Annotated in this window: 42 protein-coding genes and 1 rRNA gene (1 of these 43 running past the window's edge); 32 read left to right on the plus strand and 11 right to left on the minus strand. The window is 64.9% G+C overall.

From position 1 onward, the window contains the following. On the plus strand, window positions 1-1,929 hold the 3' portion of the coding sequence (locus ACIPY3_RS06405) for an ATP-dependent DNA helicase (RefSeq protein ID WP_400331520.1). Its footprint begins 129 nt before the window's first position; the window shows 1,929 of its 2,058 coding nt (coding positions 130-2,058); its start codon lies off the left edge, out of view; it ends in the stop codon at window positions 1,927-1,929. Window positions 1,930-2,027: 98 nt separating this feature from the next. Here ACIPY3_RS06405 and lexA read toward each other — a convergent pair whose 3' ends face one another. Beyond that, the gene (gene lexA, locus ACIPY3_RS06410; protein ID WP_400331666.1) at window positions 2,028-2,774 is read right to left on the minus strand and encodes a transcriptional repressor LexA; all 747 of its coding nucleotides are present in this window, start codon (window positions 2,772-2,774) and stop codon (window positions 2,028-2,030) included. A gap of 350 nt (window positions 2,775-3,124) precedes the next feature. Between lexA and ACIPY3_RS06415 the strand changes: the two genes are divergently transcribed. From ACIPY3_RS06415 to ACIPY3_RS06450, 8 genes are all read left to right on the plus strand, one after another. Beyond that, window positions 3,125-3,484 carry a LysM peptidoglycan-binding domain-containing protein gene (locus ACIPY3_RS06415; protein WP_400331523.1) on the plus strand — a complete coding sequence of 120 codons (360 nt, stop codon included), beginning with the start codon at window positions 3,125-3,127 and terminating at the stop codon, window positions 3,482-3,484. 77 nt (window positions 3,485-3,561) lie between these two features. Further along, complete coding sequence (locus ACIPY3_RS06420) at window positions 3,562-4,689, plus strand: histidinol-phosphate transaminase (RefSeq protein WP_400331524.1); 1,128 nt, start codon at window positions 3,562-3,564, stop codon at window positions 4,687-4,689. A 64-nt stretch (window positions 4,690-4,753) separates the two neighbouring features. After that, window positions 4,754-5,380, plus strand: a complete 627-nt coding sequence (hisB, locus tag ACIPY3_RS06425; RefSeq protein WP_089594411.1) for an imidazoleglycerol-phosphate dehydratase HisB — start codon at window positions 4,754-4,756, stop codon at window positions 5,378-5,380. Next, window positions 5,377-6,102 (plus strand): imidazole glycerol phosphate synthase subunit HisH, encoded by a 726-nt coding sequence (gene hisH / locus ACIPY3_RS06430; RefSeq protein ID WP_400271300.1) that lies wholly within the window; start codon window positions 5,377-5,379, stop codon window positions 6,100-6,102. The genes hisB and hisH overlap by 4 nt, the downstream gene beginning before the upstream one ends. Beyond that, entirely contained in the window at window positions 6,103-6,261 is a 159-nt protein-coding gene (locus ACIPY3_RS06435) for a hypothetical protein (protein ID WP_400331527.1), read from the plus strand. Between the two features lie 31 nt (window positions 6,262-6,292). Beyond that, window positions 6,293-7,036, plus strand: a complete 744-nt coding sequence (gene priA / locus ACIPY3_RS06440; RefSeq protein WP_400331529.1) for a bifunctional 1-(5-phosphoribosyl)-5-((5-phosphoribosylamino)methylideneamino)imidazole-4-carboxamide isomerase/phosphoribosylanthranilate isomerase PriA — start codon at window positions 6,293-6,295, stop codon at window positions 7,034-7,036. After that, window positions 7,036-7,923, plus strand: a complete 888-nt coding sequence (locus ACIPY3_RS06445) for an SseB family protein (protein WP_400331530.1) — start codon at window positions 7,036-7,038, stop codon at window positions 7,921-7,923. Before priA ends, ACIPY3_RS06445 begins: the two co-directional genes overlap by 1 nt. Before the next feature lie 51 nt (window positions 7,924-7,974). Continuing rightward, the gene (locus ACIPY3_RS06450; protein WP_400331533.1) at window positions 7,975-9,276 is read left to right on the plus strand and encodes an MFS transporter; all 1,302 of its coding nucleotides are present in this window, start codon (window positions 7,975-7,977) and stop codon (window positions 9,274-9,276) included. 80 nt (window positions 9,277-9,356) lie between these two features. On the opposite strand, the gene ACIPY3_RS06455 is transcribed toward ACIPY3_RS06450, so the two are convergent. Further along, complete coding sequence (locus tag ACIPY3_RS06455) at window positions 9,357-9,746, minus strand: DUF1844 domain-containing protein (RefSeq protein WP_400331535.1); 390 nt, start codon at window positions 9,744-9,746, stop codon at window positions 9,357-9,359. A 378-nt stretch (window positions 9,747-10,124) separates the two neighbouring features. Here ACIPY3_RS06455 and infC point away from each other — a divergent pair, with 378 nt between their 5' ends. The 4 genes from infC to ACIPY3_RS06475 all read left to right on the plus strand — a co-directional run bounded on the left by infC (window position 10,125) and on the right by ACIPY3_RS06475 (window position 13,165). Further along, window positions 10,125-11,102, plus strand: coding sequence for a translation initiation factor IF-3 (infC, locus tag ACIPY3_RS06460; RefSeq protein ID WP_400331538.1), 978 nt, complete (start codon window positions 10,125-10,127; stop codon window positions 11,100-11,102). 118 nt (window positions 11,103-11,220) lie between these two features. Continuing rightward, window positions 11,221-11,415: a 50S ribosomal protein L35 gene (gene rpmI, locus ACIPY3_RS06465; protein WP_347110628.1), complete on the plus strand. Its 195-nt coding sequence runs from the start codon at window positions 11,221-11,223 to the stop codon at window positions 11,413-11,415. Between the two features lie 119 nt (window positions 11,416-11,534). Further along, entirely contained in the window at window positions 11,535-12,209 is a 675-nt protein-coding gene (rplT, locus tag ACIPY3_RS06470; RefSeq protein WP_400331540.1) for a 50S ribosomal protein L20, read from the plus strand. 26 nt (window positions 12,210-12,235) lie between these two features. Further along, window positions 12,236-13,165 (plus strand): TrmH family RNA methyltransferase, encoded by a 930-nt coding sequence (locus tag ACIPY3_RS06475; RefSeq protein ID WP_400331542.1) that lies wholly within the window; start codon window positions 12,236-12,238, stop codon window positions 13,163-13,165. Between the two features lie 135 nt (window positions 13,166-13,300). On the opposite strand, the gene ACIPY3_RS06480 is transcribed toward ACIPY3_RS06475, so the two are convergent. Continuing rightward, entirely contained in the window at window positions 13,301-14,503 is a 1,203-nt protein-coding gene (locus ACIPY3_RS06480) for an MFS transporter (RefSeq protein ID WP_400331544.1), read from the minus strand. 131 nt (window positions 14,504-14,634) lie between these two features. On the opposite strand from ACIPY3_RS06480, the gene ACIPY3_RS06485 reads away from it, so the two are divergent. Next, on the plus strand, window positions 14,635-15,069 hold the full coding sequence (locus tag ACIPY3_RS06485; protein WP_400331547.1) for a (deoxy)nucleoside triphosphate pyrophosphohydrolase: 435 nt from the start codon (window positions 14,635-14,637) through the stop codon (window positions 15,067-15,069). Between the two features lie 9 nt (window positions 15,070-15,078). Here the strand turns inward: ACIPY3_RS06485 and ACIPY3_RS06490 are convergent, their stop codons facing one another. Then, entirely contained in the window at window positions 15,079-16,176 is a 1,098-nt protein-coding gene (locus ACIPY3_RS06490; protein ID WP_400331550.1) for an Rv2578c family radical SAM protein, read from the minus strand. Between the two features lie 76 nt (window positions 16,177-16,252). On the opposite strand from ACIPY3_RS06490, the gene pcp reads away from it, so the two are divergent. Further along, window positions 16,253-16,894, plus strand: a complete 642-nt coding sequence (pcp, locus tag ACIPY3_RS06495) for a pyroglutamyl-peptidase I (RefSeq protein ID WP_400331553.1) — start codon at window positions 16,253-16,255, stop codon at window positions 16,892-16,894. Between the two features lie 7 nt (window positions 16,895-16,901). Here pcp and ACIPY3_RS06500 read toward each other — a convergent pair whose 3' ends face one another. Continuing rightward, on the minus strand, window positions 16,902-17,534 hold the full coding sequence (locus tag ACIPY3_RS06500) for an SIMPL domain-containing protein (RefSeq protein ID WP_400331556.1): 633 nt from the start codon (window positions 17,532-17,534) through the stop codon (window positions 16,902-16,904). Continuing rightward, complete coding sequence (locus ACIPY3_RS06505; RefSeq protein ID WP_400331559.1) at window positions 17,531-17,974, minus strand: hypothetical protein; 444 nt, start codon at window positions 17,972-17,974, stop codon at window positions 17,531-17,533. Before ACIPY3_RS06505 ends, ACIPY3_RS06500 begins: the two co-directional genes overlap by 4 nt. Before the next feature lie 98 nt (window positions 17,975-18,072). On the opposite strand from ACIPY3_RS06505, the gene ACIPY3_RS06510 reads away from it, so the two are divergent. The 4 genes from ACIPY3_RS06510 (at window position 18,073) to ACIPY3_RS06525 (ending at window position 23,398) form a co-directional block, all read left to right on the plus strand. Next, window positions 18,073-18,933, plus strand: coding sequence for an LppM family (lipo)protein (locus ACIPY3_RS06510; RefSeq protein ID WP_400331562.1), 861 nt, complete (start codon window positions 18,073-18,075; stop codon window positions 18,931-18,933). A gap of 118 nt (window positions 18,934-19,051) precedes the next feature. Then, window positions 19,052-20,113 (plus strand): phenylalanine--tRNA ligase subunit alpha, encoded by a 1,062-nt coding sequence (gene pheS / locus ACIPY3_RS06515; protein ID WP_397324055.1) that lies wholly within the window; start codon window positions 19,052-19,054, stop codon window positions 20,111-20,113. A gap of 2 nt (window positions 20,114-20,115) precedes the next feature. Further along, window positions 20,116-22,659 carry a phenylalanine--tRNA ligase subunit beta gene (gene pheT / locus ACIPY3_RS06520; RefSeq protein ID WP_400331566.1) on the plus strand — a complete coding sequence of 848 codons (2,544 nt, stop codon included), beginning with the start codon at window positions 20,116-20,118 and terminating at the stop codon, window positions 22,657-22,659. A gap of 103 nt (window positions 22,660-22,762) precedes the next feature. Beyond that, complete coding sequence (locus ACIPY3_RS06525) at window positions 22,763-23,398, plus strand: 4'-phosphopantetheinyl transferase family protein (RefSeq protein WP_400331569.1); 636 nt, start codon at window positions 22,763-22,765, stop codon at window positions 23,396-23,398. Here the strand turns inward: ACIPY3_RS06525 and ACIPY3_RS06530 are convergent. The 4 genes from ACIPY3_RS06530 to ACIPY3_RS06545 all read right to left on the minus strand — a co-directional run bounded on the left by ACIPY3_RS06530 (window position 23,395) and on the right by ACIPY3_RS06545 (window position 30,991). Continuing rightward, window positions 23,395-24,732 carry a M1 family metallopeptidase gene (locus tag ACIPY3_RS06530; RefSeq protein ID WP_400331572.1) on the minus strand — a complete coding sequence of 446 codons (1,338 nt, stop codon included), beginning with the start codon at window positions 24,730-24,732 and terminating at the stop codon, window positions 23,395-23,397. The two genes, ACIPY3_RS06525 and ACIPY3_RS06530, sit on opposite strands and share 4 nt — an antisense overlap. A gap of 51 nt (window positions 24,733-24,783) precedes the next feature. Next, window positions 24,784-28,743 carry a Pls/PosA family non-ribosomal peptide synthetase gene (locus tag ACIPY3_RS06535; protein ID WP_400331575.1) on the minus strand — a complete coding sequence of 1,320 codons (3,960 nt, stop codon included), beginning with the start codon at window positions 28,741-28,743 and terminating at the stop codon, window positions 24,784-24,786. 108 nt (window positions 28,744-28,851) lie between these two features. Further along, window positions 28,852-29,817: a quinone oxidoreductase family protein gene (locus ACIPY3_RS06540; RefSeq protein ID WP_400331578.1), complete on the minus strand. Its 966-nt coding sequence runs from the start codon at window positions 29,815-29,817 to the stop codon at window positions 28,852-28,854. A gap of 85 nt (window positions 29,818-29,902) precedes the next feature. Next, the gene (locus ACIPY3_RS06545; RefSeq protein ID WP_400331581.1) at window positions 29,903-30,991 is read right to left on the minus strand and encodes a fatty acid desaturase family protein; all 1,089 of its coding nucleotides are present in this window, start codon (window positions 30,989-30,991) and stop codon (window positions 29,903-29,905) included. Between the two features lie 162 nt (window positions 30,992-31,153). On the opposite strand from ACIPY3_RS06545, the gene argC reads away from it, so the two are divergent. The 9 genes from argC (at window position 31,154) to ACIPY3_RS06590 (ending at window position 40,657) form a co-directional block, all read left to right on the plus strand. After that, window positions 31,154-32,185 carry an N-acetyl-gamma-glutamyl-phosphate reductase gene (gene argC, locus ACIPY3_RS06550; protein WP_400331583.1) on the plus strand — a complete coding sequence of 344 codons (1,032 nt, stop codon included), beginning with the start codon at window positions 31,154-31,156 and terminating at the stop codon, window positions 32,183-32,185. After that, window positions 32,182-33,348, plus strand: a complete 1,167-nt coding sequence (gene argJ / locus ACIPY3_RS06555; protein WP_400331586.1) for a bifunctional glutamate N-acetyltransferase/amino-acid acetyltransferase ArgJ — start codon at window positions 32,182-32,184, stop codon at window positions 33,346-33,348. The genes argC and argJ overlap by 4 nt, the downstream gene beginning before the upstream one ends. A gap of 9 nt (window positions 33,349-33,357) precedes the next feature. Beyond that, window positions 33,358-34,299: an acetylglutamate kinase gene (gene argB, locus ACIPY3_RS06560; protein ID WP_400331589.1), complete on the plus strand. Its 942-nt coding sequence runs from the start codon at window positions 33,358-33,360 to the stop codon at window positions 34,297-34,299. Next, window positions 34,296-35,564, plus strand: coding sequence for an acetylornithine transaminase (locus tag ACIPY3_RS06565; protein ID WP_400331592.1), 1,269 nt, complete (start codon window positions 34,296-34,298; stop codon window positions 35,562-35,564). Before argB ends, ACIPY3_RS06565 begins: the two co-directional genes overlap by 4 nt. After that, complete coding sequence (gene argF / locus ACIPY3_RS06570) at window positions 35,561-36,562, plus strand: ornithine carbamoyltransferase (RefSeq protein ID WP_400331595.1); 1,002 nt, start codon at window positions 35,561-35,563, stop codon at window positions 36,560-36,562. Before ACIPY3_RS06565 ends, argF begins: the two co-directional genes overlap by 4 nt. Further along, window positions 36,562-37,098, plus strand: coding sequence for an arginine repressor (locus ACIPY3_RS06575; RefSeq protein ID WP_397324071.1), 537 nt, complete (start codon window positions 36,562-36,564; stop codon window positions 37,096-37,098). The genes argF and ACIPY3_RS06575 overlap by 1 nt, the downstream gene beginning before the upstream one ends. 54 nt (window positions 37,099-37,152) lie before the next feature. After that, window positions 37,153-38,355, plus strand: coding sequence for an argininosuccinate synthase (locus ACIPY3_RS06580; RefSeq protein WP_400331598.1), 1,203 nt, complete (start codon window positions 37,153-37,155; stop codon window positions 38,353-38,355). Next, window positions 38,352-39,827 carry an argininosuccinate lyase gene (gene argH / locus ACIPY3_RS06585; protein WP_400331601.1) on the plus strand — a complete coding sequence of 492 codons (1,476 nt, stop codon included), beginning with the start codon at window positions 38,352-38,354 and terminating at the stop codon, window positions 39,825-39,827. Before ACIPY3_RS06580 ends, argH begins: the two co-directional genes overlap by 4 nt. 77 nt (window positions 39,828-39,904) lie before the next feature. Next, on the plus strand, window positions 39,905-40,657 hold the full coding sequence (locus ACIPY3_RS06590) for a maleylpyruvate isomerase family mycothiol-dependent enzyme (RefSeq protein ID WP_400331604.1): 753 nt from the start codon (window positions 39,905-39,907) through the stop codon (window positions 40,655-40,657). A 710-nt stretch (window positions 40,658-41,367) separates the two neighbouring features. Here ACIPY3_RS06590 and ACIPY3_RS06595 read toward each other — a convergent pair. Continuing rightward, window positions 41,368-42,864, minus strand: coding sequence for an AlkA N-terminal domain-containing protein (locus ACIPY3_RS06595; protein ID WP_400331607.1), 1,497 nt, complete (start codon window positions 42,862-42,864; stop codon window positions 41,368-41,370). Window positions 42,865-42,946: 82 nt separating this feature from the next. Here ACIPY3_RS06595 and ACIPY3_RS06600 point away from each other — a divergent pair, with 82 nt between their 5' ends. The 4 genes from ACIPY3_RS06600 to ACIPY3_RS06615 all read left to right on the plus strand — a co-directional run. After that, window positions 42,947-43,597: a DNA-3-methyladenine glycosylase gene (locus tag ACIPY3_RS06600; protein WP_400331610.1), complete on the plus strand. Its 651-nt coding sequence runs from the start codon at window positions 42,947-42,949 to the stop codon at window positions 43,595-43,597. A gap of 121 nt (window positions 43,598-43,718) precedes the next feature. Further along, entirely contained in the window at window positions 43,719-45,947 is a 2,229-nt protein-coding gene (locus tag ACIPY3_RS06605) for an AAA family ATPase (protein ID WP_400331612.1), read from the plus strand. Window positions 45,948-45,984: 37 nt separating this feature from the next. After that, a complete protein-coding gene (gene tyrS, locus ACIPY3_RS06610; protein WP_400331615.1) occupies window positions 45,985-47,295 on the plus strand; it encodes a tyrosine--tRNA ligase in 1,311 nt (436 codons plus the stop codon). Between the two features lie 723 nt (window positions 47,296-48,018). Next, window positions 48,019-48,190, plus strand: a 16S ribosomal RNA gene (locus ACIPY3_RS06615); the annotation flags it as partial.

The raw sequence follows: 48,190 nt of genomic DNA on the forward strand, positions 1-48,190 counted from the left end.
GTTGCCCGGGCCATCGAGTCCGGGGAACACCTGCTGGTCCAGGCGGGAACGGGAACGGGTAAGTCGTTGGCTTACCTGATCCCGTTGATCGCCCATTCCATGGACAGCAACAAGCCCACGCTGGTGTCCACCGCCACCCTGGCCCTCCAGACGCAGATCGTGGGGAGGGACCTTCCCCGTCTGCTGGAGACCATCAACCCGGCCCTGGAACGGCCAGTGAATGTGGCGCTCGTCAAGGGCCGGGCCAACTACGTGTGCCTGCAAAAGCTCGAGGGCGGGTTTCCCAGCGAAGAACCCTCCGAGGGACAGCTTTTCTCCCTCGGAGAGGACACCAGCGTGCCGCACTTCGCCGCATCGCTGGGCGGGCCGTCGTCGCAACTGGGCAAGGAAGTAGTGCGGCTGCGCGAGTGGGCGGAGAAGACCGCCACGGGCGACCGCGACGAACTGATGCCGGGTGTGACAGACCGTGCATGGCGCCAGGTTTCAGTTACCTCGATGGAATGCCTGGGGGCGCAGAAGTGTCCCCTGGCGGAGGAGTGCTTCAGCGAGCAGGCACGCGCCCGGGCGGCGGAAGCCGATGTGGTGGTCACCAACCACGCGATGCTCGCCGTGAGCGCCTTTGAGGGACTGGCAGTCCTTCCGGAGTATGACGTGGTGGTGGTGGACGAAGCCCACGAACTCCAGGACCGGGTCACGGGAGCCGTGTCCGGCCAGTTGTCCGTGGCCATGATCCATGCTGCGGCCTCAAGCGCACGCAAGCACACGGCCATCACCGTCGATGCCCTGAACGCGGCCGCGGACAGGTTGGACATGGCCCTTGTTGGTGTTCCAAGCGGCTTGGTGCCCAACGGCCTCAACGACGAACAACTTGATTGCCTGGACCAGCTCCGGGACGCCACCAGGGCCGCCCTGTCCGATTCGAAAACGGATTCGTCGAACGCCGTGGACGGTGGACGCCAGTTGGCCCGTTCGCGGCTCATGCTCATTCTGGAACTATCGGAGCGGTTGCTGGCCGCGAAGGAAAATCGTGAAGTGGTGTGGTTCTCCAGGAACAGCACTTTCGATCCCCAGCAGGGCTACTCGCCGCCTGACGAAACAGCTCCCGCACTCATTAATATTGCTCCCCTGAGCGTGGCCGGACGCCTCCGGGAAGGGCTGTTTGCGGGCCACACGGTGGTTCTGACGTCCGCCACGCTGGCCATCGGGTCGGCGTTCGAGCCGGCCGCGGGCGGGCTGGGCCTGCTGGGGGACGGAGCTCCCAGCTGGACAGGCTTGGACGTGGGATCGCCCTTTGACTATCCGAAGCAGGGCGTCCTCTACGTGGCGAAGCACTTGCCCAAGCCCGGACGCGGCACCTCGCCCGAAGCCCTCGACGAGCTTGAGGACCTCATCCGTGCCTCCGGCGGCGGAGCGTTGTGCCTGTTTTCGTCCCGGCGGGCAGCCGAGGAAGCCGCGGAAGCCATGCGGCTGCGGCTCGATGTGGACATCCTGTGCCAAGGAGAATCCACCATGGCAGCGCTGGTGAAACAGTTCGCTGACGAACCCGATACGTGCCTTTTCGGCACCATGTCCCTGTGGCAGGGGGTGGACGTGCCGGGTGGCTCGTGCCGCCTGGTGGTCATTGACAGGATCCCCTTCCCACGGCCCGATGATCCCCTGATGACGGCAAGGTCGCGTGCTGTGGCTCAGTCCGGTGGAAACGGGTTCATGGCCGTCTCGGCGACCCATGCCGCAATCCGCCTGGCGCAGGGAGCAGGCCGGTTGATCCGGTCTACGGGAGACAAGGGCGTGGTGGCGATACTCGACTCGAGGCTTTCCACCGAAAGGTACGGCGGCTTCCTGCGGGCTGCCTTGCCGCCCTTCTGGGCCACGACCGACCGGAAGACCGTCCAGGGCGCCTTGCAAAGGCTGGCCCGGAGCGGGCGATAAGACGATTCTTCAGGGGTGCCCGCCACCGCTGGCGCGGGCACCCCTGAAGCAGTGTGTGCCGACGCGGGTCTTCGAACAGACCTTCTGGAGGATGGCCCTTAAAGGGAGCGCAACACCGACACGACTTTGCCCATGATGGTGGCTTGATCGCCGAGGATGGGCTCGTACTGGGTGTTCTGGGGGAGGAGCCAAGTGTGGCCGTCGCGTTGGCGGAATGTCTTGACCGTGGCCTCGTCGTCCAGGAGGGCTGCCACGATATCGCCGTTGATGGCGTCATTCTGCCGGCGGACAACAACCCAGTCGCCATCGCAGATGGCGGCGTCGATCATGGAATCACCGGCGACCTTCAGCATGAAGAGTTCGCCATGGCCCACCAATTGCCGCGGGAGGGGCAGGACGTCCTCCACGGTCTGGTCGGCCAGGATCGGGCCACCGGCAGCGATGCGGCCCACCAGGGGAACCATCGCGGTGTCGCTGGCACTTGCCAGCTCGGTGACGGCGAGGCCGCCGGTACTGCGCAACGTTGCGGGGGCTTCCACTCCCGGGATGGTGGCACCACCGTCAAGGGTCAGTGGCATGAGGACTTCCATGGCGCGAGGACGCTTGGGGTCCCTCCTGAGGTAGCCGAGTTTTTCCAGCTGGGACAACTGGTGGGTGACGCTCGAGAGGCTGGCCAATCCCACCGTATCCCCGATTTCGCGCATGCTGGGCGGGTAGCCGTTGTCATTGACGGAGCGCTGGATGGTCTCGAGGATCTTCTTCTGACGGACAGTCAGGCTTTTGGGACTTTTGGTGGGCTGTTGGCTCCGCAGGGGTGCCCCGCCGCCTGTGGCCTTCGCTGCCATGTTCGCCATTGCCCTTCCGTTCCGCCCGGCGGCGTTCTGAGTGCTGCCGGGATGTGGGTCAAAAATGTCAGACCCTCCTGATGCACTGCTTTTGTGCCTGTTTCTTCCCTCAAACGTAGGCCAGGCACCAGCGTTTATCAAACATTTGTTCTAGCGAGTCTCGACACCGTTCGTTGATAAGTGCTAAAAATGTCATAGCAAGGTTCGAATATGTGTTCTAGTAATCCGGATCGAAGCCGAGATGTTCGAAGGAAGTGTTCGAATATCGCGGCGAGACCAACGAACACAAGGTATTGGCAGCAGGGTCCTGGTTCCCCGGGACCAGGCAATCGCTCAGAAGGGCTCAGCTCATGTCCGCAGTCACAACGTTCCACGAGTTCCGCAACGCGCCGGTACCCACCCGCATCCGGCTCACCCGGCGCGGGCGGATCGTTTTCTTTGGCATCCCGGCCATGTTGCTCGTGGCCGCGCTGCTCACGTTTGCGGGCTTCCTGAACTCGCCGGCCAAGGCCTCGGATTCCCCGTCGCAACTGCAACCGCCAGTCGCCGTCAGTGTCACCGTGCAGCCCGGTCAGTCCCTGTGGGGCATTGCAGGGGCTGCCGCACCCGAGCGTGACCCGCGGGACGTCATCACGGAGATCATCCAGCTGAATGATCTCCGTGGCGGACGCATCACCCCCGGTCAGCAATTGTTTGTTCCTGCCAAGTAGTCCATACGGACGGTGGCGCGGATCCTCTCCGGCGTCACAGTTACAGGGCACTCACCGGCGCACCTTAAACTGGTGGGGTGACTGACCAGCTTGAGCGACTCGACCGACTTCCCCTCCGGACCAACCTGCGTGGACTGAGCCCCTACGGCGCACCGCAGCTTGACGTTCCGATTCTGCTCAACGTCAACGAGAACACCCATGGAGTGCCCGCCGATGTCCAGGCCGCGATCACCGAAGCCGTGGCCGCAGCGGCCACCGGACTGAACCGTTACCCCGACCGCGAGTTCACTGAATTGCGGGAGGCGTTGGCGGAATTCCTGGGCCACGGCCTCAGTCCTGCGAACATCTGGGCTGCCAACGGATCCAACGAGGTTATCCAGCAGATCCTCCAGGCTTTCGGTGGTCCCGGCCGCAAGGCCCTTGGGTTCCCTCCCACGTATTCCATGTACCCCCTCCTGGCCAGCGGCACGGACACTGAGTACGTCCGTGGTGTTCGTGGCGGGGATTTCAGTTTGGACGCCGCGTCTGCCGCCGCGCAGGTGGCTGAGGCGGGCGCAAATATCGTCTTCCTGTGCTCGCCCAACAACCCCACCGGAACGGGTCTTGGCTTGGACGTCGTGGAGGCTGTCTATGAAGCAGGAGAGGCCAGCCAGGCGATCGTGATCGTGGACGAGGCTTACCACGAATTCGCCCACGACAACACTCCCAGTGCCCTGACCTTGCTGCCGGGCCGGGAACGGCTCATTGTTTCCCGCACCATGAGCAAGGCTTTCGCACTTGCCGGTGCGCGGTTGGGCTACATGGCTGCGGCGCCCGAGGTCACCGATGCCATCCGCCTGGTCCGGCTGCCGTACCACCTCTCGGCGGTAACGCAGGCGACCGCCCTGGCAGCCCTGCAGCACCGCGAGGCCCTGATGGCCGACGTCGAGGACATCAAGGTCCAGCGTGACCGCATCGTCACTGAATTGCTGCGGATGGGCCTCAAGCCGGCGGCCTCGGACTCCAATTACGTGTTCTTTGGTGGCTTGGAGAACCCGCAAGTCATCTGGCAGGGCCTGCTGGATGCTGGAGTACTGATCCGCGATGTTGGGATCCCCGGGCACTTGCGTGTCACTGCCGGTACCGAACAGGAGACCACAGCGTTCCTGGAAGCTCTTGAAGCGCTGCTGGCCGGCGAGGCCGGTGTTGCTCCACGGCTCGGTTAAGAAGCCACCCACTTAGACTTGTCCCTAGATCCATTTCCCTTTTCGTGTTAAGGACGTTCCCCAGATGAGCGAAACCGGCGCCACGCCGTCCGCTGCCCGTACCGCGCGCATGGAGCGCACCACCAGTGAGTCTTCTGTCCTGGTGGAGATCAACCTGGACGGTTCGGGTGTCTCGGACATCAGCACCTCGGTCCCGTTCTACGACCACATGCTGACTGCGCTGTGCAAGCACTCCTTGATCGACATGACGGTCAAGGCCACGGGGGACACCCACATCGACGCCCACCACACCGTTGAAGACGTGGCCATCACCTTCGGCGAGGTCCTGCGGACGGCGTTGGGAAACAAAGCCGGTATCCGTCGCTTCGGCGAGGCCACCGTTCCCCTGGATGAGGCTTTGGCCCACGCAGTTGTGGACGTTTCCGGCCGCCCCTACCTGGTGCACGGCGGGGAGCCCGCCGGACAGGAGTACCACCTGATCGGGGGACACTTCACTGGTTCACTGACGCGGCACGTCTTCGAAGCCATCACGCTGCACGCAGGTATCTGCCTGCACATGAATGTTCTGGCAGGACGCGACCCCCACCACATTGTGGAGGCACAGTTCAAGGCATTCGCCCGGGCGCTCCGCGCGGCCGTTGAATCCGATCCCCGCGTGGAGGGTATTCCGTCCACCAAGGGAGCACTATGAGCAACCAGATCCTCAAAGACGGTGCGGTGACTGACGCATCGGCTTCCGCAAAGCCCGAATCGCCCGAGGGCAAGCCCACGGTTACGGTGCTGGATTACGGCTCGGGAAATGTGCGTTCGGCGGTGCGGGCACTGGAGCGCGCAGGCGCCCACGTCGTGTTGAGCGCCAAGCCGGAAGACGTGCTGAACGCTGACGGACTGGTGGTTCCCGGGGTCGGTGCGTTCGAGACTGTCATGAAGGAGCTCAAGGCCGTTGATGGCATCCGCATGATCGGGCGCCGCGTTGCCGGAGGCCGGCCGGTCCTCGCCATTTGTGTTGGCCTTCAGGTGATGTTCGAGGCCGGAGTGGAGCACGGTACCGAATCCGAAGGAATGGCCGAATGGCCAGGCAAGGTAGAGCTCCTGCCCGCTCCCGTGGTTCCGCACATGGGGTGGAACACCGTGGACGTTCCGGAGGGGTCCAAGCTCTTCGCCGGAGTGGAGGACGAGCGTTTCTACTTTGTGCACTCCTACGGCGTTCAGGAATGGAACTTCGACGTTGTCCAGCCCCGGATGGCTCCGCCCATGGTGACGTGGTCCGAGCACGGAGCCCGTTTCATCGCCGCGGTGGAAAACGGCCCGCTGTGCGCTACGCAATTCCACCCGGAGAAATCGGGTGATGCCGGTGCCAGGCTGCTGCGCAACTGGGTGGACGGCCTCCGGAAACCTGAAGGCGCCGCCTGAATGTGGTCCGTAGTGCTCATGGGGCTCGCCGGCCTCCTGGTAGGTGGGGGCATCTCCTTCCACCAGCAGAAAAAGCCCCTCTGGGTTTCCATTTCCTTCTACGTGCTGGCCGGGATGTCCCTCCTGGCCGCCTACCTCCTGACGCTTCCGGGCAAGTAACCCGGCGTTCCCATCAACTGCAAGGACACACATGACCACGCCCGCACAGTCCGTTCTGGAACTCCTTCCCGCCGTCGACATTGTTGACGGCCAGGCGGTCCGCCTCCTCCAAGGAGAGGCGGGCTCGGAAACGAGCTATGGCACGCCCCTTGAAGCAGCCCTGAACTGGCAGGAAGCCGGCGCTGAGTGGGTGCACATGGTGGACCTCGACGCCGCCTTCGGCCGGGGCAACAACGCAGACCTGATCAGCGACGTGGTTTCCCAGCTCAACGTGAAGGTGGAGCTGTCCGGCGGGCTTCGCGACGATGAGTCGCTGGAACGCGCCCTGGCCCTCGGCGTAGCCCGGGTGAACCTCGGTACGGCTGCGTTGGAAAACCCGGAATGGACCCGCCGTGCCATCGAGCGCTTCGGCGACAAGATCGCCGTCGGTCTTGACGTCCGCGGAACCACGCTGGCCGGCCGCGGCTGGACCAAGGAGGGCGGCGATCTCTGGGAGGTCCTGGCCCGTCTTGAGGACGCCGGCTGCGCCCGTTACGTGGTCACCGACGTGACCAAGGATGGCACGCTGCAGGGACCCAACGTCGAACTGCTCCGCCAGATGGTGGAGAAGACCGGTAAGCCCGTGGTGGCGTCGGGTGGTATTTCCAGCCTTGAGGACCTCCGCGTGCTCCGTGAGTTGGTTCCGCTGGGCGTCGAGGGTGCGATCGTGGGCAAGGCGCTGTACGCCGGTGCCTTCACGCTCCCCGAAGCGCTGGACGTCGCCGGCCGCCGCTGATGGCAGGGCACCAGGAACACCGCCGGGAGCTTCCCGGGCACATTGCCGCCGCCCTGGCGGGTGCCGGCGGGCCCACCGATTCCGCCGGGCAGCCGTGGGCGGGGCGCAGCCTGGACGGCGACGCCGCCAAAATCCACAACTTCGAGGACGACGACGGTTCGGCCGATTCGGGATACCTCGCCGCAGTAGCGGCCTTGCTGGACGGCAATGGCAGCGAAGCCGATGTGGTGTCGGCGCTCGCCACGGCCAGGGTCTTCGTGCCCGTGGTTGCGACGCTCGCCGAAGAGGCCGAAGGCGTGGACGGGCTCCATGCCGACAAGCAGGCTGATATGGCGTTGGTCACTCTCAAGGCTCCTGACGGAAGGACGGCCATGCCCGTCTTCACTTCCGCGGATGCCCTGGAGCGATGGCATCCGGGGGCCCGGCCTGTTGCTGTTTACGCGGCCAGGGCGGCACTTTCCGCCGTATCCGAGGGTGCACAACTGCTGGTCCTGGACCCGGGTTCGGATTACACGTTCGTGGTGCGCCGCCCGGCCATGTGGGCTCTTGCCCAGCAGAAGGACTGGACGCCGTCCTACCTTGATGATCAACTGGAGGCTGCTCTCGCTTCCACGGTTTCTGGTTTCCGCACGGTCCGCAGGCTTGAGACGCAGCCCGGTGCGGGCGTTGCGTCCCTGACGGCCGATGGCCGCCAGGTACCTGGCGGCGGAGCGGGGCCGGAGTTGCGGGTAGTGCTGTTCCTTGAGGACGGGCTGGACGCCGTAGCGGTCCAAGCGCTCGTGGCCCAATTGAACGAGGCCTGGGCAAGGATGGATTCCTTTGCCGAGGGCGTTGATTCCATTGAAGTAAAACTGCAGCGTGCAGCACAGGAGCCCGCGCAGCATTAACGGCAGCACCCGTTCCCCGGGGCTGCCTTGGGGAACAAGAGGAAACTGGCTGTGAATTTCGCTCTCTATAAGGAGATGCTGTCCATCCGCCCTGTGCGGCGGTTGCTGTTGGTGGGCATGGTGGCCCGCATCCCGCATTCGGCGGCCGGCGTCCTGTTGACGCTGCACATAGTCCTGACTTTGGGGGAGGGGTACGCCGCAGCGGGGGCTGCTGCGGCAGTCATGACCATCGGGATCGCGCTGGGAGCTCCTTGGCGCGGACGCCGGGTAGACATGGTGGGCTTGCGTAGGGCCCTTATTCCTTCCGTCGTGTCCGAGACCGTGATCTGGTCGATCGTGCCGCACGTTTCCTATCAATGGCTCCTGCCCCTGGTGTTCGTGGGCGGCCTGTTCACGCTGCCCATCTTCAGCGTGGTCCGGCAGTCGCTGGGTGTGATGGTGGATGGTGAACAGCGTCGCGGCGCCTTCGCCCTGGATTCGATTGCCACCGAGCTCGTGTTCATGATCGGACCGGCCATTGGTGCCATTGTCGCCACGAGCGGTTTCTCGGCGCTGGGCTTGACTGCCGTGGGAGTGTCGGTTTCCGTGGCGGGCCTGTTCCTGATCTGGTTCAATCCTCCAACGAGGAGCGAGGATCCCTGCTCGGCCGAGGAGTCCGCGGAACGTGCCGCGGCCGATCTTTCAGCCGCCGAGGCTGCCATGGTTGCTTCCGCACCCGGCCATGTCCAGGAGGCTGCCTCCGAAATGGCGCCTTCGGCGTCCAAGGGTGGCCTGCGGAGCCGCGTTGCCCGCAATTTCACGTGGTTCACCGTCTCAGTAGCTGCGCTGTTCGCCGTTGCGGCGGGCTCCGGAATGGTGCTCAGTGGTTCGGACGTGAGCATCGTTGGCTTGCTGGAACGGGGAGGCCACCAGAACCAGATCGGCATAGTCTTCTTCTTCTGGTGTGCTGCCTCGGTGGTCGGTGGACTTGTTTACGGCGCCATGAACCGCCCGGTCTCGCCCATGCTTCTCCTGTTGGGCATGGCCGCGCTGACTATTCCCATGGGCTTTGCACGGGACACATGGACGCTGGCCTTCCTGTCGATCCTCCCCGGCCTGCTGTGTGCGCCCGTGCTGTCCGCGTCCTCGGAGAAGGTTGCCGACCTTGTGGACGAGGAACGTCGTGGTGAAGCGATGGGCTGGTACGGTTCGGCGCTGACGGCCGGTGTGGCCCTTGGTGCGCCGCTGGCGGGGGTGTTCATCGACAACGTGGGACCGTCCGGGGGCTTCGCTGCGGTGGGTTCTGCCGGCGTCGTCCTGTGCGTTGCAGGTTTCGTCCTGATGTCCTTGCGCCGCCGCGCCGCCCGCGTCTGAGGCGCCTTGGGCCTTAACAACGATGGCGACCCGAACCGAAAGGTTGGGTCGCCGTCGTCGTTTGCTGCTTGGGCTTGCCGCTAGTTCACCGGGCCGGTGAACTTTTCGCCCGGACCCTTGCCCGGTGCGTCCGGGATGAGGGAAGCCTCGCGGAATGCCAGCTGAAGGGACCGCAGGCCATCGCGCAAAGGACCGGCATGCTGGGAGCCGATCTCCGGGGCGGCCGCCGTGACCAGGCCGGCCAGGGCGGTGATGAGCTTGCGGGCCTCGTCAAGGTCCTTGAGGTCTTCCGCGTGGGGATCGTCGGCCAGGCCAACCTTGACCGCTGCGGCGCTCATGAGGTGCACGGCGCCGGTGGTAATAACCTCGACGGCGGGAACTTCGGCGATGTCGCGGATCTGCTGGGAGACTCCGGTGTCTGCCGCGTCTCCGCCGAAGGAGTTACGGTGATTGCTGTCTTCAGTGCTCATACTGGTAAGCTTGTCACAGACCGACTGGAAGTCGTTATTTCTACGTTTAGTGGAACTGCAGTCTGTGCCCGCCGTGTGAATGTGCGCTTGGCGGGTTATTTCTGTAGACTTGATTTTCAGTTTGCAAGCGGAGTTCTCTCCCACCCGCGTCAGCCGCTTCCCTCACGGGACTTGAAGGTTGCCGGGTAACCTGGTCGGACGCTTCACGGCATTGCCGGAAGTGCAGTTGGCTCCCTTCGTGGGGCTGCGCCGATCTTCGAGGCCTTCGATTGCACCAGCAATTGGAGGCCTTCTCTTTTTGCCGGTGAAACTCACCACAACCACAGGAGCTTTAACATTAGCGAGCCAAGAATCAATGAGCGTATCCGCGTCCCCGAGGTGCGGCTGGTCGGCCCTGCCGGCGAACAGGTAGGAATTGTCCGCATTGAGGACGCCCTGCGTCTTGCTGCCGAGTCCGATCTCGATCTCGTTGAAGTTGCCCCGCAGGCTAAGCCTCCTGTTTGCAAGTTGATGGACTTCGGCAAGTACAAGTACGAGGCCGCAGTCAAGGCGCGCGAAGCCCGCAAGAACCAGACCAACACGGTTCTGAAGGAAATCCGCTTCCGCCTGAAGATCGACAAGCACGACTACGAAACCAAGCGTGGACACGCCCTCCGCTTCCTCGGTGCCGGTGACAAGGTCAAGGCCATGATCCAGTTCCGTGGCCGCGAGCAGCAGCGTCCCGAAATGGGCATCCGCCTCTTGCAGCGCTTTGCCGAAGACGTTGCCGAGGTTGGCGTTGTCGAGTCCAGCCCGCGCATCGATGGCCGCAACATGGTCATGGTGATCGGTCCGCTCAAGAACAAGGCCGAGGCCAAGGCCGAAGCCCGCCGCGCAGCACAGCGTGCCGAAGCCAAGGCCCAGAACGAGGCCAAGGCGGCAGCACGTGTGGACACCTCGGGCGACCAGGGGCCCATGACCCAGTCCCTCGCGGATCTCCTTCCTGCCGGCCTCACGGCTGCCGGGGAAGAGGCCACTCAGGAAACCGAAGCTCCCGTAGTCGAGGAAGCCACGCAGGCGGCAGCCGAGGAAGCTCCCGCCAGCGAAGCACCCGCGGTTGCGGAGGCTCCGGAGGAAACGCCGGTTGCCGAGGAAGCCCCGGCTGCCGAGGAAGCCGCTGTTGCTGAGGAAGCTCCGGCTCCCGCTCCCGTGGCGGCACCTGCACCGGAAGCGCCGAAGCCTGCTGTCCCGTCCGCTCCGAAGCCTGCCGTTCCGGCGGTTCCGAAGCCGATGGCCAAGCCTGCAGCTCCCAAGCCGGGCGCACGGCCCGCGGCCCCCAAGGCCGCGCCGAAGCCTGCATCACGCAAGACCAACTAGTTCGACGCCCAAGGAGCTCCGCTCCGAACGGCAAGCAACCAGCACGCCGGCCCTTGGAGGCAGGCTGCACGAAAGAACTGCGGACATTGTCCGTGGATACGTAAGGAGATCGGTTCCCATGCCGAAGATGAAGACCCACAGCGGTGCTAAGAAGCGCTTCAAGCTGACCGGCACCGGCAAGCTGAAGCGCCAGCAGGCCAACCGCCGCCACTACCTGGAGCACAAGCCCACCACCCTGACCCGTCGCCTCGCCGGCGACAAGATCGTCTTCAAGGGCGACGCCAAGGTCATCAAGAAGATGCTGGGCGTCTAAGTTCCAAGCTCTAAGGTTGCCGCCGTCCGGCGGGGACCGACTACACCAAAAGCCTTCTCAGGCCGGCCGGAGATCCGGCAGTAGCAGCTTGGGATAAAGATTTCTGAAGGAGTACGCACGTGGCACGTGTGAAGCGGGCGGTCAACGCCCACAAGAAGCGCCGGGTTGTCCTCGAACGCGCAAAGGGTTACCGCGGTCAGCGTTCGCGCCTTTACCGCAAGGCAAAAGAGCAGCTGCTGCACTCGTTTGTGTACAGCTACGGCGACCGCCGCAAGCGCAAGGGTGACTTCCGTCGCCTCTGGATCCAGCGCATCAACGCTGCATCCCGCGCCAACGGCCTCACCTACAACCGTCTCATCCAGGGCCTGAAGGCTGCTGAGGTTGAGGTTGACCGCCGCATGCTCGCCGAACTGGCTGTTTCCGACGCCAACGCTTTCACCGCCCTGGTGAACGTTGCCAAGGCTGCCCTCCCGGCTGACACGTCTGCTCCGGCCAAGGCCGAAGCTGCTCCGAAGGCTGCCAAGGTTGCTTCCGCTGCTGCCACGGCCACCGCTGTCAAGGCTGTCGTTTCCGACAAGCCCGCCATCGACGGTGCCATCGCAGCCGTCGAGGGTGAGGGTGCTCCCGAAGGCCACGCCATCAAGGGCAACGCCGAGTCCAAGAAGTACCACGTTCCGGGTTCCACCTGGTACGAGAACACTGCTGCTGAGTACTGGTTCTCCACCGTTGAGGCTGCCAAGGCCGCAGGCTTCGAGCCCGCAGGTGGCGAAGCCCGCCAGCAGATCAAGAACTAGTCGCAACTGCCACTAAAGTTCTTTATATGAACGAAACCGGGCGCCCGCAAGAAATAACGATGACCAACCCCCGAGCTGATCGGGTGAGGGATGTCGCCAAACTTGCCGGGCGCCCGGCGCGTTTAAAGCGCGGCCGGTTCGTCGCTGAAGGACCGCAGGCCGTGCGGGAGGCGCTGACCCTCCACCGTGAGCGGCTCGCGGCCGGAGGTGCCGCCGTCGTCCATGAAGTCTTTGCCAGCGAAGCGTGCCTGGACAGGCTTCCCGAACTTGCGGACCTGGCCCGTGGCACGCAGCTCCGGCTGGCCAGCGATGATGTGTTGGCCGCCATGGCGGACACCGTCAACCCGCAGGGCGTCGTGGCCGTGTGCAGCTTTGTGGACGTCAGCCTTGAGAGCGTGCTCGACGCCGGTCCCCGCCTTCTTGCCGTGATGTGCCAAGTGCGCGACCCCGGTAACGCGGGAACCGTACTGCGGGCCGCCGACGCAGCGGGCGCGGACGCTGTGGTCCTGACCGGCAGCAGCGTGGACATCTACAATCCGAAGGCCGTACGCTCCACGGCTGGCTCCCTCTTCCACCTTCCTGTTGTCCTTGGGGCTGATGTCGAGGAACTCGTGGCGCTCTGTAAGGCGCGTGGGATTGGCGTCCTTGCAGCGGACGGCTACGGCACCGTGAACCTGGACAAGCTGCAGGACGAGAACGCCGCCCGGCGGCTCGGCAACGGGGATGTTGCTTCGGACTACGCGCTGGAAGCGCCCACGGCCTGGCTCTTCGGCAATGAGGCGCAGGGTCTCTCCGATGCGGAACTCGGCCTGGCCGACCATCGGGTGGCTGTGCCGGTCTACGGTTCAGCCGAAAGCCTCAACCTGGGAACGGCGGCCACGGTGTGCCTGTACGCCAGTGCCCGCTCCCAGCAAGGAGCGGTATTCACCAGCGCTCAGGCCGGCGGAGATGCATAAGTAAGTAGTTACGTTCCGGGTGCGGTGTTGCTGGTGGCCTCGAAGATCACCATGGGTGCCGCGTACCGGCCAGGACAAAGCAAAAGCGATCGGCTCCGCACTGCGGAGCCGATCGCTTTTCGGTTCTGGCAACTGTCAGGCCAGGGGCTTCCTGCGTTCCACCAAGCCACTGACCACAGCGACGCCCAAGCCGAGGACGGCAAGGACAGCGCCTACCAGCGCCGGAGCAACGTAACCCCAACCCCAGGCGATCACGGTGCCGCCGAGGAATGCTCCGAGGGCGTTGGCTATGTTGAGGGCCGAATGGTTCAGCGACGAGGCCAGGGAAGCGGCACCGGGTGCTGCGTCGAGCAGTCGTGTCTGGAGGGCCGGCGTCAGCATGGAGCCGATTCCGCCGACGACGAAAGCCATGAGGAAGGCGGACCAGGCCCAGTGCGCAGCAATCGCATACACCACCAGGGCTACGGCGATGCCGGGCATCACCAGGTAGATGGTGCCCATGACGGAACGGTCCGCGATCCTGCCACCGATGATGTTGCCCACCACCATGCCAACGCCGTACAGGGCCACGACTGCCGGGATGAGGCTCTCCGGGATACCGGCCACGCTGGTCATGGTGTGGGCGATGTAGGTGTAGACGGCAAAGAAGCCGCCAAAGCCAATGATGCCGATCAAGAGTGCAAGCCAAACCTGGAGGCGCTTGAGGGCGCCCAGTTCGCGCCTGATGCTCGCCTCCGGATGGACAGGCTCGAAGGGTACGAACTTCCAGACCATTAACACCGTGACCAGGCCGATCGCACCGACGATCACGAAGAGGAGCCGCCATCCGAACGTTTGTCCCACCCAGGTGGCCAGGGGGACGCCGATGACGTTGGATACGGTGAGTCCGGCCATGACCATGGAAATGGCCCAGCCGCGTTTGGTGGGTGCCACGAGGCTGGCGGCGATGACCGCGGCAACACCGAAGTAGGCGCCGTGGGGGAGGCCTGATGCGAACCGGGACAACAGCATGAGTCCGTAATCAGGTGCGATGAAAGAGGTCAGGTTGGCGATGGACAGGAAGAGCATCAGTCCCAGCGCCAGGTGCTTGCGGGGGAGCTTGGCACCGAAGGCCGCGAAGACCGGCGCGCCGATGACCACGCCCAGTGCATAGGCCGAAATCAGGTTCCCGGCCTCGGGCGTGCTGATGCGAAGCCCGTCCTCTACCTCTTTCAGAAGCCCCATCATGGCGAACTCGGTGGTGCCGATCGCAAACCCACCCATGGCCAGCGACAGGATGGCCAAACCAAGGTGGCGCCGCGTGGGACGGGAGGTGGGTGGGGACATGGTGGTAGTCATAAGCCTGCTTCGTGAGGGTGTCCCCGGGGCCGGGGTAGGAAGAAAAACCGAGATCAAGTTTAGTGGCCAGCGGCCTGCGGGGCTTTGTTTTGTGATGATGCCCATGGTCCCGACACCCCTAGACTTATCCAGTGACTGCATTGATCAACGTGGTGGGCGCGGCTGTGGTCGATTCCCTTTCAGCTCCTGCCCTCCTTCTGGCCGCACGCCGTACCGCGCCTCCCCAGTTCGCGGGGATGTGGGAGTTCCCTGGTGGGAAGGTGGAAGCCGGGGAGTCGGCGGAATCGGCACTCCAACGGGAACTCATGGAGGAACTGGGCGTCACTGTCCGCCTGGGCGAGGAACTGCAGTCCGGCAGCACCTCCGGCTGGACCCTGAATGAGCGGGCCGCGATGCGGGTGTGGTTCGCTGAACTGACCGGCGGAGAGCCCCGTCCCTTGGAAGACCACGACGAACTGCGGTGGGTATCCCTCGACGGGAACGAAGTCCTGGAGCTCGAATGGATCCCCGCCGACTTTCCCATCGTGCGGGCGTTGCTGGAGCGCGTGGCCACCTCCGCGCTGTAGGGGCCTGTCTTAGAACAAGGTCTCCTGGCCCGCCTCGGTGGCCCCCGCAGGATGGGCGGCGTCGTGCGCCGGTTCCGTAGTCCGGGGCCGGGCGTTTCTATGGCTGAACCCGTGCGTACCCGCGAAGCCATATTTGGCCTTGAAGTGATTGACCCGCCCCGCCAGCCATGTCCGGTATTCCTTGGGCGCGTAGGAGCCCTTCCCGTAGAGCCGACGGTACCTGCCCACGAGTTCCGGATGGTTATGGGCCAGCCATTCCATGTACCACTCGCGGGTTCCGGGCTTGAGGTAGAGCGCCCCGGCGGTGACCCCCGTGGTGCCTGCCGCGGCGAGTTCGGAGAACAACGAGTCCAAGGCCTCATCCGAGTCAGTGAGCCACGGCAGGATGGGCATGGCCATGACGCCGCAGCCGAGCCCTGCGTCGCGAAGCCTGGCAATCAACTTCAACCGGGCTTTGGGGGAGGGCGTCCCTGGCTCCATGAGCTCCGCGAGGTCCTGGTTGGTCATGGCCAACGAGATTCCAAGGTCTACGGGAACCACGGTGGCTGCGTGCTTGAGTAAGGGGATGTCCCGGGACAACAGGGTGCCTTTGGTCAGGATGGAAAACGGGGTTCCGGAGTCTGCCAGGGCGCGGATGATTCCCGGCATGAGGGAATAGCGGCCCTCGGCGCGTTGGTAGGGGTCCGTATTGGTGCCAAGCGCCACGGGGTGGTGTTGCCACGAAGGTTTGGCCAGTTCTTTGCGCAGGACCTCGGCCGCGTTGATCTTGACCACCACTTGGGAGTCGAAATCGCGGCCGGAATCAAAGTCCAGATAGGTGTGGGTTTTCCGGGCGAAGCAATAGACACACGCATGGCTGCAGCCGCGATAAGGATTCACGGTCCACTCGAACGGCATCTGGGAACCGGCAGCCACCTTATTGAGCACTGACTTGGCGGTGACCTCATGGAAGGTAACTCCGGAGAATTCGGGTGTTGAGATGGAACGCACCAACCCGGAGAGCGGCAGCAGGGCATCCACAACCGGGGCAGGGCCGGGAGCTGTGCCGGCACCGGATCCGGGTACGCGATCACGGCTTGGTGAAAGTGCTTGTGCGTCCCATCTCATGACTTCCATTCGAAGGTATGTTCGAATTTAAGTCAAGTGCTTCGAAGCCGGTTCCGGGCGTTGCTAAGGTTGGCCCATGATCCTGCTGACTGGATTCGAACCCTTTGGCGGCGATGCCACCAATCCGTCGTGGACCGCTGTACTGCAGGCCGCCCGGATACTCCGCGCCGAGGGCCTGACGGTGGAGTCGGTCGAGCTGCCCTGTGTCTTTGGCGAATCGGTTGATGTGTTACTGCAGGCCATTGAGGCCCACCAACCGGAACTGGTCCTCAGTGTTGGCCTGGCCGGTGGCCGCAACAGGATTTCCTTGGAGCGCGTGGCCATCAATTGCGACGACGCCCGCATCCCCGACAACAAGGGCAATCGTCCCATCGACCAGGAAGTAGTGCCCCGGGGTCCTGCCGCCTACTTCACCACCCTGCCCATCAAGGCGGCCTTGCGGAGCCTGCAGATTGAAGGCATCAAAGGAGAAGTCTCCCAATCCGCCGGAACCTACGTTTGCAACCATGTTTTCTACGCGCTGATGCACGCTTTGAACGACCGGTCCGGGGCCAGGGGTGGATTTGTCCACGTGCCGTACGCCACTGAGGATCTCGTTCAGGGCAGCACGGCACCGTCCATGCCCCTCGAATCAATGGCGAGGGGCATCGCCGTCGTTATTCGTACCGCGGCCCAAACCGGCACCGATGCCAAGCTGTCCGCAGGCGCCATCCACTGACCAGGGCTTAGCCGGCCAGGAGCTCCCACTCCACCGTGACGCTTGCCGTCACCGATGACTCTCCCGCTTCAACGGGCATGGCTTCGGCCGCGTAGGCCCTGGCCATGCCGCCCACCGGGACCGGCGCGCCCGGCGTCGGCTGCTGGGAAACGGTCACCACGCTGCCCAGCCGGGCTCCCGCCAACTGGGCATACTGCTGTGCCCTGCGCTCGGCGTCGGCCCACGCCGCCTCCTGTGCGGCGGCGGTCACGCGGGAAGCGTCGGAGAATCCCTGCCCAATGCCATTGATCCGGATGTCGTCTCCACCGGCGGCCACCGCCGCGGCTAGGGCGGCAGGCGCGTCGGCTTGCGAGCGGATGGCCACCAGCAGGATCGTGGATGCGATGTACCCCGAGACCTTTTGTCCCTGGCCCTCCACCCACACCAGGTCGGCGCGCAGGCTCAAGCCGCTGGTCTGCAGGTCGACGTCCGCCACGCCGGCTTGGCGCAGGCTGGCCGCTACAGCACCCGCGGCGTGTCCGGCGTCGGAATAAGCCTGCGCTGCCGAGTCCCGGCGGGTTTCGACACCCAGCGTCAGCGTCACCAGGTCCGGCGCAGCCTTGGCGCTCGCCGTACCTGTGACTGTGATGGTTCGCTTCATACCGCCTCGCTTCGCTTGCCGGCCGGCACGCCCGGCCTTTGTTGGTCAATGTAACCGCCGGCTTCCAATCCGGCATGGCGCTCGAAGATGTTGGCCAAGCCGGGGCTCCCGGTCCGCAGCATGGACCACGCTGCGGCCACTCCGTACAGGGGAAGGAACGGGAGCCCCAGGCACCAGGCGTACTGTGTGCTGTGCCGTTCCTCGTGGGCCAGCAACCTCTCATTGGCGCCCGCAACACCGTGGGGCGACCGGTACACAATGACGTTCCCCAGCGTGAACGCCCCGGCATGCGGGATCTTCCAGTGGTAGCCGGCCGCGATGAGCAGGCCGCGCGGTCCTTTCGACAACCGGGACCGTGAGGCCGCCGCAACCAGCAAGCCCAACGGCGTACTGAGGTTGACGGCGTTGGCGATCTGTCGCAGGCGCTGCCCGGGAGTCATGAAGCCATGCTAGCCCGGCGTACCCCGCGCCGCGCCGGCCGCGGGTTACGCTGATCCAGCACCCACCCAGTCCACGTCACCATTTGGGGGAAGAAGAAATGAAAGTGAAGCGCGCTGCAGGCGTCCTTGCCGTACTGGTCGCCGTCATGCTGGCCCTGACCGGCTGCGTCAAGCTCAACATGTCCGTCAAGGTCAACAGCGAGAAGAGCGTCGACTATGAAGTGGTCTACGCAATCCAGAAGTCCGTTCTGGGAGAGAAGTCCTTTGACGAGTTCATGAAGTCCAACGGCACGGGCAGCCAGGAGATGGATATCCCCGAGGGATCCACAGTGGTGGACTACGAGGACGAAAAGTACAAGGGCAAGAAGATCACCGCCACCAACCTTGATCCGGCGAAGCTTGCGGAGTCCTCCAGTTCAGAGAACCCCTTCGAGCTCAAGAAGGAAGGCGACTTCTACGTCCTCTCCATGGGCGGCGTCACGGGGACCGACTCCAGCGACCCGTCCTCGGCCGGCATGGCCAGGTCGATGTTCGACGAAGCCTCGGTCCGCTTCACTTTCCCCGGCAAGGTAGTCGAGGCCAAGGGAGCCACTGTCGATGGGAACACCGCAACGTTCGACATGCTGTCCATCAGTGAATCCACCGTCCAGGTCAAAGCCGAGGCCAACGCCGGGTTCCCGCTGTGGATCATCTGGTTGGTCGTGGGTGTCGCCGTGGTGGCTGCTGCCGTTGTGCTGCTGTTCGTACTCCTGAGGCGTCGTGCGCCGAAGCCCGTTCCGGCCTCCGCTCCGGCCGCACAGTACGGGCAGGCGCAGTATGGACCTGGACAGAACGGACCCGCGGGATACGCGCCACAGCAGGATTGGGCGGGCCAGGGCTACACTCCCGGCCAGGCTCCGCAGCCAAGGAACGACGGCGGACCCACACCGCCGCCGCCCGCCGCACCTCCGGCCCCCTGAAGACCCGGTAGGGAAGGTTCTACTAGACTGGAAGGCAGTGTTCGCCACGGCGGACACTGCCTCTTGTTTTGCAGGCCAGCCATGCCGGCCGTTCCCGACTCGTAGCTAAGAACAGTAGATGACTGACACTTTGCCAGGCGCTGCCATCCCGAATCCGCTGGATGAGGCCGCCATCACCGCCGCCGTTGAGGACGCCGTCGCCGCCATTGCGGCCGCATCCTCCCTCGAAGAACTCAAGGCCGTCCGCCTCGCCCACACCGGCGAGAAGTCGCCGCTCAGCCTCGCCAACCGTGAAATCGGTGGCCTGGCCAAGGAGCACAAAGCGGCAGCCGGCAAGCTGATGGGTTCATCGCGTGGCCGGGTCAACCAGGCGCTCGCAGCGCGCACGCAGGTTCTCGAAGCGGAGAACGACGCCCGGATCCTCGTGGAGGAAACGGTGGACGTCACGGCGGCCCCGCGTCGCCGCCGCGCCGGTGCCCGCCACCCGCTGTCCACGTTGCAGGACCGCGTTTCGGACATCTTCGTGGGCATGGGCTGGGAAATCGCCGAAGGCCCGGAGGTCGAGTCCGAGTGGTTCAACTTCGACGCCTTGAACTTCAAGCCGGACCACCCTGCGCGTGAAATGCAGGACACGTTCTTCGTGGAACCGCCCGAGGCGCACCTGTTGATGCGAACCCACACATCACCCGTGCAGGTTCGTTCCATGCTTGAGCGCGAAGTGCCCATCTATGTCCTGTGCCCGGGCAAGGTATTCCGCACGGACGAACTGGATGCCACGCACACGCCGGTGTTCCACCAGTTCGAGGGCCTGGCCATCGACAAGAACCTGAGCATGGCGGACCTCCGCGGCACGCTGGAGCACTTCGCGCGCCAGATGTTCGGCGACGAAGCGTCCATCCGCCTGCGCCCCAACTACTTCCCGTTCACCGAGCCGTCCGCCGAGCTGGACATCTGGCACCCCGGTGCCAAGGGCGGTCCGCGTTGGATCGAATGGGGTGGCTGCGGCATGGTCAACCCCAACGTCCTCAGGGCGGCCGGCATTGATCCGGATGTCTATTCAGGTTTTGCCTTCGGCATGGGCATTGAGCGCACGCTCATGTTCCGCAACGAGGTCGGCGACATGCGCGACATGATCGAGGGCGATGTACGTTTCAGCGAGCACTTCGGGATGGAGATCTAACAGTGCGTATCCCACTTTCCTGGCTGCGTGAGTTCGCGCAGGTACCGGCCGACGCAACGGCCGAAGACGTCATGGCCGATTTGGTCAAGGTCGGTTTCGAAGAAGAAGAAGTCCACCGTCCCACGGATGCCCTGAAGGGGCCCGTCGTGGTTGGCCAGGTGTTGAGCCTCGTCAAGGAGCCGCAGACCAACGGCAAGACCATCAACTGGTGCCAGGTCCGCGTCGTTCCGGAAGGACAGGAACAGACCCTCACGGGCAAGGGCATCGATCCCTCCGGCGTGCAGGGCATTATCTGTGGTGCCCACAACTTCGTGGAAGGCGACAAGGTAGTGGTGACGCTTCCTGGTGCCGTGCTCCCCGGAGACTTCCACATCTCGGCGCGCAAGACGTACGGCCACTTGTCTGCCGGCATGATTGCCTCCGTGCGGGAACTGGGCATCGGCGAGGACCACGATGGCATCCTGGTGCTGTCCAGCATTGGCCTCGACCCCGAAATTGGCACGGATGCCATGGAACTCCTGGGTCTCTATGACCAGGCTGCGGAGATCAACGTGACCCCGGACCGCGGGTACGCGTTCTCCATCCGTGGTGTCGCCCGCGAATACGCCCACGCCACAGGGACTGTCTTCACCGACCCCGCCTCCAAGGTGAGCGCGCCGGCCAGCCTGCAGGGCGGTTACGGCGTCAAGCTCAACGACGACGCACCCATTTATGGCAAGCCCGGGTGCGACCGCTTCGTGGCCCGCACGGTCCGGGGCGTCGATCCCTCGCGTCCCACCCCGCCGTGGATGTCCTCCCGGTTGCGCCTTGCGGGCATCCGGAGCATCTCGCTGCCGGTGGACATCTCCAACTACGTCATGCTGGAACTCGGACAGCCGAACCACTGCTACGACCTTGACAAGCTCTCGGGCGACGTCGTGGTGCGCCGTGCCGTGGCGGGGGAAAAGATCACCACCCTCGATGACAAAGAGCGCACGCTCGACGTCGAGGACCTCCTGATCACCGACGACTCCGGCGCCATCGGCATCGCAGGCGTCATGGGCGGTGCCCACACCGAGGTTTCGGACTCCACCACCAACATCCTGGTGGAAGCCGCGCACTTCGATGAGGTCTCGATCGCCCGTTCACGTCGTCGCCACAAGCTTCCCTCGGAGGCGTCCAAGCGCTTCGAGCGTGGCGTCGACTGGCACATCGCCAACATCGCCGCGCAGCGCGTCGTGGACCTGTTGGTGGAGCTGGCCGGTGGCACGGCTGACGAAGCCGGAACCGACGTCGGGACCGCGCCGGACGCCGTCACCATCGAACTGCCCGGTGACTTCGCGTCCAAGCGCATTGGCATCGACTTCACCGAGGAACAGATCACCACATCGCTCGCAGACCTCGGTGCCTCCGTGGAGAAGACCGCTTCCGGCTACACCGTGACGGCACCGAGCTGGCGGAACGACCTCGAAACCAAAGAAGACCTCTCCGAGGAAATCGCCCGACTTGTGGGTTACGACAACATTCCGGCCACCCTTCCGGTGGCGCCTCCGGGCCGTGGTTTGAGCCGCACGCAGCAGCAGAAGCGTCGCGTGGTGCAGGCGCTGGCGGACGCCGGCCTCACGGAAGTCCTGTCCTACCCGTTCGTCTCCAAGGCGGCCAACGACACCTTCGGCGTGGCCGCGGAAGGTGCGCAGCGCCCGGCGTTGAAGCTCGCCAACCCGATCAGCGAGGAACACGGCTACCTCCGTACGTCCATCCTGCCCGGGCTGATCGAGGTTGTCCGCCGCAACCAGTCGCGCGGTTTCCGCGACCTCGCCCTGTACGAGGCCGGCTCGGTCTTCCTGCCGGGCGACCGGTTGGGGACTGAGTCCATCCCTCCGCTGGGCATCAAGCCTTCGGATGAGGTTCTTGAGGGCCTGTTCGACGGCGTTCCGCACCAGCCGCTGCACCTCGCCGCAGTGCTCACGGGCCACGATTCACCGGCCGCTGCGACGCACACGCCGCGGGCGTGGGATTGGGCTGACGGACTGGATGTTGCACGTCTCATCGGAGACGTCGTAGGCGTCGAGCTGGTGGTAAGCCAGGGCAGCCACCAGGCGTTCCACCCCGGCCGGGCGGCCCAGCTGGCCCTCCGGAACGGTGACGTGGTGGGCTACGCGGGCGAACTCCACCCCAAGCTCCTCGCTGCGCATGACTTGCCGGCGCGGTCCGTGGCCATGGAGATCGACGTGGACGCGCTGTTCGAAGCAGCGGCCGACGTGATCGTGGCCAAGCACATTTCCGGGTTCCCCGTGGCAACCCAGGACGTAGCCTTGGTGGTTCCGCAGGATGTGCCTGCTGACCAGGTTCTGGCCGCACTCCGCGAAGGTGCCGGAGAGCTCCTCGAAGACGTCGCGCTGTTCGATGTGTACGTGGGTCCGGGCATCGAGGAAGGCAAGAAGTCGTTGGCTTTCGGCCTTCGTTTCCGGGCCGCTGACCGCACCCTGACCGCGGACGAGGCCTCCGAAGCCCGCGCTGCCGCCGTTGCCGTTGCCGCAGAGCGGTTCGGAGCAGTCCAGCGCTAGTCCAGACCGAACAACGCGGGGTCACTTGCAGCCCATTCCGAAGGGATTATTGGGCCGAAAGTGACCCCGCGTTGCTCTAAGAGGGGGAGACTTGGAGCCGGTTTTGAGGCTGCTCCAACTCGGGGAGGTGGCACTTCTTGAATCACCGCTCGCGCTGGCTTTGGGAAGAGCCGGGGAACACCGTGCGGCGCGCTTCGCGTCCGCGCGGGACCGGGATGAATTCGTCGCGGGGCGTATTGCCTTGCGTCGGTTCGCTGCGGAGCTATTGGCGGTGGATCCGTCCAGGCTCACGTCGGATTACAGCTGTCCCCAGTGCGGTCCCGGCCAGGACCACGGGCGGCCCGGGTTCATGCTCGACGGCGGTCCGGCGCCTTTGGTGCTCAGCGCCTCCCGGGCGTCGGGCTGGGTGCTGCTGGCCGGCGTCGTGCATCCAGCGGAAGGCATGCGGCTGGGAGTGGACCTTGAAGCGGTAAGCCGGGTTGGCTTCGAGGGCTTTGACGACGTTGCCCTGACCGCGGGGGAACGCAGGCTGATCGACGCGGCGCCGGAAGTGGAGCGCGACGCCCAGAGGGCACGGCTTTGGGCACGGAAGGAAGCCTGGCTCAAGATGACCGGCGACGGGCTTCGCCTGGACCCGGCTGCCGTGGATGTGCTGAACCGTCCGGGCATACAAGATGTAGGCGCCGTGGGTGGACGGCCGCTCCCGGATGGGCTCGTGGCCGCGCTGGCACTCGGCTAGCGAGCGGACGGCAGTGGGGGAAGCGCGGCGTCGTAGAGCCACGGACGCAGGACGGAACCGGCGTCCAGGCCTGGTACGAAGGCGTTGGCGGCTTCGATGAACGACTCCGTGGACACCGAACCGTGGCGGTTGGCCGCGGTCCAGTGCTGGAGGAAGCCGAAGAAGGCTTCGTCTCCCACCATGACGCGGAGGGCGTGCACGGCCAGGGCACCACGCTTGTAAACCCGGTCGTCGAACATCAGCTCCGGGCCGGGGTCGCCCACCAAAAGGTCCTGTGGACCGCCGTCGAGCTTCTTCCACGCTGCCAGCGCCCGGGCGGGAACGCCCATGGTTCCCGACTCCTCCGACCACAGCCATTCGGCGTAGCACGCGAAGCCCTCATGCAGCCAGATGTCCTTCCAGCTGCTGACCGTCAGTGAGTTCCCGAACCACTGGTGCGAGAGCTCGTGGGCGATCAGGCGTTGGGCTTCCCACGTGTCCCGCATGTGGTTGCGGCCAAAGATGGACACGGTCTGCGCCTCAAGGGGAATCTCCAGCTCGTCTTCCGTGACCACCGAGGTGTACTCGGCAAAGGGGTAGGGACCGAAACAATCCTCGAAGGTCCGCATCATGTCCGGCTGCCGGCGCAGGCCCATGCGTGCATCCTCGGCCAGGCCCGCCGGAACAGCCGCGAATTGGGGAACGCGTTGGTGGGTGTCGTTGGCGTTCAGCGGAATCAGGCCGTAACGTCCGATCTGCACGGTGGCCAAGTATGTCGCCATGGGCTGGGCATGTTCATAGACCCAGGTCTCGCGGCTCGATTTCCGGGTGCGGGACACCAACCGGCCATTGCAGACCGGACGGTAATTGTCGTCCGTGGTGACGGAAATCAGGAAGCTCGACTTGCTCCGCGGGTGGTCGTTGCAGGGAAACCAGGACGCGGCGCCGTTCGGCTGGCCCGCCACCAGGACACCATCGGTGAGTTCCTCCCAGCCGACTTCGCCCCAGAGCCCCCTCCGGGGCTGGGGGTTGCCTTCGTAGCGGATATCCAGGACGAACTGCTGGCCGGACTTAATCTGAGCCTGGGCAGCGATGACCAAGTGCTCACTGCGCTGGCTGAACTTCTGGACCTTCTTGCCGTCCAGCTGGATCTTTGATGCCCGCAGGCCTACCAAATCCAGGATGACCTGGCTCATGGATTCCAACGCGGTACACCGCAGGAAGGCCCGCCCGATCAACCTGTTGCTGCCGAGCCGAACGTCGAGGTCAAGCTCGTACCTGTCCACGCGGTAGCCCGTGCTCCCGTGGTCCAGCGTGTAGGGGTCGGCGGCGGTGTTTGTGGTCGCTGCGGTCATAAAGTGCGGTGGCCTCAATCCTGGTTTTCCTGCTGTTGCCGTGTGCCCAATCTACTTGAGTCTTGCGGACTGTGCGGCCGGACCTTCCCAGGGGCTGACGGGATTTCCCATCCAATAGGTTCCGGCCGGTACGGTCTCGCCCCGCATGACCAACGACGCCGGTCCAACGGTTCCGCCGTCGCCCACACGTGCGGCGGGGAGGATGACGCCGTGCGGACCCATGGTGGCGCCGGCGCCGAGCGTCACGGTGCCTATGCTCATGACGCGGTCGTGGAACAAGTGGGTTTGGACCACGCAGCCGCGGTTGACCGTGGAGTTCTCGCCGAGGGTCACAAGGTCAGCCTCCGGAAGCCAGTAGCTCTCGCACCAGGTTCCGCGCCCGATCTTGGCGCCCAGCCCCCGGAGCCACCACACCAAGGCCGGAGTTCCCGCCGCCGAGCGAGCGAACCAGGGTGCGCTGACCATCTCGATGAAGGTATCCACTACCTCGTTCCGCCAGATGAAGGAACTCCAGAGCGGGTGCTCGCCAACGCGGATGGTACCCACCAGCACCCACTTGGCGACGATTGCGCTCATTGCGGCTACCGCGCCCGCAGCCAACATGACGACGCCACCGAGAAGGGCGGCCGCCCAGTAACCCCAAAGTTGCGCGATCGCGTTGAAGGCCAGCATGGAGCCCGCGGCGATGGCTACGGTGAGAATGACCGGGACGAACCTGCACAGCTCCCACAGCGCACGGGCGAGCTTGAGCTTGAACGGTGGGCGGAAGGTGCGCGTCTGGTCGGCGTCCACGGCCGTCCTGCGCAAGCGGACGGGTGGGCTGCCCAGCCACGAGGTTCCGGACTTTGCTTTTGCCGGGGTCGCGGAGAGAACTGCCACCAGCGAGTTCTTGGGAACATTGCGTCCGGCAGCGGTCATCCCGGAGTTGCCGAGGAAGGAGCGCTTGCCAATTTTGGCCGGGGCGATCTTCATCCAGCCGCCGCCCAACTCATAGGAGGCCACCATGGTGTCGTCCGCCAGGAAGGCGCCGTCCCCGATGGTGGTCATCCGGGGGACCAGGAGGACCGTGGACGCTTCCACGTTCTTGCCCACTTTGGCGCCGAGCAACCGCAGCCAGATCGGTGTGAACAGGCTCGCGTAAATGGGAAAGAGAAGGTCGCGGGCCATGTCCAGGAGGCGTTCGGTGGCCCAGACCTGCCACCCGACGCGACTCCGGACGCGGTAGTAGCCTTCCTTGAGGCCCAAACCCAGGAGGCGGGCCACGACCAGGATGAGGAGGAGATTCGCAAAGAACCATGCCAACGCGGCCAGCGGGAGGGCTGCGAGGATCTGGGGAACGGCACTTTCGAGGGATTCATGGCCCCGGATGAAGGCGAGAATCACCAGTGCACCAACGAAGGCCGAGATGTAGGGGATCAGCGCAAGCAAAGCAGACGCCCCCGCAAAGGCGGAGAACCAGAGCCTGTCGCCCAGGGTCCGCTGATGCACCACGTCGGGCCATTCGTGCTTGGCCTTGCCCCGCCGCTCAGCGGGTGAGCCGGCCACGAGATGCCCGGACTTGACCTTGCCCAACACGGCCGAGCCGGCTTCGACGTGCGCGCCCGCTCCGATGGTGGCGCCCGGCATCAGGGTGCTGCGGGAGCCCACTACTGCTCCGGCCCCCACGTGGATCTGCCCGATGTGGACGGAATCGCCATCCACCCACCAGCCGGACAGGTCCACTTCGGGTTCAATGTTTGCGCCGCTGCCCAAGGACAAGAGTCCCGTCACGGGAGGCAGCGAATGCAGGTGGACGTCGCGTCCGATCTTCGCTCCGAGGGCCCTGGCATAATACGGAACGAACGGTGCGCTGGCCAGGCCGATGGCGCCGGACAGGTCCTGGATCTGCTCCGCGAGCCAAAGCCTCAGGTGGGTTTTCCCGGAGCGCGGGTAGGTGCCGGGTTGGACTCCGTGCAGGAGCAGCCGGGCAGCTGCCACGGAGATCGCCATGCGGCCCAAGGGGCTGACGAAGACCAGCCACGAAGCAGCAATCCACCACCACGAGACCACCGGTGCCGCAGCGAACCCCGCGTAATCGGCAAGGAGGCGGTTGGCCGCCATCAGGTAGGTCAGCCAGCGCATGCCCACCAGGATGTGCAGCGGGACGCCCATGAGGACCTGGAAAATCTGTGACTTCAGGGCGGTGGGACGCACGGTGCGCTCAGCAGCGGGACCGGGTGTACCGCCGTCGGGAATCGACTGCCGGGCGGCGTCGATGAGCGCCCCGACGCGCGGCGTGGCGTAGATGTCGGCCACCGTGATGGTGGGGTACCGGACGCGCAACGCGGAAACCAGCTGGGCCGCCGCGAGCGAGCCCCCGCCATAGGCGAAGAAATCTGCATCGAGGGAGCCCACGGTGCTGCCCAGCACGGATTCCCACTGCTCCACCACCCAGCGCGCGTCGTCGGGCAGGTTCAAGGGAGCATCGCCGGCCTCGGCAGCGGCAGCCGCGCCAGCCAACGGCCAGGGCAGTGCATGGCGGTCAACCTTGCCGCTGGTTTTGGTGGGCAACGTGTCGACCCTCGTGAGCAGGGGAATCAAGGCTGCGGGCAGGTTTTCGCCGAGTGCCTTCCGGGCGTCGTCCAGGTCCAGGCTGACGCCGTCGGAGGCGGCGAGGTAGCCCACCAGGATCTGGTTGCCGGCGGCCGTTGTCTGCACGGCCGCCGCTGCGCCGGCCACACCCGGCAGGGCTTGGAGGGCGGCATCGACTTCGCCAAGTTCGATCCGCCGGCCACCGAGCTTGACCTGTTCATCGGCCCTGCCCATGAAGATGAGGCCCTCGGCCTCGAAGCGGACCAGGTCTCCCGAGCGGTAAGCCCGCTCCCAGCCCAGCGTGTGCATGGGTGCGTACTTCTCCGCGTCCTTGGCGGGGTCGAGGTAGCGGGCGAGGCCGACGCCGCCGATGATCAACTCGCCGACGTCGCCTTGGGCTACCGGAACGCCTGCGGAATCCACGACGGCCAGGTCCCACCCGTCCAGGGGCAGTCCGATCCTGACCGGACCCGGACCTCCCAAGGGTGCGGCGCAGGCAACGACCGTGGCCTCCGTAGGGCCATAGGTGTTCCAGACTTCACGGCCGTCGACGGCGAGCCTTTCGGCCAGTTCGGGCGGGCAGGCTTCGCCGCCGAAGATCAGGAGGCGGACGTTTTCCAGGGCTTCGGCGGGCCAGAGGGCCGCGAGGGTTGGCACGGTGGAGACCACTGTGATGCCGTGGTTGATCAGCCATGGACCCAGGTCCATGCCCGTCCGGACCAAGGCACGGGGAGCCGGGACCAGACACGCACCATGTCTCCAGGCGAGCCACATCTCTTCGCAGGAGGCGTCGAAGGCGACGGACAATCCGGCCAGGACGCGGTCCTGGGGTCCGATCGGTTCGGGTTGCAGGAAGATGCGGGCTTCTGCGTCCACAAAGGCAGCGGAGGAGCGGTGCTTGACCGCCACGCCCTTGGGGGTGCCCGTGGAACCGGACGTAAAGATGATCCACGAGTCGTCGTCCAGGCCCGGCTTGCTTACGCCCTGGACGGGTCTGCGCGTGGAATCCGTTGCCTTGACGGACAGGCCCGCGCCGATGACTGCGCCCACCTTGGCTTCGCCAAACACCAGCTTGGCGCGTTCCTCGGGATCGTCGGCGTCGACCGGAACGTAGGCTGCGCCGGACATGAGGATGCCAAGGATGGCGATGTAGAGCTCATTGGTGCCCGACGGAATGCGGACACCCACCTTGTCCCCGCGGCCGAGCCCCGCCTCGTTCAGGGCCCGCGAGAAAGTGCGGACCGCGGCCAGCAGCTCGGTGTAGCTCAGTGACTTCTGGCCGTCGTCCAACGCTGATGCTTCGGGGAAGGACTGTGCAGTCTCCTCCAGGATGTCCACGAGGGTACGTTCGGTGGGTGCTGCTGACGCCCCCGGGAACTGGGGGCGGTAGGCGGCCACGGCAGGTGAAACCGTGGCCGCGCCAGGATGATCTATGCTCACCGGCCCAGCTTTACCCAGGAAGGTGAACAATAGGTGTCTGACGTTTCCTGCTCGTCACAATGTGTTGCACAGGGGTTCGCCTGGCAGCAACCGAACGTTTCCCTGCAGCTAGGGAAGCAGCAGCACCTTACCGGTGGTCTTGCGGCCTTCCAGATCCCGATGGGCCTGGGCGGCTTCCGCGAGCGGATAGCTGGCGCCAATCCGTACCGAGAGGGTTCCGTTCGCTGCGGCTTCGAAAATTTCGGTGGACCGCCACCGGCGCTCATGGGTGTTTTGGACAAAGTGGCCCATGGTAGGGCGGGTGACGGAGAGGGATCCGCCCGCGTTCAGGCGCTGGGGATCGAACGGTGGGACCGGGCCGGAGGCTGCTCCAAAAAGCACCAGCGAACCCCGGATGCGCAGGCTCTTCAGCGAATCGTCGAACGTGTCTTTCCCGACGCCGTCGTAAACAACATTGACGCCTTCGCCGTCGGTGAGTTCGCGGACCTTTTCCGCGAACCCGTCGTAGCGCAGCACTTCGTCTGCGCCGGCCAATGTTGAGAGGTCTGCCTTTTCGTCCGAGGAAACGGTGGTGATGACCCTCGCGCCCCTGGCCTTCAGGAGCTGCGTCAGCAGCAGTCCCACGCCGCCGGCGCCTGCGTGCAGGAGGACAGTGTGCCCCGGCTCCACGCGGAAGGAGGAATTCATGAGGTAGTGGGCGGTGATGCCCTGCAGCGGTAGCGCGGCTGCCGTGTGGTCATCCACCTTGTCCGGAACGGGCAATGCCTTCGCGGCGTCCACCAAGGCGTACTCGGCGTAGGTCCGGGAGGCCTCGGCGGTTGCCACGCGGTCGCCGATGGCAAAGTCCTCCACGCCGTCGCCCACGGCTTCCACGGTTCCGGCGGCTTCTGCACCCGGGGTGAAAGGGTATTCAACTTTGTAGATGCCGCTTCGCTGGTAGGTCTCGATGAAGTTGACCCCTGCGGCGGCAACCTTGATGAGCAACTGTCCGGGACCGGGCTGCAGTGGCTCAACGGCGGTGTACTCAAGAACCTCGGGCCCTCCGGGCTGCTGGGCAACGATCGCGTGCGTCATGGTGGCTCCTTAATCCGGGACGGTCCTTCCGGTGCCCGGTTCCAGATTCCATCCTAGGGAGCAAGCCACCCATGGTGTCGAACGGCTAGCGGCGTCCGTGCGTCGAAGCAACCGGGCAGTCGAAGCCGCGCCCGGCTGCAAGGCCGACGTCGTTGAGGTAGCTGACCACGATCCCGTAGGACTGCATCAGTGATGTTTCGGTGTAGGGAATGGAGTGTTTGGCGCAGAATTCGCGCACTATTCCCGCGGCCTTGTGCAGGTGTGGCCTCGCCATGTCAGGGAACAAGTGATGCTCTACCTGCCGGTTCAGGCCACCCAGGAGGAAGTCCATGAAGCGCCCGCCCGAAATGTTGCGGGAGGTGAGGATCTGCCTGTTGAGGAAGTCCACGCGGCTGTCCTTGGGCAGGACGGGCATCCCCTTGTGGTTTGGTGCGAAGGACGCCCCCATGTAAAACCCGTAGACCATGATCTGAACTCCGAGGAAGGCAAAGGCCATGCCGATGGGAAGGAAGGTGAACGCCAGTACCGGCAGGGCCACGAGCCGGGCCACCAGGATGGGCGTCTCAACCCAACGGTGCCGCACCTTCTGCTTTCCGAAGACGAAGCGCAGGGAATCGAACTGGAGGCTCAGGCCCAGGAGCGTCAGGAGCGGGAAGAAAAACCACCCTTGCCTCCGCGTCAGGAAGGCCAGGCGCCCCTTGCGCTCGGCTGCCGCGTCCTCATGGAAGACCAGGGCATTGTTCCGGATGTCCGGGTCCTTGGAGATGACGTTGGGATGGTTGTGGTGGGCGCCGTGTTTCTGCTCCCACCAGGAGTAACTGATGCCGGCTACACCAGTGGCCAGCAGGCGCGCGGACCAGTCGTTGGCACGCCTGGACGCGAAGATCTGCTTGTGCCCGGCCTCGTGCGCAAGGAAGCTCAGCTGTGTGCAGAGAATGCCCACGGCGGCGGCGATGAGGAGTTGGTACCACGACTCGCCCAGGAGGGCGAAGCCGAGCCAGGTACCTGCCATCAGCAGAACCAGGGCCACGAACACCCAAAGGTAAAAGCCGCTGCGGCGCTCGAGGAGTCCGGCTTTCTTGACGCTCCTAAGGAGCTCTGAATAGCTCTGTACGACGGGATTCGGCTGAATTGCGCGTGGTTTGGGGCGCTCAGCGGTGGATGTGGGTGCCATGGAATGTGCCCCGTATCGATAACGGGCAACGCTGCAGCCGACGTTCGGTCTGCACGGTCTGGATCACCCTTCAACAAGCATACGGGGCTGCACCAAATGAGGTTCACCCGAAGCGTGCATAAATATCAGCAAGTATGAATAACTTTGCTGTATGCTGGGGCCATGACTATTTCTGTTGCCGTCTCCGGTGCCAGCGGCTACGCCGGGGGAGAAGTGCTGCGCCTGCTGGCGAACCATCCCAACGTCACCATCGGCGCGATCACCGCGCACAGCAACGCCGGTTCCAGACTAGGGGAGTTGCAGCCGCATCTCCATGGTTTGGCCAGCCGGATCCTCGAAGACACCACCGTAGAGAACCTGACGGGTCACGACGTCGTCTTCCTCGCCTTGCCGCACGGCGCGTCAGCGGAGATCGCTGCCCAACTGCCGGAGGGCACGGTAGTCATCGACGCCGGCGCGGACCACCGCTTGCAGGACGCCGCGGCATGGGAAAAGTTCTACGGCTCGGCCCATGCCGGCACGTGGCCTTACGGCCTGCCCGAACTGCCGGGCCAGCGCGAGGCGCTCAAGGGCGCCAAGCGCATCGCCGTACCCGGCTGCTACCCGACGTCGGCCCTGCTCGCCTTGACGCCCGGGTTCGCCAACAACCTGCTCCTCACGGACGACGTCGTCATTGTGTCAGCCTCAGGTACCTCGGGTGCCGGCAAGGCCGCCAAGGTCAACCTGATCGGTTCCGAGGTCATGGGGTCCATGAGCCCCTACGGCGTGGGTGGCGGTCATCGCCACACGCCGGAGATCGAACAGGGTCTGTCCAACGCTGCGGGGGAGTCGGTGACGGTTTCCTTCACGCCCACGTTGGCTCCCATGAGCCGGGGGATCCTCACCACGGCGACTGCCAAGGTTGGCCACGGTGTCACCGCGGTGGAGCTGCGGCAGGCCTGGGCAGATGCGTACGACGACGAGCCGTTCGTGCACCTGCTGCCCGAGGGCCAGTGGCCCACCACCAAGTCTGTCCAGGGCTCCAACCACGCAGTGATGCAGTTGGCCTTCGATGCCCATACCGGCCGCGTGATCGTCACGTGCGCCATCGACAACCTCACCAAGGGAACTGCCGGCGGCGCCGTGCAGTCCATGAACATTGCCCTCGGCCTGGATGAAACCGCCGGCCTGAACCTGCAGGGAGTTGCACCGTGACCATTACCGCCCCCAAGGGATTCCGCGCTGCAGGCATCAAGGCCGGCATCAAGGCCTCGGGAAACCCGGACCTTGCCCTCGTCGTCAACGACGGCCCGCTCACGTCAGCTGCCGCGGTGTTCACGTCCAACCGCGTCGCGGCGGCGCCCGTGCACTGGTCCCGCCAGGTAGTCAGCGATGGTCGGGTCGACGCCGTCGTCCTGAACTCCGGTGGTGCCAACGCCTGCACCGGTCCGCAGGGCTTCCAGAACACCCATGCCACGGCAGAGAAAGTGGCAGAAGTGCTGGGAGTCTCGGCTTCCGACGTCGTGGTGTGCTCCACCGGCCTGATCGGTGAGCAGCTGCCCATGGACAAGATCCTCCCCGGCGTCGAAGCAGCCTTTAAAGAGCTTTCCGAGGACGGCGGCGCGGCCGCGGCAACTGCCATCATGACCACGGACAGCGTGTCCAAGGAAGCCGTCTTCACGGGCAAGGACGCCGAAGGCAAAACCTTCACCGTTGGCGGCATCGCGAAGGGCGCCGGCATGCTGGCCCCCGGGCTGGCCACCATGTTGGTGGTCCTCACCACCGACGCCGAAGTGCCCGCGAATGAGCTCGACGTCGTCCTCCGGGATGCCACGCGTGTCACCTTCGACCGCGCCGACTCCGATGGTTGCATGTCCACCAACGACACCGTGGTGCTGCTCGCCTCGGGTGCCTCGGAAGCGCTCCCGTCGGCGGAGCAGCTGAGCGAGGCGGTCACGACGGTGTGCGCCGAACTGGCCCGCAAGCTGATCGGCGACGCCGAGGGCGCCAGCCACGACATCGCCATCCGCACCTTCAACGCCGCCAGTGAACGCGACGCCGAAATCGTGGGCCGTTCCGTAGCCCGCTCGAACCTGTTCAAGGCCGCGATCTTTGGCAAGGACCCCAACTGGGGCCGTGTGCTCTCCGCAGTCGGAACCACCGATGCTGTCTTCGAGGCCGACCAGCTCAACGTTTCCATGAACGGTGTCCAGATCTGCCGCAACGGAAGCATCGGCGACGACCGCAACCTGGTGGACCTGGAACCCCGCGAAGTGTTGGTCGAAATCGACCTGCAGGCCGGCGAGGCCGAGGCGACCATCTGGACCAACGACCTCACGCACGACTACGTGCATGAGAACAGCGCGTACTCGAGCTAAGGGGTGACCATGACCGCACACACCCGCGAGAACACCTCCATGAGTGCCGCCCAGGACAAGGCCGGAACCTTGATCGAGGCCCTGCCCTGGATCCAACGCTTTGCCGGAACCACCATGGTGATCAAGTACGGCGGCAATGCCATGGTGAATGACGATCTTCGCCGGGCCTTCGCCGAGGACATCGTGTTCCTCCACCACGTTGGCATCCATCCCGTGGTGGTCCACGGCGGCGGCCCCCAGATCAACTCCATGCTGGGCCGCCTCGGCATCGAGTCCGAATTCAAGGGCGGCCTCCGCGTCACTACGCCCGAAGCGATGGACGTAGTCCGCATGGTCCTCACCGGCCAGGTGGGCCGCGAGCTCGTTGGCCTGATCAATTCCCACGGGCCGTACGCTGTGGGGATGTCCGGCGAGGATGGCGGGCTGCTCCGCGCTGTTCGTACCGGGACTGTGGTTGACGGCGAGGAAGTGGACCTTGGCCTGGTGGGCGAGGTTGTCGGCGTCGATCCCGCAGGGATCAAGGACATCCTCGACGCCGGTCGCATCCCCGTGATTTCCACGGTCGCCCCGGAGATCACCGACGAAGGCAACGGCTACCAGACCACAGGCCAGGTGCTCAACGTCAATGCGGACACAGCCGCAGCCGCAGTGGCCTCTGCGTTGGGCGCCTCCAAGCTGGTGATCCTGACGGACGTGGAAGGCCTGTACGCCAACTGGCCGGACAAGTCCTCGCTGATCTCCTCGCTGACGGCCAGTGAGCTGCGGGACATGCTGCCGCGCCTGGAATCCGGCATGATCCCCAAAATGGCTGCGTGCCTCAAAGCCATCGACGAAGGCGTGGAACGCGCACACATCGTGGACGGGCGCCTGCCGCACTCCATGCTGTTGGAGACCTTCACGACGGCCGGCATCGGCACCCAAGTAGTACCTGACGAGGAAGTGAACGCATGAGCACCAACGAAGCAGCAGTGGTCGAAACTCCGGCCGACGCCATCACCGGGCACAGCAGCGGCGCGGACTGGCTGGCCCGCTACTCCACCTCGCTCATGGGCGTCTTTGGCACGCCGCAGCGTGTCCTCGTGCGCGGTGCCGGCTGCCTGGTCTGGGATGCCGACGGCAAGGAATACCTTGACCTCTTGGGCGGAATCGCCGTGAATGCACTGGGCCATGCCCACCCGTTCGTCACCTCGGTCATCTCAAGCCAACTGGCAACCCTTGGCCACGTCTCCAACTTCTTCACCAGTCCCACCCAGATCGCGCTCGCCGAAAAGCTGCTTGCCATCAGCAACGCACCTGCCGGTTCCAAGGTGTTCTTCGCCAACTCCGGCACGGAAGCCAACGAAGCCGCCTTCAAGCTGGCCCGCCGGAACAGCGGCGACGGCAAGCGGACCAAGATCGTTGCCCTTGAGGGCGCCTTCCACGGCCGAACCATGGGCGCCCTGGCGCTGACGGCCAAGGAAGCCTACCGGGCGCCTTTCGAGCCGTTGCCCGGTGGCGTGGTCCACGTCCCGTTCGGCGACATCGAAGCCCTTCGTGCCGCCGTCGACGATTCCACGGCGGCAGTGTTCCTGGAACCGATCCAGGGTGAAGCCGGCGTGCGTCCGCTGAGCGCCGAATACCTGCAGGCCGCCCGCGAAGCCACCACGGCTGCGGGTGCTCTCCTGATCCTCGACGAGGTCCAGACCGGCATCGGGCGGACCGGGAAGTGGCTTGCCAGCGAGGATGCGGGCATCGTTCCCGACGCCATCACCCTCGCCAAGGGACTGGGTGGCGGCTTCCCCGTGGGCGCCTTGCTCACCTTTGGAAGCACGACGTCGGCCCTGCTCACCGCCGGGCAGCACGGCACCACCTTCGGGGGAAACCCGGTAGCAACGGCCGCCGCGTTGGCTACGCTGCACGCCATCGAAAGCCAAGGCGTCCTCCAGAACGTGCAGGTCGTGGGCCAGCACCTCCGTGGACGCCTTGCCGCCGTCGAGGGCGTCACCGAAGTCCGCGGCGAAGGCCTGCTGATCGGCTTCGACGTCAACGCAGACATTGCCCCGGCGATGGTCACGGCAGCACTGGACGCCGGTTTCATCATCAACAGCCCGGGTCCGCGGACCATCCGCCTGGCCCCGCCGCTCATCCTGACCACCGAACAGGCTGACCGTTTCCTGGCTGCCCTTCCTGCCCTGATCGCTACGGCCACCGCCACTACCGCCAAGGACGCACAGTGACAACTTCCACCCGGCATTTCCTCAAGGACACTGACCTGACTCCTGCCGAGCAGGCCGAAGTACTGGAACTTGCGGCCCGCATGAAGGCCCAGCCGTACAGCGTCCAGCCGTTCGCCGCGGACGGAAACGGTCGCAAGACCGTCGCCGTCATCTTCGACAAGACGTCCACCCGGACCAGGGTCTCCTTCGCCACGGGCATCGCGGACATGGGCGGCAACGCCCTCATCATTAACCCCGGTGAGGCCCAGATCGGTCACAAGGAGTCCGTCGAGGACACCGCCAAGGTCCTGGAGCGCATGGTCTCCACCATTGTGTGGCGGACCGGAGCCCACGCCGGGTTGGTTGCCATGGCGGAAAACTCCAAGGTCCCCGTGATCAACGCCCTGTGCGACGATTACCATCCGTGCCAGCTCCTCGCCGACCTCCTGACTGTCAAGGAGCATAAGGGCGAGCTGGCAGGACTGACCATGGCCTACCTCGGCGACGCCGCCAACAACATGGCCAACTCCTACCTGCTGGCTGGTGTCACCGCAGGCATGCACGTCCGGATCTCGGGACCGGAGGGCTACCTGCCGGCCGCGGAGATCGTGGCCGCAGCGCAGGAGCGTGCTGCCGAAACCGGTGGTTCGGTGCTGATCACCAGCGATGCGGCGGAGGCCCTCAAGGGTGCCGACGTCGTTGCCACGGATACCTGGGTGTCCATGGGCCAGGAAGCCGAGAAGGAAGCCCGGATGCAGCTCTTCCGCGAGTACTCCGTGGATGAGTCCGCCATGGCTCAAGCCGCACCTGACGCCGTGGTGCTGCACTGCCTCCCGGCCTACCGCGGTTATGAGATCTCCGCGGGTGTGATCGACGGTCCGCAGTCGATCGTCTGGGACGAAGCGGAGAACCGCCTGCACGCCCAGAAAGCACTCATGGCCTGGCTCATGCACCAGTCCGGGCTCGCGTTCGTCGACGGACTTGACACCGTCGAAGGAACCGGCGAGAGCACGTTCTAGTGTCCACCAATCCTTCGGTGCCGGGCGCGAGCCCGGCCACCAAGACCGCCCGCCAGGCCCGGATCACGGCCATCCTGACAGGCGAGTCCGTCCGGTCGCAGGCAGAGCTCGCGGCCCTGCTGGCGGACGACGGCGTCCAGGTCACCCAGGCGACGCTGTCGCGCGACCTGGTGGAACTGGGCGCTGTACGGGTTCGCGGTAAGGACGGTGCGCTGGTCTATGCGGTTCCCGGCGAAGGGGGAGACCGGAACGCCAAGAGTGGCGTTACCCAGGAAATCCTGGATGCCCGGCTGACCCGGCTGTGCGGAGAACTGCTGGTGACGGCGGAGGCTTCTGGCAACATTGCGGTGCTTCGGACGCCTCCAGGAGCGGCCAACTTCCTGGCGCTGGCGATCGACCACTCCGTGATGCCGTCGGTATTGGGTACGATCGCAGGCGACGACACTGTGATGTTGGTGTCCCGGGATCCTGACGGCGGGGCGGAACTCGCTGCCCGCTTCCTGCGGTTGGCCGAAGAAGCCGGTCCGGGCAACTGACGTAATTTTTTCAAGCATTAGATACAAACAAGCAACACACAAAGGAGCACTCTCGTGACTGAGCGCATTGTTCTGGCCTACTCCGGTGGCCTTGATACGTCCGTAGCCATCGGCTGGATCGGTGAAGCCACCGGCGCCGAGGTCATCGCCGTCGCCGTTGACGTTGGACAGGGCGGCGAGTCCCTGGAGACCATTCGCCAGCGCGCCCTGGGCTGCGGCGCTGTTGAGGCCTACGTTGCGGACGCCCGCGACGAGTTTGCCAACGAATATGCCATGCCCACCCTCAAGGCCAACGCCCTCTACCAGGGCCACTACCCGCTGGTCTCGGCTATTTCCCGCCCGGTCATCGTCAAGCACCTGGTCAAGGCCGCCCGTGAATTCGGCGCAACCACCGTGGCACACGGCTGCACCGGCAAGGGCAACGACCAGGTCCGCTTCGAAGTGGGCATCCAGACCCTCGGTCCGGACTTGAAGTGCATCGCACCCGTCCGCGACCTCGCGCTGACCCGCGACAAGGCCATCGCGTTCGCCGAGGAAAAGGGCCTGCCGATCGAGACCACCAAGAAGAACCCGTACTCGATCGACCAGAACGTCTGGGGACGCGCCGTCGAGACCGGTTACCTCGAGGACATCTGGAACGCTCCCACCAAGGACATCTACGACTACACCGCTACCCCGGAATTCCCCCCGGCACCGGATGAGGTCACCATTTCCTTCCAGGCCGGTGTCCCGGTAGCGATCGACGGCGTGAAGGTCACCCCGCTGCAGGCCATCCAGGAACTGAACCGCCGTGCCGGCGCCCAGGGTGTTGGCCGCATCGACGTCGTTGAGGACCGCCTGGTGGGCATCAAGTCCCGCGAGATCTACGAAGCTCCGGGCGCCATGGCGCTGATCACGGCTCACAAGCACCTCGAAGACGTCACCATCGAGCGCGAGCAGGCCCGCTTCAAGGCAACGGTGGGCCAGCGCTGGTCAGAGCTGGTGTACGACGGACAGTGGTTCTCCCCGCTGAAGCGCTCCCTGGACGCCTTCATCGAAGACACCCAGAAGTACGTCTCCGGTGACATCCGCATGGTCCTCCACGGTGGCCAGGCGATCGTCAACGGCCGCCGCTCCGAGACCTCGCTGTACGACTTCGACCTCGCCACCTACGACACCGGCGACACCTTCGACCAGTCCATGGCCCGCGGCTTCATCGAGCTGTGGGGCATGTCCTCGAAGGTTGCCTCGGGCCGCGACCTCCGGGTTGCTGAGTGAGTCCTCAGCAGGGCCCACGAACGCCGGGGTCCCCGGCCGAGCGCAGCGAGGTTGGGGAGCGTTCGGGGACAAATGAAGGTGCACTGTGGGGCGGCCGGTTCGCCGGCGGCCCCGCGGACGCGCTGGCCGCACTGAGCAAGTCCACGCATTTCGACTGGCGGCTGGCCCGTTACGACATTGCCGGATCCAAGGCGCACGCCCGCGTGCTGGCCAAAGCCGGACTGCTGGACGACGCTGAGCTTGAGGGCATGCTTGCCGCACTCACCCAGTTGGATGAGGATGTCGCGAGCGGCGCTTACCTTCCGGCCGAGAGCGACGAGGACGTTCACGGTTCGCTGGAACGTGGCCTCATCGAGCGTGCTGGGGTCCAGCTTGGCGGCAAGCTCCGTGCCGGCCGTTCCCGCAACGACCAAGTGGCAACCCTTGGCAGGATGTTCCTGCGTGACCACGCACGGATCATCGCGCAGGGAGTCCTGGCCACCATCGATGCCCTGGTAGAGCAGGCAAAGGCGCACCCGGGCGTGGCCATGCCCGGCCGGACGCACCTGCAGCATGCCCAGCCTGTGCTGTTGAGCCACCACTTGCTGGCCCACGCCTGGGCACTGTTGCGCGATGTGCAGCGTCTCCAGGACTGGGACAAGCGTGCCGGTGTCTCGCCGTACGGTTCCGGCGCTTTGGCCGGTTCTTCCCTCGGTCTGGACCCCGAGGCTGTAGCCGCGGACCTCGGCTTCTACTCGGCAGTCCACAACTCGATTGACGGCACAGCTTCCCGCGACGTCTTCGCCGAGTTCGCCTGGGTGTCTTCCATGATCGGCGTGGACCTGTCCCGGATCTCCGAGGAAGTGATCTTCTGGGCCACCAAGGAGTTCTCCTTCGTGACCCTGCATGATTCCTACTCCACGGGGTCCTCGATCATGCCGCAGAAGAAGAACCCGGACGTCGCCGAACTGGCGCGGGGCAAGGCGGGGCGCCTCATCGGCAACCTGACCGGATTGCTGGCTACGCTCAAGGGCCTGCCGCTCGCGTATAACCGTGACCTGCAGGAGGACAAGGAGCCGGTCTTCGATGCTGCCGACACGTTGGAACTTCTCCTTCCGGCCGTCTCCGGCATGATCGCCACGCTGAAGTTCAACACCGAACGCATGGAATCCTTGGCCCCGCAGGGCTTCGCTTTGGCCACGGACATTGCCGAGTGGCTTGTCCGCCAGGGCGTGCCGTTCCGCGAAGCGCACGAACTCTCCGGCGCTGCCGTCAAGCAGGCCGAGAGCCGCAATGTGGAACTGTGGGACCTGACGGACGAAGAATATGCCGCGATCTCGGAGCACTTGACGCCCGAAGTCCGGTCTGTGTTGAGCACGGAAGGTTCGCTCAACAGCCGCAACTCGCAAGGCGGAACGGCACCAGCCGCCGTCGAACGCCAGCTTGCGGCCCTCGAAGCGGAACTGGACGCTGCACGCGCCTACGCGTCCTAGCGATTCTCCACCCGGAGCGGGATGGTGCCTCCTGGCGCCATCCCGCTCTGCGCTTAACGGTGCGTTAGCATGGCGCTATGACCCAGATCACCCCTGAAACGCTGCCCGCAGAGCTTCACAAAGCCGCCGGCACCGTCACGCGCCTCCTCGCCACAATGGACGAATCGTCCATAGCTGAGGCCTCGAAACTTCCCGGCTGGACGCGCGGCCACGTTCTTGCCCATATCAGCGGAATCGCCAAGGCCATGGCCCGGCAACTGGAGTACGCCCGGCGCGGCGAAAAGATCGAACTGTACGACGGCGGCATGGAAGGCCGTACCAAGGCGATCGACTTGGCGGCGGGACACAGCCTCGCCGAGCACACGGTGTCCGTCACCGCTGCGGTGGACTCGGCGGTTGGTGCGTTCGACGCTTTGGACCCGGACGGCTGGCAGGCGCGCATCACCTATCGGGACGGTACAGTGCTCGACGGCGGTCTGGCGCTGTGGCGCGAACTCACCATCCATGCCTCGGACCTCGGATTGGGTTACGGGCCCGAGACCTGGAGCAGGCCCTTCTGCGAACACCTTTTCGGCTTCCTTGCCGCACGGGTGCCGGAGCAGTACAAGTTTGTCCTCCAACCCACGGGACTTCCCCCGCAGACCATCGGCAACGGTGGAACCTCAATTGCCATCACCGGAATGCTGACGGACATCGCGGCGTGGCTTGCCGGCCGCGAACCGAGCCTCGGTTCGCTCCGCGCGACGGCAGCGGCGGATGGCGTGGACCTGCCCGAGCTCCTGCCCTGGCCCGCCGGCGTCCCCGCCCAACCCCAAACCCCGGCCCGTTAACCCCACCCCGTTAAGCCCAGCGCCCCGTTGCCCCCACCCACACGCCCCCAACGCTCTCTCACGTACTCGCCCTTTTCGGGGATCGCTCTCTCACCTAATCGCCCTTTTCGGGGATCCCTCTCTCCCGTAGTCGCTCTTTTCGGGGATCGCTCTCTCACCTAGTCGCTCTTTTCGGGGATCGCTCTCTCACGTAGTCGCTCTTTTCGGGGATCGCTCTCTCACGTAGTCGCTCTTTTCGGGGATCGCTCTCTCACGTAGTCGCTCTTTTCGGGGATCCTTCTCTCACGTAATCGCTCTTTTCCGGGATTTTCTCTCATCGATTGCCGGTTTGGGCGAACCCTCTCTATCACTTGCTTCAGGGAAGTGATGAAGGATCGGCGGATGGGGACGGTTTGGTGAGAGAGGATCGGCAAATAAGGGCGGTTTGGTGAGAGAGCATCCGGCGGATGAGGGCGGTTTGGTGAGAGAGGGGCAGCCGAAAAGGGCGGTTTGGCGAGAGAGGGTCGGTGGAAAAGGGCGGTTTGGTGAGAGAGCATCCGGCGGATGAGGGCGGTTTGGTGAGAGAGCATCCGGCGGATGAGGGCGGTTTGGTGAGAGAGGGTCAGCCGATAAGGGCGGGTTGGTGAGAGAGGGTCAGCCGATAAGGGCGGGTTGGTGAGAGAGGGTCAGCCGATAAGGGCGGGTGGGTGAGAGAGCGTCGGGGGTGGGGGCTAGCGTTTCGTAGCTGCGGCGCGCCACAGGTGCATGACCGCATAGGAGCGCCAAGGACTGACTTCCCGGAAGTCCGGACTCAATTCCGAACCCGCCGCACGTGAACCGGGCGGCAGCACCTTCAATCCGTTGCGCACAGCGGCGTCGTTGCCAAGGAAAACGTCAGGGGCTCCGAGCACGCGCATGGACACGTAACCAACGGTCCAAGGCCCGACGCCGGGGAGCGGCAACAGCTTCCGGGCGAGGACCGGCTCGTCATCGCCGTAGCCGAAGTCGAGGCTGCCGTCGGCCATGGCTGAAGCCGCGGAGATCACGGACTCAATGCGCCGTTGTGGTCCCCGCAGTAGTTCCCGGCCGTTTTCGGCGATCTCGGCCGCCGTCGGGAACAAGCGGTCCAGTCCCGGGCGGCCCGTGTCGGCAGGGGTTCCGGCGGCCGATAGTTGGGTAAGCGCCGTTCGTGCCGCAGCCACGGTGATCTGCTGCCCGATCATGGCCCGGATCAGCAGCTCCTGGGGATCCACGGCCCCGGGAAGCCTGATCCCCGGGACGGCCCGGACGCCCGGTTCAAGCCGCGGGTCGCCTGCGAGGGCTTCATCGATGGCGACGGGATCGGCGTCGAGATCGAACAACCGGCGGACCCGGCTCAGCAGTACCGGGAGGTCGTGGAGGTCGGCAACGGTAGCCGCAAGTTGCAGCCGGGACCTGGAGCCGGCTGCCTCGGGATCGTAGGACACCGTAAACGTGGTTTCGCCGCGGGGGAGCCGGAGGGTCCTGGCATAGTGACGGCGTCCGTCCGGCCCCACGCCGGCCGCCTCGATCCCGGGAACCGCGCGGACTGCGAGGAAGTCGAAGATCCCCGGGTCAAAGGGTTCCCGGTAGGGCAGGTTCAGGGTCAGTGTTGCCGGTGGCACGGTTTCGTCGCCGTGGCGGGGGACCAAGCGTGGCGCACTGGCGCGTAACGCCGTGGGAGTCATGGCGAAGACCTCGCCGATGGTGTCGTTGAATTGCCGCACGCTGTTGAAGCCTGCCGCAAACGCGACGTCGGCGAACAGCATGTCGGTGGAGACCAAGAGCGTCCGGGCCGTTTGAGCGCGGCTGGCCCGAGCCAGCGACAGGGGACCCGCACCGAGTTCGTGGCTCAGGATCCGGTTCAACTGACGCGCAGAATACCCCAGCCGGTGGGCCAGTCCGTCTACGCCTTCACGGCTGATGACGCCGTCGTTAATCAACCGCATGGCTCGGCCGGCTACATCGGAGCGGATATTCCAGGCCGGCGTGCCGGGGACGGCCTCGGGCAGGCAGCGCTTGCAGGCGCGGTAACCGGCTTCGTGTGCTGCTGCCGAGGTTTCGTAGAAGGTGACGTTCTCGGCTTTGGGCGTCCTGGCCGGACACGACGGCCGGCAGTAGATCCCCGTGGAACGGACCGCGGTGAAGAATTGTCCGTCAAACCGGGGGTCGCGGGCGTCGATTGCCCTGTAGCGCTGCCAGAAGTCCATGGCCCCATCCTGTCAGTCGACAGACGCCACTGCTAGCGGAAATCGGACATGACCGCGGAGCTTGATTGCTAAGGTCTGAGACATGGCAGCTACCGACGCACACGGCATCCGCGATGTCCTGTCAGGAGACCCGCGGACCCTCCCGCCGTTTGTCCTCGGAGCGGTGCTCACCCACTACTCGGAGTCCGGCCCCGTGTCTGTCCGGCTCACGGAGGTGGAGGCGTACATGGGTCCGCGCGGCTCGGCCCATCCGGACCCCGGCTCGCACACGTACGGAGGTCGGACGGCCCGGAACGCGCCCATGTTCGGGCCGCCGGGATTCCTCTACGTCTATTTCACGTATGGCATGCACTACTGCGCCAACATAGTTTGCGGGCCGGAGGGGGCTCCTTCGGCCCTGTTGCTCCGCGCCGGCGAAATCGTTGCAGGCGAAGAGTTGGCCGCGGTCCGCCGCCCTGCGTCGAAGGCGCACAAAGACCTGGCCAGCGGGCCGGGCCGGCTCGCGTCGGCGTTGGGACTGACGACGGCGGACTCAGGCCGTGACGCGCTCGCGGAACCTTTCAACCTGTGGTTGCCGGAGTCACCGGCGGCTGCCGTCGCCAGCGGACCGAGGGTGGGCGTTGCCGGTCCGGGTGGGACCACGGAATACCCGTGGCGTTTCTGGATCGAGGACGATCCCACGGTGTCCCGCTACAAAGCCGCACGGCCGCGCACCCGCCCCTCCACTGCCTGATCCAACGCCACGACGCCCCGTCGACGCGCCGGCTATCCACCAGATGGCCCGTACCCCACGCGTTTACCAAAATCGCTGTAGAATGGACGGTCTGTCTTTTGCGATAGGGGTTACGGTTTCGATGCACGACGCTGATTTGGTTCACGAGCAGGAATACGTTGCCGGGTTGTATGCCCGGCTCGATGAGCTGCGCGAAGAGAAGCGCACCCAACTGGCGCAGGTGCGCAAGGCCGGTGCCGTGGGAACCATGCAGAACGTTTCGGAACGTGACGCGTTCGCCGCGCTGTACGAGGACCGCCTTGCCCAACTCGACGCCGTCGACGATCGCTTGGTTTTCGGCCGCTTGGACCTGGATTCCGGCGAGGCCCAGTACATCGGCCGCATCGGGCTGTCCACGGCAGATCTGCAGCGGCTCATGGTGGATTGGCGTGCCCCCGAAGCCGGCCACTTCTACCAGGCCACGGCATTCGACCGCCAAGGTGTGCGCCGTCGTCGTCATCTGATCCTCCAAGGCCGCGACGTCAAGGCGATCGAAGATGACGTCCTGGACGCAGACATGCTGGCCGACGACGATTCGCTGCAGGGCGAGGGGGCCTTGCTCGCCGCCCTGAACTCCAAGCGCACCGGCCGCATGTCGGACATTGTCGGCACCATCCAGTCCGAGCAGGACAGGATCATCCGTTCGTCGATTTCCGGCGCATTGGTTGTCCAAGGTGGTCCCGGAACGGGTAAGACCGCTGTTGCCCTGCACCGTGCCGCCTATCTGCTCTACACCCACCGTGACCGCCTCAAGAGCGCGGGCGTGCTGCTCGTGGGACCGTCGTCGTCGTTCATGCATTACATCGAACGCGTCCTGCCCTCCCTCGGTGAGACCGGCGTGGTCATGGCGAGCCTCGGCCGGCTCATGCCGGGAATCCACGCAGTACCGGAAGAGAACGCGGACATTGCCGCCCTCAAGGGCAAGCTGGACATGGCAACCGTGGTGGCCAACGCCGTGGCCAACCGGCAGCGGACCCCCGGCAAGGACCGGATCCTTGAGGTCGATTCGCGCAAGCTGACCCTCACCGAGCGGCAGGTCCGGCGCGCCCGCGACAAGGCGCGCGCCACCGGCAAGCCGCACAACGAGGCCCGTCTGACGTTCATCAAGATCCTGCTCCGCGAACTCACCGAGCAACTGACGGACCAGGTTGAGGCCGCAAACATCGGCAACAACGCCGATCGCGCCTACCTCGCCGAGGACGTTCGGACCGCCCGCGACGTGCGCATCATGCTCAACCTGTGCTGGATGCCCATGACCCCGGAGAAACTCGTTTCCGAGCTCTTCAGCAAGCCGCAGATCCTGGAGGCCTGCACTCCGCATCTGACCCCGGAACAGCGCTTGCTGTTGCAGCGGCCGGCGGACGCCCCATGGACCGAAGCCGACGTTCCGCTCCTGGATGAGGCCGCCGAACTGCTGGGCGAGTTGGATCCGGCAGCCGGCAGGGGACTGGCGCAGCAGGAGGCGGACCGTGCCCGCGACCTCGCCAACGCCAAGCAGACACTGGCCAACATGGAGGCCATGGGAGTGGACGTCCTCATGACCGCCGAGGAACTGGCGGACCAGAACCAGGAGCGTGAAGGCCGTCTCACGGCAGCTGAGCGGGCAACCAGCGACCGTTCGTGGGCCTTTGGCCACATCGTGGTTGACGAGGCCCAGGAACTTTCACCCATGCAGTGGCGGCTCCTGGTGCGCCGCTGCCCCCTGAAGTCGTTCACGATCGTGGGCGATATCGCCCAAACGAGCGCCGCGGCCGGCGCCAATTCGTGGCAAAGTGCGCTGGCGCCGTCGTTCGGTGACCGCTGGACGCTCGAGGAACTTACGGTCAACTACCGCACGCCGTCCCAAATCGCAGAAGCCGCCGTGCGCATGGCCAACCGTGCAGGGCTGGTTGTCTCCGCTCCCAAGGCCGTTCGGGAGGGCAAATGGTCGCCGATCGTCGACCGTGTGGGTGCCGATGACATCGTGTCGCGCCTGGTGGATGTCCTCCCCGAGGAAATCGAAGCGATCGACGGCGGCCTGCTCGCGGTGATTGCCGATGGGCAGCTGCTTCCGCAAGCCACGACAGCCCTCCGGGAAGTCTACGGACGCCGTATCGGCACGGGTGCCGGCAGTTACGAGCAAGACATCGTGGTCATCAGTCCCAAGGAAGCCAAGGGCCTCGAATTTGACGGCGTCGTGGTGCTGGAACCTGCTGCCATGCTCAACCACGAACACGGGAAGGTGGGCGACCTCTACGTCGCCATGACCCGGCCCACCCAGCGCCTCCGTCTCATCACCGCCGCGCCCCTCCCGGCCGGCATCGAACGCTAGGAAAAACGGCGTGGGCAATCCTGCTAACTTAGAACTCGTGTCACACGTAAACAGCCTCGAGTCCCAACAGAACGATCCCGCCTTTGCCAACATCTGGCAGGAGCTTAAATGGCGCGGCCTGGTCCACGTTTCCACTGATGAAACGGAACTGGAAAAGCTGCTCGCGGGGGACCCGATCACCTATTACTGTGGCTTCGACCCCACGGCTCCCTCACTGCACCTTGGCAACCTTGTCCAACTCCTGGTGATGCGCCGCCTGCAGTTGGCAGGCCACAAGCCGTTGGGTCTCGTGGGCGGCTCCACCGGGCTGATCGGCGATCCGCGCCCGACGGCGGAACGCACCTTGAACACCAAGGACACCGTTGCCGAGTGGGTCGGGTACCTTCAAGGCCAGGTGCGTCGCTTCCTCAGCTTCGAGGGCGACAACCAGGCCCGGATGGTCAACAACCTTGACTGGACGGCGCCGTTGAGCGCCATCGACTTCCTGCGCGAGATCGGCAAGCACTTCCGCGTGGGCACCATGCTCCGCAAGGACGCCGTGGCCTCGCGCCTGAGCTCGGACGAAGGCATCAGCTACACGGAGTTCAGCTACCAGATCCTGCAGGGCATGGACTACCTCCAGCTTTTCCGTGACTACGGTTGCGCCTTGCAGACGGGTGGTTCGGACCAGTGGGGCAACCTCACCAGCGGTACTGAGCTCATCCGCAAGGTGGAAGGCAAGAGCGTCCATGCCTTGGGCACGCCGCTCATCACCAACTCCGACGGCACCAAGTTCGGCAAGTCCGAAGGCAACGCCATCTGGCTCGATGCCGCCATGTGCAGCCCTTACACGTTCTACCAGTTCTGGCTGAACACGGCTGACGCCGACGTGGTGGACCGGCTCAAGGTCTTCACGTTCCTCACGCGTGCCGAGATCGAGGAGCTGGGTCAGTCCGTGGAAGAACGCCCGTTCGCACGCGAGGGCCAGAAGAAGCTTGCCTTTGAGGTCACGTCCTTGGTTCACGGTGTTGACGCGACGGAGAAGGTCATCGCGGCATCCGCAGCTGTTTTCGGCAACGGCGACTTGTCCGTACTCGACGAGCAAACCCTCGCAGCTGCAACCGCGGAACTCCCGTCCGCCAAGATCGGCAGCGACTCCCTGGGTATCATCGACCTGTTGGTTGCCTCCGGCCTCTCGGACAGCAAGTCCGCTGCCCGCCGCACTGTCGGAGAAGGCGGCGCCTACGTCAACAACGCCAAGATCTCTGATCCTGATGCCGTCATTGGCCAGGACCAGTTGCTTCACGGCCGGTACCTCCTGCTGCGCCGCGGCAAGAAGAACCTGGCGACGGTAGAGGTTTCCGCCTAGCCGCTCACCGTTCCGCTTCTCCTGTTTGTCCTGCTTGTTGTAAAAGGCCGGTAACCCGTGTGGTTGCCGGCCTTTTTCGTGCAAAAAGACGCGTACCTGCCGTTCCCTTCCGGACGCTCTCTCACCGAACCGCCCTTTCCGCCGGATGCTCTCTCACCGAATCGCCTGTTTTGGGTGTCGCTTTCTCGCTGGCCCCTTGTTTCGGTGTCTATCTGGGGTTCGAGGGCGGGTGTTGGGTTGGGTGCTGTGGTGGCTGGTTGGTGGTGGTTCAGTTGTGTGATGGGGTTCACGGGGTGTGGATTTGTGTGTGGGGTGGGGGGTGTGTAAAGTTATTCGAGTTGCCGCCGCTGATGCGGAAATGATGGCGACATTCTCCCTTTCAAATGGCCGGTTTTCGGTGGTGCTTTGGTGTGCTGCTGGGTGTTGGTGGGGGTTCGGGTTGGTTTGCTTTGTGCGGCTGGTTCGGGTAAGTTTGAAAAGTTGCTCCGGAGCGATCTGGTGGCCTGTGTGGTTGCTGGTGGTGCTGGTTAGTGTCTGTTGTTTGAGAACTCAATAGTGTGCCAAGTTTGTTGATACCGATTGTTTTATTGATTGGTTGAAATTATTTTGCTGGACCGCCGTGCACCCCCGTGTGTGGTGGTTTGGTTTTCAGCTGGTTTCAGATTTGCAGCTGCTTCTTGCCGTGATTTCCGGTGGGGGTGGTTGTGTTTCGTTTTTTGTTTTTGAACGGAGAGTTTGATCCTGGCTCAGGATGAACGCTGGCGGCGTGCTTAACACATGCAAGTCGAACGATGAACCCTAGCTTGCTGGGGGGATTAGTGGCGAACGGGTGAGTAACACGTGAGTAACCTGCCCTTGACTCTGGGATAAGCCTGGGAAACTGGGTCTAATACCG

Source organism: Paenarthrobacter sp. NPDC089714 (assembly GCF_044748905.1).
Classification (GTDB): domain Bacteria; phylum Actinomycetota; class Actinomycetes; order Actinomycetales; family Micrococcaceae; genus Arthrobacter.

Excerpts from the sequence above, each read along its gene's own strand:
- ACIPY3_RS06415 (WP_400331523.1), top strand. The coding sequence starts at position 3,125 with ATGTCCGCAGTCACAACGTTCCACGAGTTCCGCAACGCGCCGGTACCC.
- priA (WP_400331529.1), top strand. The coding sequence starts at position 6,293 with ATGACCACGCCCGCACAGTCCGTTCTGGAACTCCTTCCCGCCGTCGAC.
- rpmI (WP_347110628.1), top strand. The coding sequence starts at position 11,221 with ATGCCGAAGATGAAGACCCACAGCGGTGCTAAGAAGCGCTTCAAGCTG.
- ACIPY3_RS06475 (WP_400331542.1), top strand. The coding sequence starts at position 12,236 with ATGAACGAAACCGGGCGCCCGCAAGAAATAACGATGACCAACCCCCGA.
- ACIPY3_RS06500 (WP_400331556.1), bottom strand. The coding sequence starts at position 17,534 with ATGAAGCGAACCATCACAGTCACAGGTACGGCGAGCGCCAAGGCTGCG.
- ACIPY3_RS06595 (WP_400331607.1), bottom strand. The coding sequence starts at position 42,864 with ATGGACTTCTGGCAGCGCTACAGGGCAATCGACGCCCGCGACCCCCGG.
- ACIPY3_RS06435 (WP_400331527.1), top strand. The coding sequence starts at position 6,103 with ATGTGGTCCGTAGTGCTCATGGGGCTCGCCGGCCTCCTGGTAGGTGGG.
- hisH (WP_400271300.1), top strand. The coding sequence starts at position 5,377 with ATGAGCAACCAGATCCTCAAAGACGGTGCGGTGACTGACGCATCGGCT.
- ACIPY3_RS06605 (WP_400331612.1), top strand. The coding sequence starts at position 43,719 with ATGCACGACGCTGATTTGGTTCACGAGCAGGAATACGTTGCCGGGTTG.
- ACIPY3_RS06490 (WP_400331550.1), bottom strand. The coding sequence starts at position 16,176 with ATGAGATGGGACGCACAAGCACTTTCACCAAGCCGTGATCGCGTACCC.
- ACIPY3_RS06510 (WP_400331562.1), top strand. The coding sequence starts at position 18,073 with ATGAAAGTGAAGCGCGCTGCAGGCGTCCTTGCCGTACTGGTCGCCGTC.
- ACIPY3_RS06530 (WP_400331572.1), bottom strand. The coding sequence starts at position 24,732 with ATGACCGCAGCGACCACAAACACCGCCGCCGACCCCTACACGCTGGAC.
- hisB (WP_089594411.1), top strand. The coding sequence starts at position 4,754 with ATGAGCGAAACCGGCGCCACGCCGTCCGCTGCCCGTACCGCGCGCATG.
- ACIPY3_RS06600 (WP_400331610.1), top strand. The coding sequence starts at position 42,947 with ATGGCAGCTACCGACGCACACGGCATCCGCGATGTCCTGTCAGGAGAC.
- ACIPY3_RS06455 (WP_400331535.1), bottom strand. The coding sequence starts at position 9,746 with ATGAGCACTGAAGACAGCAATCACCGTAACTCCTTCGGCGGAGACGCG.
- ACIPY3_RS06565 (WP_400331592.1), top strand. The coding sequence starts at position 34,296 with ATGAGCACCAACGAAGCAGCAGTGGTCGAAACTCCGGCCGACGCCATC.
- ACIPY3_RS06445 (WP_400331530.1), top strand. The coding sequence starts at position 7,036 with ATGGCAGGGCACCAGGAACACCGCCGGGAGCTTCCCGGGCACATTGCC.
- argC (WP_400331583.1), top strand. The coding sequence starts at position 31,154 with ATGACTATTTCTGTTGCCGTCTCCGGTGCCAGCGGCTACGCCGGGGGA.
- lexA (WP_400331666.1), bottom strand. The coding sequence starts at position 2,774 with ATGGCAGCGAAGGCCACAGGCGGCGGGGCACCCCTGCGGAGCCAACAG.
- pcp (WP_400331553.1), top strand. The coding sequence starts at position 16,253 with ATGATCCTGCTGACTGGATTCGAACCCTTTGGCGGCGATGCCACCAAT.
- ACIPY3_RS06540 (WP_400331578.1), bottom strand. The coding sequence starts at position 29,817 with ATGACGCACGCGATCGTTGCCCAGCAGCCCGGAGGGCCCGAGGTTCTT.
- ACIPY3_RS06505 (WP_400331559.1), bottom strand. The coding sequence starts at position 17,974 with ATGACTCCCGGGCAGCGCCTGCGACAGATCGCCAACGCCGTCAACCTC.
- argB (WP_400331589.1), top strand. The coding sequence starts at position 33,358 with ATGACCGCACACACCCGCGAGAACACCTCCATGAGTGCCGCCCAGGAC.
- ACIPY3_RS06545 (WP_400331581.1), bottom strand. The coding sequence starts at position 30,991 with ATGGCACCCACATCCACCGCTGAGCGCCCCAAACCACGCGCAATTCAG.
- ACIPY3_RS06590 (WP_400331604.1), top strand. The coding sequence starts at position 39,905 with ATGACCCAGATCACCCCTGAAACGCTGCCCGCAGAGCTTCACAAAGCC.
- pheS (WP_397324055.1), top strand. The coding sequence starts at position 19,052 with ATGACTGACACTTTGCCAGGCGCTGCCATCCCGAATCCGCTGGATGAG.
- ACIPY3_RS06480 (WP_400331544.1), bottom strand. The coding sequence starts at position 14,503 with ATGACTACCACCATGTCCCCACCCACCTCCCGTCCCACGCGGCGCCAC.